The organism is Nocardioides sp. YIM B13467 (assembly GCF_042788075.1).
Taxonomy (GTDB): Bacteria; Actinomycetota; Actinomycetes; order Propionibacteriales; family Nocardioidaceae; genus Nocardioides.
Window position 1 is genome coordinate 1812092 of record NZ_JBHZPJ010000046.1, and the last position, 57671, is coordinate 1869762.

The 57671-nt window shown below is 70.4% G+C and carries 50 protein-coding genes (2 of these 50 running past the window's edge); 32 read left to right on the forward strand and 18 right to left on the reverse strand.

Annotated features, from left to right (window positions below; genetic code table 11):
* From ACFX43_RS15775 to ACFX43_RS15865, 19 genes are all read left to right on the forward strand, one after another.
* On the forward strand, positions 1-660 hold the 3' portion of the coding sequence (locus ACFX43_RS15775) for an SDR family NAD(P)-dependent oxidoreductase (RefSeq protein ID WP_378828358.1). It extends 99 nt beyond the left edge of the window; only the last 660 of its 759 coding nucleotides appear in the window; its start codon lies beyond the left edge, outside the window; its stop codon occupies positions 658-660.
* Positions 657-1796, forward strand: coding sequence for an aldose 1-epimerase family protein (locus ACFX43_RS15780; RefSeq protein WP_378828365.1), 1140 nt, complete (start codon positions 657-659; stop codon positions 1794-1796). Before ACFX43_RS15775 ends, ACFX43_RS15780 begins: the two co-directional genes overlap by 4 nt.
* Positions 1797-1832: 36 nt before the next feature.
* Positions 1833-3053: a CaiB/BaiF CoA transferase family protein gene (locus ACFX43_RS15785; protein ID WP_378828374.1), complete on the forward strand. Its 1221-nt coding sequence runs from the start codon at positions 1833-1835 to the stop codon at positions 3051-3053.
* A complete protein-coding gene (locus ACFX43_RS15790; RefSeq protein WP_378828380.1) occupies positions 3050-4189 on the forward strand; it encodes a hypothetical protein in 1140 nt (379 codons plus the stop codon). Before ACFX43_RS15785 ends, ACFX43_RS15790 begins: the two co-directional genes overlap by 4 nt.
* Entirely contained in the window at positions 4186-4974 is a 789-nt protein-coding gene (locus ACFX43_RS15795) for an enoyl-CoA hydratase/isomerase family protein (RefSeq protein ID WP_378828390.1), read from the forward strand. Before ACFX43_RS15790 ends, ACFX43_RS15795 begins: the two co-directional genes overlap by 4 nt.
* Positions 4975-4988: 14 nt before the next feature.
* Complete coding sequence (locus ACFX43_RS15800) at positions 4989-6176, forward strand: fumarylacetoacetate hydrolase family protein (protein ID WP_378828395.1); 1188 nt, start codon at positions 4989-4991, stop codon at positions 6174-6176.
* Positions 6173-7675, forward strand: a complete 1503-nt coding sequence (locus ACFX43_RS15805) for an aldehyde dehydrogenase (NADP(+)) (RefSeq protein ID WP_378828412.1) — start codon at positions 6173-6175, stop codon at positions 7673-7675. Before ACFX43_RS15800 ends, ACFX43_RS15805 begins: the two co-directional genes overlap by 4 nt.
* A 169-nt stretch (positions 7676-7844) precedes the next feature.
* A complete protein-coding gene (locus tag ACFX43_RS15810) occupies positions 7845-9023 on the forward strand; it encodes a CaiB/BaiF CoA transferase family protein (protein WP_378828424.1) in 1179 nt (392 codons plus the stop codon).
* Positions 9024-9099: 76 nt separating this feature from the next.
* Complete coding sequence (locus tag ACFX43_RS15815; protein WP_378828437.1) at positions 9100-10119, forward strand: LacI family DNA-binding transcriptional regulator; 1020 nt, start codon at positions 9100-9102, stop codon at positions 10117-10119.
* Between the two features lie 205 nt (positions 10120-10324).
* Positions 10325-11659: an ABC transporter substrate-binding protein gene (locus ACFX43_RS15820; protein WP_378828453.1), complete on the forward strand. Its 1335-nt coding sequence runs from the start codon at positions 10325-10327 to the stop codon at positions 11657-11659.
* 105 nt (positions 11660-11764) lie between these two features.
* Positions 11765-12736, forward strand: a complete 972-nt coding sequence (locus tag ACFX43_RS15825; protein ID WP_378828474.1) for a carbohydrate ABC transporter permease — start codon at positions 11765-11767, stop codon at positions 12734-12736.
* Positions 12733-13692 carry a carbohydrate ABC transporter permease gene (locus ACFX43_RS15830; protein WP_378828488.1) on the forward strand — a complete coding sequence of 320 codons (960 nt, stop codon included), beginning with the start codon at positions 12733-12735 and terminating at the stop codon, positions 13690-13692. The genes ACFX43_RS15825 and ACFX43_RS15830 overlap by 4 nt, the downstream gene beginning before the upstream one ends.
* Positions 13692-14792: a Gfo/Idh/MocA family protein gene (locus ACFX43_RS15835; RefSeq protein ID WP_378828521.1), complete on the forward strand. Its 1101-nt coding sequence runs from the start codon at positions 13692-13694 to the stop codon at positions 14790-14792. Before ACFX43_RS15830 ends, ACFX43_RS15835 begins: the two co-directional genes overlap by 1 nt.
* 58 nt (positions 14793-14850) lie before the next feature.
* Positions 14851-16005: a CaiB/BaiF CoA transferase family protein gene (locus tag ACFX43_RS15840; RefSeq protein ID WP_378828531.1), complete on the forward strand. Its 1155-nt coding sequence runs from the start codon at positions 14851-14853 to the stop codon at positions 16003-16005.
* Positions 16002-17171, forward strand: coding sequence for an extracellular solute-binding protein (locus ACFX43_RS15845; RefSeq protein WP_378828544.1), 1170 nt, complete (start codon positions 16002-16004; stop codon positions 17169-17171). Before ACFX43_RS15840 ends, ACFX43_RS15845 begins: the two co-directional genes overlap by 4 nt.
* Entirely contained in the window at positions 17168-17641 is a 474-nt protein-coding gene (locus ACFX43_RS15850; protein ID WP_378828548.1) for a MaoC family dehydratase, read from the forward strand. The genes ACFX43_RS15845 and ACFX43_RS15850 overlap by 4 nt, the downstream gene beginning before the upstream one ends.
* Positions 17638-18936 (forward strand): L-fuconate dehydratase, encoded by a 1299-nt coding sequence (locus ACFX43_RS15855; RefSeq protein ID WP_378828560.1) that lies wholly within the window; start codon positions 17638-17640, stop codon positions 18934-18936. Before ACFX43_RS15850 ends, ACFX43_RS15855 begins: the two co-directional genes overlap by 4 nt.
* The gene (locus tag ACFX43_RS15860) at positions 18933-19826 is read left to right on the forward strand and encodes an amidohydrolase family protein (RefSeq protein WP_378828570.1); all 894 of its coding nucleotides are present in this window, start codon (positions 18933-18935) and stop codon (positions 19824-19826) included. The genes ACFX43_RS15855 and ACFX43_RS15860 overlap by 4 nt, the downstream gene beginning before the upstream one ends.
* A 162-nt stretch (positions 19827-19988) precedes the next feature.
* Positions 19989-22391, forward strand: coding sequence for a glycoside hydrolase N-terminal domain-containing protein (locus ACFX43_RS15865; RefSeq protein WP_378828578.1), 2403 nt, complete (start codon positions 19989-19991; stop codon positions 22389-22391).
* Positions 22392-22440: 49 nt separating this feature from the next.
* On the opposite strand, the gene ACFX43_RS15870 is transcribed toward ACFX43_RS15865, so the two are convergent.
* The 4 genes from ACFX43_RS15870 to ACFX43_RS15885 are packed head-to-tail and all read right to left on the reverse strand — an operon-like array spanning position 22441 to position 25757.
* On the reverse strand, positions 22441-23421 hold the full coding sequence (locus tag ACFX43_RS15870) for a 2-hydroxyacid dehydrogenase (RefSeq protein WP_378828586.1): 981 nt from the start codon (positions 23419-23421) through the stop codon (positions 22441-22443).
* On the reverse strand, positions 23418-24116 hold the full coding sequence (locus tag ACFX43_RS15875) for a FadR/GntR family transcriptional regulator (protein WP_378828599.1): 699 nt from the start codon (positions 24114-24116) through the stop codon (positions 23418-23420). Before ACFX43_RS15875 ends, ACFX43_RS15870 begins: the two co-directional genes overlap by 4 nt.
* A gap of 16 nt (positions 24117-24132) precedes the next feature.
* Positions 24133-24900: an SDR family NAD(P)-dependent oxidoreductase gene (locus ACFX43_RS15880; RefSeq protein ID WP_378828610.1), complete on the reverse strand. Its 768-nt coding sequence runs from the start codon at positions 24898-24900 to the stop codon at positions 24133-24135.
* A complete protein-coding gene (locus ACFX43_RS15885) occupies positions 24897-25757 on the reverse strand; it encodes a fumarylacetoacetate hydrolase family protein (protein ID WP_378828620.1) in 861 nt (286 codons plus the stop codon). Before ACFX43_RS15885 ends, ACFX43_RS15880 begins: the two co-directional genes overlap by 4 nt.
* A 149-nt stretch (positions 25758-25906) precedes the next feature.
* On the opposite strand from ACFX43_RS15885, the gene ACFX43_RS15890 reads away from it, so the two are divergent.
* The 7 genes from ACFX43_RS15890 (at position 25907) to ACFX43_RS15920 (ending at position 33592) form a co-directional block, all read left to right on the forward strand.
* On the forward strand, positions 25907-26857 hold the full coding sequence (locus tag ACFX43_RS15890) for an aldo/keto reductase (RefSeq protein WP_378828627.1): 951 nt from the start codon (positions 25907-25909) through the stop codon (positions 26855-26857).
* On the forward strand, positions 26812-27597 hold the full coding sequence (locus tag ACFX43_RS15895) for a (Fe-S)-binding protein (protein WP_378828632.1): 786 nt from the start codon (positions 26812-26814) through the stop codon (positions 27595-27597). Before ACFX43_RS15890 ends, ACFX43_RS15895 begins: the two co-directional genes overlap by 46 nt.
* Positions 27594-29030: a LutB/LldF family L-lactate oxidation iron-sulfur protein gene (locus ACFX43_RS15900; protein WP_378828641.1), complete on the forward strand. Its 1437-nt coding sequence runs from the start codon at positions 27594-27596 to the stop codon at positions 29028-29030. Before ACFX43_RS15895 ends, ACFX43_RS15900 begins: the two co-directional genes overlap by 4 nt.
* Positions 29017-29622, forward strand: coding sequence for a lactate utilization protein C (locus ACFX43_RS15905; protein WP_378828650.1), 606 nt, complete (start codon positions 29017-29019; stop codon positions 29620-29622). The genes ACFX43_RS15900 and ACFX43_RS15905 overlap by 14 nt, the downstream gene beginning before the upstream one ends.
* Positions 29623-29654: 32 nt before the next feature.
* Positions 29655-29978 carry an L-rhamnose mutarotase gene (locus ACFX43_RS15910; RefSeq protein ID WP_378828656.1) on the forward strand — a complete coding sequence of 108 codons (324 nt, stop codon included), beginning with the start codon at positions 29655-29657 and terminating at the stop codon, positions 29976-29978.
* Positions 29971-30831, forward strand: a complete 861-nt coding sequence (locus ACFX43_RS15915) for an amidohydrolase family protein (protein WP_378828663.1) — start codon at positions 29971-29973, stop codon at positions 30829-30831. Before ACFX43_RS15910 ends, ACFX43_RS15915 begins: the two co-directional genes overlap by 8 nt.
* A 97-nt stretch (positions 30832-30928) precedes the next feature.
* Positions 30929-33592 carry a right-handed parallel beta-helix repeat-containing protein gene (locus tag ACFX43_RS15920; RefSeq protein ID WP_378828669.1) on the forward strand — a complete coding sequence of 888 codons (2664 nt, stop codon included), beginning with the start codon at positions 30929-30931 and terminating at the stop codon, positions 33590-33592.
* Positions 33593-33611: 19 nt separating this feature from the next.
* On the opposite strand, the gene ACFX43_RS15925 is transcribed toward ACFX43_RS15920, so the two are convergent.
* The 3 genes from ACFX43_RS15925 to ACFX43_RS15935 all read right to left on the reverse strand — a co-directional run bounded on the left by ACFX43_RS15925 (position 33612) and on the right by ACFX43_RS15935 (position 36840).
* On the reverse strand, positions 33612-34307 hold the full coding sequence (locus tag ACFX43_RS15925) for a sugar phosphate isomerase/epimerase family protein (RefSeq protein ID WP_378828673.1): 696 nt from the start codon (positions 34305-34307) through the stop codon (positions 33612-33614).
* Between the two features lie 74 nt (positions 34308-34381).
* Positions 34382-35827 (reverse strand): hypothetical protein, encoded by a 1446-nt coding sequence (locus ACFX43_RS15930; protein WP_378828683.1) that lies wholly within the window; start codon positions 35825-35827, stop codon positions 34382-34384.
* 26 nt (positions 35828-35853) lie between these two features.
* Positions 35854-36840, reverse strand: a complete 987-nt coding sequence (locus ACFX43_RS15935; RefSeq protein ID WP_378828693.1) for a hydroxyacid dehydrogenase — start codon at positions 36838-36840, stop codon at positions 35854-35856.
* Between the two features lie 214 nt (positions 36841-37054).
* Between ACFX43_RS15935 and ACFX43_RS15940 the strand changes: the two genes are divergently transcribed.
* Genes ACFX43_RS15940 through ACFX43_RS15950 form a run of 3 tightly spaced genes read left to right on the forward strand, consistent with a single transcriptional unit; the run spans position 37055 to position 40200 of the window.
* Complete coding sequence (locus ACFX43_RS15940) at positions 37055-38314, forward strand: ABC transporter substrate-binding protein (RefSeq protein ID WP_378828706.1); 1260 nt, start codon at positions 37055-37057, stop codon at positions 38312-38314.
* Between the two features lie 30 nt (positions 38315-38344).
* A complete protein-coding gene (locus ACFX43_RS15945) occupies positions 38345-39331 on the forward strand; it encodes a carbohydrate ABC transporter permease (RefSeq protein WP_378828722.1) in 987 nt (328 codons plus the stop codon).
* A complete protein-coding gene (locus ACFX43_RS15950) occupies positions 39328-40200 on the forward strand; it encodes a carbohydrate ABC transporter permease (RefSeq protein WP_355019271.1) in 873 nt (290 codons plus the stop codon). The genes ACFX43_RS15945 and ACFX43_RS15950 overlap by 4 nt, the downstream gene beginning before the upstream one ends.
* Here ACFX43_RS15950 and ACFX43_RS15955 read toward each other — a convergent pair.
* Genes ACFX43_RS15955 through ACFX43_RS15965 form a run of 3 tightly spaced genes read right to left on the reverse strand, consistent with a single transcriptional unit; the run spans position 40190 to position 45302 of the window.
* Positions 40190-42505: a GNAT family N-acetyltransferase gene (locus tag ACFX43_RS15955; RefSeq protein WP_378828739.1), complete on the reverse strand. Its 2316-nt coding sequence runs from the start codon at positions 42503-42505 to the stop codon at positions 40190-40192. The genes ACFX43_RS15950 and ACFX43_RS15955 overlap by 11 nt on opposite strands.
* Positions 42502-43854 carry a lysine N(6)-hydroxylase/L-ornithine N(5)-oxygenase family protein gene (locus ACFX43_RS15960; protein ID WP_378828745.1) on the reverse strand — a complete coding sequence of 451 codons (1353 nt, stop codon included), beginning with the start codon at positions 43852-43854 and terminating at the stop codon, positions 42502-42504. Before ACFX43_RS15960 ends, ACFX43_RS15955 begins: the two co-directional genes overlap by 4 nt.
* Complete coding sequence (locus ACFX43_RS15965; RefSeq protein WP_378828752.1) at positions 43851-45302, reverse strand: pyridoxal phosphate-dependent decarboxylase family protein; 1452 nt, start codon at positions 45300-45302, stop codon at positions 43851-43853. Before ACFX43_RS15965 ends, ACFX43_RS15960 begins: the two co-directional genes overlap by 4 nt.
* A gap of 105 nt (positions 45303-45407) precedes the next feature.
* Between ACFX43_RS15965 and ACFX43_RS15970 the strand changes: the two genes are divergently transcribed.
* On the forward strand, positions 45408-46664 hold the full coding sequence (locus ACFX43_RS15970) for an MFS transporter (protein WP_378828760.1): 1257 nt from the start codon (positions 45408-45410) through the stop codon (positions 46662-46664).
* Between the two features lie 4 nt (positions 46665-46668).
* On the opposite strand, the gene ACFX43_RS15975 is transcribed toward ACFX43_RS15970, so the two are convergent.
* Positions 46669-47256 (reverse strand): DUF4232 domain-containing protein, encoded by a 588-nt coding sequence (locus ACFX43_RS15975; RefSeq protein WP_378828766.1) that lies wholly within the window; start codon positions 47254-47256, stop codon positions 46669-46671.
* Between the two features lie 58 nt (positions 47257-47314).
* Entirely contained in the window at positions 47315-48238 is a 924-nt protein-coding gene (locus tag ACFX43_RS15980) for a type II CAAX prenyl endopeptidase Rce1 family protein (RefSeq protein WP_378828787.1), read from the reverse strand.
* A gap of 147 nt (positions 48239-48385) precedes the next feature.
* On the opposite strand from ACFX43_RS15980, the gene ACFX43_RS15985 reads away from it, so the two are divergent.
* Together ACFX43_RS15985 and ACFX43_RS15990 are read left to right on the forward strand one after the other, a co-directional pair.
* Positions 48386-49636, forward strand: coding sequence for a sensor histidine kinase (locus ACFX43_RS15985; RefSeq protein WP_378828805.1), 1251 nt, complete (start codon positions 48386-48388; stop codon positions 49634-49636).
* Positions 49633-50292 carry a response regulator transcription factor gene (locus tag ACFX43_RS15990; protein ID WP_355230297.1) on the forward strand — a complete coding sequence of 220 codons (660 nt, stop codon included), beginning with the start codon at positions 49633-49635 and terminating at the stop codon, positions 50290-50292. The genes ACFX43_RS15985 and ACFX43_RS15990 overlap by 4 nt, the downstream gene beginning before the upstream one ends.
* A gap of 15 nt (positions 50293-50307) precedes the next feature.
* On the opposite strand, the gene ACFX43_RS15995 is transcribed toward ACFX43_RS15990, so the two are convergent.
* The 6 genes from ACFX43_RS15995 to ACFX43_RS16020 all read right to left on the reverse strand — a co-directional run.
* Positions 50308-50925: a response regulator gene (locus ACFX43_RS15995; protein ID WP_378828817.1), complete on the reverse strand. Its 618-nt coding sequence runs from the start codon at positions 50923-50925 to the stop codon at positions 50308-50310.
* Positions 50922-52172, reverse strand: coding sequence for a sensor histidine kinase (locus ACFX43_RS16000; RefSeq protein ID WP_378828834.1), 1251 nt, complete (start codon positions 52170-52172; stop codon positions 50922-50924). Before ACFX43_RS16000 ends, ACFX43_RS15995 begins: the two co-directional genes overlap by 4 nt.
* Positions 52169-54256, reverse strand: coding sequence for an MMPL family transporter (locus tag ACFX43_RS16005; RefSeq protein ID WP_378828839.1), 2088 nt, complete (start codon positions 54254-54256; stop codon positions 52169-52171). The genes ACFX43_RS16000 and ACFX43_RS16005 overlap by 4 nt, the downstream gene beginning before the upstream one ends.
* A gap of 95 nt (positions 54257-54351) precedes the next feature.
* Positions 54352-54726 (reverse strand): universal stress protein, encoded by a 375-nt coding sequence (locus tag ACFX43_RS16010; protein WP_378828848.1) that lies wholly within the window; start codon positions 54724-54726, stop codon positions 54352-54354.
* 46 nt (positions 54727-54772) lie between these two features.
* The gene (locus tag ACFX43_RS16015; protein WP_378828855.1) at positions 54773-56836 is read right to left on the reverse strand and encodes a tripartite tricarboxylate transporter permease; all 2064 of its coding nucleotides are present in this window, start codon (positions 56834-56836) and stop codon (positions 54773-54775) included.
* Positions 56837-56846: 10 nt separating this feature from the next.
* Positions 56847-57671, reverse strand: the 3' portion of a protein-coding gene (locus ACFX43_RS16020; RefSeq protein ID WP_378828860.1) for a Bug family tripartite tricarboxylate transporter substrate binding protein. 375 nt of this gene lie beyond the right edge of the window; only the last 825 of its 1200 coding nucleotides appear in the window; its start codon lies beyond the right edge, outside the window; its stop codon occupies positions 56847-56849.

Consider the following 57671-nt stretch of genomic DNA (forward strand, 5'->3'; position numbering starts at 1 on the left):
TCCCTCGCCCTTCTCGACCTGGCGGGGGAGGCACTGACCACCACGGCCGCCGAGGTCGAGGCGACGGGAGCCCGGCAGGCCACCCTGCCCGTGGACGTCCGCGACGCCGATGCGGTGGTCGCCGCCCTGGAGATGGCCGAGCGGGAGCTGGGGCCGCTCGAGGTGCTGCTCAACAACGCGGCGATCTATCCGGCCACGCCGTTCCTGGACATCCCGGTCAGCGAGTACGACGACGTGGTGGCGGTCAACCAGCGGGCCTACTTCGTCGCCGCCCAGGCAGCGGCCCGGCTGATGGCGCCGCGGGGGAGCGGCTCGATCGTCAACATCGGCTCGATCACCTTCTCCGGAGGCTGGGACAAGCTCGCCAGCTATGTCTCGACCAAGGGAGCGGCGGTGGCGCTGACCCGTGCGCTCGCGCGTGAGCTCGGCCCGCAGGGCATCCGCGTGAACGCGGTCGCCCCGGGTGCCTTCCCGACCAAGGCCGAGGAGATCCACGAGGATCCCGAGGCCTACACGGCCCACGTGCTGGACCACCAGTCCCTCAAACGGCGCGGGCGGCCCGCCGAGCTGGCGGCGGTGGTCGCCTTCCTGGTCGGGCCCGACGCGTCCTTCATGACCGGGCAGACCCTGAACGTCGACGGCGGATGGAACATGCAATGAGCGATCTCGACAACAAGCTCGACATCTTCGGACACCGACTCACGCCGCGGGAGCTGCGCGAGCGCACCGGCGACACCGAGTCCGTCGCAGGAGTACGCCAGGTCGTCCTCGACAACGGTTCCGAGCGCGGCGTACGTGCGGTGCAGCTGCGCACCTCGGCCGGGCTCGAGCTCGAGGTGCTGGTCGACCGGGCGCTCGACCTCGGCGCGGCCAGGCTGCGGGGCGTCCCCTTCGGCTGGCGCAGCGGCAACGGCTTCCGCCATCCGGGCCTGCACGAGCACCACGACGAGGGCGGGCTGTCCTGGCTGCGCGCCCTCGACGGCCTGCTGGTCTCCGGCGGCCTCGACCACACCCTCTTCGGCGGCGACGTGGACGCGACGGCGTACAACTATCCGCCCAAGCAGACGGTCAACCACGGCCTGCACGGTCGGCTCACCGCGATCCCCGGCCGGCTGCTCGAGGCTAGGGAAGTGTGGGACGGCGACCGTTGTGTGCTGCGGGTGCGAGGCGAGGTCGTCCAGGCGACGTCCTTCGGTGAGCACCTGCGCCTGACCCGCACGATCGAGGCCGACTTCGACGGGCTCGAGATCCGCCTCCACGACGTCGTCGACAACCTCGGCTTCGACCCGACGCCGCACATGTTCCTCTACCACCTCAACTTCGGCTGGCCACTGGTCGATGCGGGCACCGAGCTCGTCGCGGCGATCAGCGAGACCCCGTGGTGCTCGGACTCGGTCGCCGAGCAGGGCGTCTCCTACCGCACCCTCCCCGAGCCGCAGCCGCGATTCGTCGAGCAGGTCCACGAGCACACCCTCGTCGCCGAGGGCGACGGTCGGCATCGGGTCGCACTCGTCCGCGGCGACGAGACCCTCGGCGTGGAGGTCTCGTGGGACTCCGCCACGATGCCCCACTTCTTCGAGTGGCAGAACCTCCGAAGCGGCCAGTACGCCATCGGGCTGGAGCCGTCGACGCATGCGGTCGCCGGCGACGCCGCCGCCCGTGAGGACGGATCGATGACCTGGCTCGAGCACGGCGACACGCGCAGCTACACCACCACGATCCGCGTGCTCGACGGCGCGGAGGACGTCCGGGATTCCCGCGCCGCGATCCGCGCGCTCGGCGACCAGCCCGACTGACCCGCCAACCCACCCAGGCAAGGAAGTCCCGAACCGATGACCACCACACCCCGCATCCTCGAGGGCTACCGCGTCCTCGACTGCTCGATCGCCATGGCCGGCCCGTTCGCCGCTCAACGGCTGGGCGACCTGGGAGCCGACGTCGTCAAGGTCGAGCCGGTCACCGGCGAGTGGCAGCGCCACGCCGCGGCCGGTGGCGCGCAGGGCAACCAGATCAACGTCTCCTTCCTCTCCCTCAACCGCAACAAGCGCTCGCTGGCCGTCGACCTCAAGGCCGACGCCGGCAAGCAGGTGCTGCTGCGGATGGTCGAGACGGCCGATGTGTTCCTCCAGAACTACCGCCCAGGTGTGGCCGAACGGCTCGGCGTCGACTACGCGACGCTCTCGGCGATCAACCCGCGCCTGGTCTACGTCTCGATGTCCGGCTACGGCGAGGACGGCCCCGACGTCGACCAGCCCGGGCAGGACCTGCTGCTTCAGGCCCGCAGCGGCGCGATGCTCTCGACCGGTCGCCACGGCGAGCCGCCGCAGCCGGCGGGGCAGTACCTCGTCGACGCGGTCACCGCCTCCACCGCGTTCGAGGCGGTCCTGGCGGCGCTGCTCCACCGCGAGCGTACGGGCGAGGGGCAGCTGGTGAAGGTGAACATGCTGGACGCGATCACCACCTTGCAGATGCAGGAGCTGTCGGTGTTCGTGGCCGGCAAGGTGCCCCAGCAGCGCAGCGCGGAGCCGCACGCGCACGTCTACATCCGGGCGCCCTACGGCACCTTCAAGACGGCGGACGGCTTCCTCGCCCTCGCCATGCCCGACCTGCCGACGCTGGGGAAGGTCATCGACGAGCCCTCGTTCGCCGAGATGAGCTCGGAGGTGCACGGCTGGACCCATCGGGACGAGGTCCACCGCCGCACCGCGGACAGGCTGGTGCTGCGTACGACGGCCGAGTGGCTCGCCGCTCTCGGCGCGGCCGGCATCTGGTGCGGCCCGGTCCAGGACTACGCGGCCCTGGTCGAGGATCCGCAGATCAAGCACAACGGGACCTTCGTCGAGTACGACCATCCCACCGAGGGCCGGGTCACGACCCCCGGATTCCCGTACGCCTTCTCCCGCACCCCGGCCACGATCGAGCGGGGCGCTCCCCTGGTCGGGGAGCACACCGGCGAGCTGCTCGCAGAGGCCGGCTTCAGCGGCGAGGAGATCGCGGCGCTGACGGCCGACGGCGTGGTCGCCGAGACCCGTCCCGAGCAGCCGGTGCGATGACCCTGCCGACCCTGCGCGGCCTGACCTGGGATCACCCGCGCGGCCGGGATGCTCTGGTCGCGGCAGCCGAGACGAGCGGCCTGGACCTGACCTGGGACGTTCACCCGCTCAGCGGCTTCGAGTCCACCCCTGTCGAGGAGATCGCCGCCGACTACGACCTCGTCGTTCTCGACCATCCCCACCTCGGCGACGCCCTCGCACACGGCTGTCTGCAGTCGTTCGACGACCTCGTCGGTCACGAGCAGGTGGCGGCGTGGGCGGAGGCAGCCGTGGGTCCCAGCCTGGCGTCGTACGTCATGGACGGACGGCTGTGGGCGGTGCCTCTCGACGCCGCGACCCAGGTCGCCGCGACGCGCGTGGACCTCGTGGCTGTCGTGCCGCGGCTGTGGGCGGAGGTCGTCGCGCTGTCCCGGCGGGCGCCGGTCGCGCTCTCGGTCGCGGGCCCGCACGCGCTCCTGACCTTCGCCTCGGTCTGCGTCGCACTGGGAGAGGAGCCAGGTGGCGCTCATCGCTTCGTCTCCGACGAGGTCGGACGGCAGGCCCTCGAGCTGATGGCCGACCTGGCCGCGCGGGCGCCGCGCCACACCCTGGGCCTCGACCCGATCGGTCTGCTCGCCGAGATGACCGAGGGTGACACGATCGCCCATGTGCCGCTCGTCTACGGGTATGTCACCTACGCCGACACAACGCTCCACCGTCCGGTGCGTTTCACCGACGCGCCCACGCTGGCACCCGGTACGCGGCCCGGCTCGACCCTCGGCGGGACCGGACTGGCCCTCACGACACGGTGCGAGGTCACGCCTGAGCTGCTCGACCACGTACGCCACCTCATGTCAGCGCCGGTGCAGCAGGACTTCATCCCGGCTCACGCCGGCCAGCCGTCCGCACGCGCCGCGTGGACCTCGTCGGCGGTGAACGAGCCGGTGGGCGACTTCTACCGCGGCACCCTGGAGACGCTCGAGCGGGCGTGGGTCCGGCCCCGCCACCCGGGCTACGTGACGTTCCAGACCGAGGCCGCCGAGGTCGTGCGCGAGGCCCTGTCCGGCTCGATCAGCACCGCCGCCGCCCTGTCTCGGATCGACGACCGCCACCTGGCCGCCCTCGGCCGCACGAACCCGGAAGGAGCTGCCCCATGACCGCACCTGAGTCGACCTGCCCGGAGGTGCTGTTCGAGCAACACGGCCACGTCGGCGTGATCACCCTCAACCGGCCCGCCAAGCTCAACGCCGTCACCCAGGAGATGTCGGATGCGCTCGTCGCGCTGGCGCGCTGGTGCAACGACACCGACGAGATTCGGGTCGTGGTGCTCACCGGCGCCGGGGACCGCGCCTTCTGTGCGGGCTCGGACATCGCCGAGCTCGACAAGTACGCCAGCCCGTGGGCCTTCCGCAACCGGGAGGACTACTGCGACTCGCTCAAGGTGCTGCGCAAGCCGATCATCGCCGCCGTCAACGGGTACGCCCTGGGTGGCGGGCTGGAGACCGCGCTGATCTGCGACATCCGGCTGGCCTCGACCACCGCGAGGCTCGCCGCCGCCGAGGTGAAGCTCGGCTGGATCGGCGGCGGCGGGATGTCGGCGCTGCTTGCCCGCTCGATCGGCCCCAGCAACGCGGCGGTGATGCTGATGACCGGCGATCCGATCGACGCGCAGCAGGCGCTCGCCTGGGGCCTGGTCAGCGAGGTGCTCGAGCCCGACGCCCTCCTGCCGCGCGCCCTCGAGCTCGCCGAGACCATCGCGAGCCGCGCGCCCATCGCCGTCGAGACCGCCAAGGCCAACCTGGCCGCCGCCGCCAACATGCCCCTGGAGCAGGCGGTCACCTACGAGCGCGACATCCAGACAGTCTGCTTCGCGACCGCAGACGCCGCCGAGGGCCGCGCGGCGTTCGCCGAGAAGCGCGCACCCCGATTCGTCCGAACCTGACCGGAGGACCACCGATGACCGTCACCACCGACTGGGCGCCCGACGTGGCCGCCACCCTGCCCACCGATGGCGCCGCCCCGACGCTCGTGGGGCGTGTCTGGGACCCGCAGGCAGGAGGACCGAGCGTCGTCGTGGTGCGTGATGGCACGGCATACGACGTGAGCGGCACGTTCGCGACGGCGCGCGACCTCTGCGAGCAGACCGACCCCGTCGCCGCGCTGGCCGGTGTGCCCGGCGAGCCGCTGGCCACGGTGGCCGACCTGCTCGCCAACACGCCGCCGGAGGGCCGCGACGACGCGCGTCCCTGGCTGCTCGCGCCGGTCGACCTGCAGGCGGTCAAGGCCGCCGGGGTGACCTTCGTGGTCTCGATGCTGGAGCGGCTCATCGAGGAGCGCGCTCGCGGTGAGGCCGACGCCGCGGCCAAGGTGCGTGCCGAGATCACCGCGGCGATCGGCGGCGGGCTCGACGAGCTGGTCCCCGGCTCCCCGGAGGCGCAGCGGCTCAAGGAGGTGCTGCGCGAGCGCGGCATGTGGAGCCAGTACCTCGAGGTCGGCATCGGACCCGACGCCGAGATCTTCACCAAGGCCCAGCCGCTGTCCGCGGTCGGCACCGCCACCGAGGTCGGGGTGCTGGCTGCCTCGCGCTGGAACAACCCCGAGCCCGAGGTGGCGCTGGTCGTCGCCTCCGACGGCCGGATCGTCGGCGCCACCCTCGGCAACGACGTCAACCTGCGTGACGTCGAGGGCCGCTCGGCGCTCCTGCTGCCGAAGGCGAAGGACAACAACGCCGCCTGTGCCATCGGCCCGTTCGTACGGCTCTTCGACGACGGCTTCACTCTCGACCACGTGCGCGCGATGACCGTCTCGCTCGAGGTGCGCGGCGAGGACGACTTCGAGATGGTGGGCACCTCGTCGATGCGCGCGATCAGCCGCGACCCCGCGGATCTGGTGCGCCAGCTGGTCGGCCCACACCACCAGTACCCCGACGGGGCCGTGCTGCTGCTCGGCACCATGTTCGCGCCGTCCGACGACCGGGACGAGCCCGGCATGGGGTTCACCCACCACTCGGGCGACGTCGTCCGGATCTCCGCGCCCGAGCTCGGCACCCTCGTCAACCGCGTCAGGCCGAGCGAGGAGTGCGCGCCGTGGGACTTCGGCGTCGCAGACCTGATGCGCAACCTCGCCGGAAGGAACCTGCTGTGACCGTCCTGTCGTCCCGAAACCCCGCCACCGGCGAGGAGACCCCGACCGGTCTGCGAGCCACCAGCACCGAGGAGGTCGACCGGGTCGTCACGGAGGCGCATCTCGCCGTACCGGCGCTGACATCGCTGGGTCGCGAAGGGCGTGCCCGCCTGCTCGAAGCGATGGCCGACCGGCTCGAGGAGAGCCGCGCCCGGCTCGTCGAGACCGCGATGTCGGAGACCGGGCTGTCCCGGCCCCGCCTCGAGGGTGAGGTCGGCCGGACCACCTTCCAGCTGCGCCTCTTCGCCGCGGCCGTCCGGGAGGGCAGCTTCCTCGAGGCCGCGATCGACCACGCCGGCCAGACTCCGCTCGGGCCGGCCCCCGACGTACGCCGCATGCTCGTGCCGCTCGGCCCGGTCGCGGTCTTCGGAGCCAGCAACTTCCCGCTCGCCTTCTCGGTTCCGGGCGGCGACACCGCCTCCGCGGTCGCGGCCGGGTGTCCGGTCGTGGTCAAGGCGCACGAGTCGCACCCGCTGACCTCCCAGCTCGCCTTCGACGCGCTGCGTGCCGCGGTCGAGGACCTCGGGCTGCCGCCTCGGACGGTCGGCCTGGTTCACGGTCGCCAGGCCGGGGCCGACCTGGTCGTCCACCCGCTCATCAAGGCGGTCGGCTTCACGGGCTCGCCGGCCGGAGGCCGGGCGTTGCTCGATCTGGTCAACGCGCGCCCCGAGCCGATCCCGTTCTATGGCGAGCTCGGCAGCCTCAACCCGCTCGTGGTCACCCCCGGTGCCGCGGCGGCTCGCGGGGCAGCCATCGCCGAGGGTCTCGCCGCGTCGATCACCGGGTCGGCCGGGCAGCTGTGCACCAAGCCGGGACTGGTGTTCGTGCCGGCAGGGGAGGCCGGCGACGTGCTGGTCGAGGAGCTGGCGGCCATCCTTGCCGAGTCGGTCGCGCAGCCGCTGCTCAACGTCGGCATCGCCAGCTCCTACCGCGAGATCCTCGGTCGCCTCGGGTCGGCGCCCGGCGTCACCGTCGCCGTGACGGCGCAGGACCAGAACGAGCCCGCGTGGGCCGCCGCGGGACTCCTGGTGACCGGCTCGGCGGGACTGCAGGAGGTCCTCGAGGAGTGCTTCGGCCCCGCCGCTGTCGTGGTGAGGTACGCCGACGAGGCCGACCTCGTCACCGCGTTGAGGCAGGTGCCCGGATCGCTCACCGCGTCCGTCCACTCCGAGCCCGACGAATCCGCGCTGACCCGGCGACTCGTCGAGGCGGTCGCCCCGATCGCCGGCCGTCTGGTCTTCAACGGCTTCCCCACCGGCGTACGTGTCTCGTGGGCGCAGCACCACGGCGGACCGTGGCCGTCGACCAACACCCTGCACACCTCGGTCGGCGTCACCGCCGTGCGCCGGTTCCTGCGCCCGATGGTGTGGCAGGACGCGCCGCAGGAGCTGTTGCCCGAGGAGCTGCGCGACGGACACACCGGCACGCCGCGTCGCGTGGACGGCGCGCTGCGCGCCTGACCCCAGCCGAGGCGTCAGCCGCGTCGGCCGAGAGGTCAGCCGAGTCGGCCGAGTCGGCAGCGCCCTGCCAGCTCGGCCGGCGCAGGCGACGCCTCGACGTTGCTTGCTCTCCGAGCGGGCGGAGCCGTACTATTGCGCAAACGATTGATCGCGCGATGGGGGAGTGGCGATGCAACCGGAGGATCTGCCTCTCGCCGGGACCGTGGTCCTGGACTTCAGCCAGTTCCTGGCGGGTCCGGTCGCAGCGCTTCGGCTGGCCGACCTGGGTGCGCGGGTGATCAAGGTCGAGCGGCCGCACACCGGCGAGATCGGTCGGACGCTCGCGTTCGCAGGTCGCTCGGCGGCGGGGGACACGCTCTCGTTCCATGCGATGAACCGCAACAAGGAGGCGGTCGTCGCCGACCTCAAGGACCCGGCTGACCTGGCTCGGGTGAAGGACCTCGTCGCTCGCGCCGACGTCCTCATCGAGAACTTTCGGCCCGGGGTCATGGAGCGCATCGGCCTCGACTACGCGAGCGTGCGCGAGCTCAACCCGGGGCTCGTCTATGCGAGCGCCTCGGGCTACGGCGACACCGGCCCCTGGGCGAGCCGACCCGGCCAGGACCTGCTGGCTCAGGCGGTGTCAGGGGCGACGTGGCTCGCCGGCGCGGACCGGCCGATGACGGTCGGGCTCTCCCTCGCCGACCACCTGATGAGCTGCCACCTCGCCGAAGGCGTGACCGCACTGCTCGTACGCCGGGCCAGGACCGGCCGGGGCGGGCTCGTGGAGACCAGCCTGCTCGAGGGCATGCTGGACCTGCAGGCGACGCTTCTGACGCGACCCGAGGGCGAGGATCTGGCGGGCTCGCCTCGTCCGATGTCCGCCTGGACCCCGACCGGGATCTTCGCCACCAAGGACGGCTACGTCGCGCTGTCCGGAGCGCCTCTCGACCGACTCGCGGCCACGCTGGGCGACGCCGAGCTGGCCCGGATCGCAGCCACCGGAGCCTGGGAGACGCACCCCGACCGGGTGAACGACCTGATCGCCGCAGCTCTGGGAGGCGACACCACGGCCGCCTGGTTGGACGCGCTGCCTGCCCAGGACGGGTCGAGCGGGTGGCTGGCTCCGGTGCTCACTCTCGAGGAGTTGCTCGCCTCACCGGAGTTCGCCGCGCTCGAGATGACCCAAGAGGTCGAGCGCTCGGCCCTGGAACCGGACGGCACACCCGTGACCCTGAAGACCACGCGCAGCCCCATCCGCGTCGACGGCGAGATCCTCCGCCATCGTCGGGGCGCACCCCGGCTCGGTGAGCACGGCATCCTGCGCCACGGAGCCGACCCGATCGGGGGTGACCCGCATGGCCGGTGACGGCCAACCGGCTCCTGCCACGCCGGAGTCGCCCAGTCCCAAGCCGCCGCTGCAGGGCAGAGCTAGGCTGCGGCCCATGGCCACCCTCGGCGATGTCGCAGCCCTTGCCGGTGTCTCGATCTCCGCTGTCTCGCGGGTGCTCAGCGACGCGCCGTCGGCCCGGGTGAGCGAGGCGACCCGTGAGCGGATCGTGCAGGCGGCCAAGGACCTGCACTACCGTCCCAACTTCGCCGGTCGCGCGCTGAAGTCGGCGCGTACCCAGGTGGTCGGTCTGGTGGTGCCCGACCTGACCAACGCCCTGTTCACCGAGCTCATGCACGGCGCCGAGGACGAGGCTGCGGCGAGGGGCTACACCCTGTTGCTCGGCCGCGCCGACGACGTACGTCCCGGAGGCGAGATGATCGCCCGGCTCATCGGTGAGGGACGCGTGGACGGCATGGTCATCCAGGTGGGCGATGGTGTCGCCCCGGCGGGGATGGGGGAGCTGTTGGCCTCGGGCGCTCCGATCGTGCTGATCAACTCCACCTACCCGGGACACGTCGGCTCGGTCGCTCTCGACGACCGCACCGGTGCCCGGATCGCCACCCAGCACCTGATCGACCTCGGCCACGAGAGGATCGCCTTCGCCAACGGCCTTCCCCGGTCGTTCACGGCGAAGCGGCGGCGGGTGGGCTACAAGGAGGCCCTCCTCGGCGCCGGGCTGCCGGTCCGTCAGGACTACGAGACGCGGGTCGGCTACACCGCCGACAACGGCCGCACCGCCCTGCGGCGACTGATGGAGCGGGAGCCGAGGCCCACGGGAATCGTGGTCGCCAACGTCAACGCCGCCATCGGTCTCCTCGCAGCCGCCCGAGCCGACGGGATCCGTGTCCCCGAGGACCTCTCCGTGGCCACCGTGCACGACTCCTGGACCGCTGAGAACACCTGGCCACCGCTGACCGCGGTCAAGATGCAGTTCTACGACATGGGCCGCGCGGCCGTACGCAGCGTGGTCCGTCGCATCGAGACCGGTGAGATGGCCGACGAGATGATCACCGACCCCGCCCCGGAGCTCATCGTGCGGGAGTCCACGGCGCCACCGCGCCAAGCCGTCTGAGAACTCGGACGGAAGCGCACTCCGCGGCTGGGCGGTGGGTCTCGCGCGCCCTGAATCGGCGGTTCATAGGCCTCTCGCCTGCCTGCCCGGAAGGAAGATCCACTCAAACGATTGACCACTCCCATTGATCTGCTCTAACGTTTGAGCAAGTGGCCTGCGTCACACTGCACCCCGCTCGGGACACATCGTCGAAGGAGCCATGTCCATGAAGCGAAATCCACTCGGTTCACGTCACCGGGCGGCCCTGGTGGCCGCCGTGACCCTGCTGACAGCCTCGGCGCTGGGTGCCTGCGGCTCCGGCGGAGGAGATGATGCCGCGGGCGAGAAGACGGACTCGGGCGGCGCGATCACCGTCTGGGTCGACCCGCCGCGAGTGCCTGCCGCGAACGCCTTCAAGAAGGCGTATCCCGATATCGACATCAAGATCAACCAGATCGACGGGACCGTCGGAGGCAAGTCGCTCCAGCAGCAGTTCGCCCAGTTCAACGAGGCCGGACAGGGCTGGCCGGACGCCATCTTCTTCCCCTCCAACGACGACATCGCCTGGGCCTCCGGTGCGCAGATCGACTACACGCTCGACCTGACCGACCAGCTGCCCGACGTGCTCGACGGCTACGAGGGTTCGATCAACGCCGCCTGCGAGATCGACGGCCAGGTCCGGTGCCTGCGCAACGACGCGGCTCCCGACGTGTTCTGGTACAACAAGGCCTTCTTCGACGCCAACGACTACGAAGTGCCGACGACCTGGGAGGAGTACGGCGATCTGGCCGTCCAGATCGCCAAGGAGCACCCGGGCAAGATCAGCGGCTTCACCGGCGACGCGTACGCCCCGGACCGCTATCTGTGGGGGTCGGGCTGTCCCACCAACGACCGACAGTCCGAGACCGTGGTCCACATCGACACCTCGGACGCCAAGTGCACCCGAGCGGTGGATCTGATCGGCACGATGCTGGAGGGCAAGGCACTCTCGACCGTCGGCATCTTCGATCCGGACGCGGCCAAGGTCGGCAAGGAACTGGTCATGAGCCCCGGTGCCGCGTGGTGGGGGGACTACCTCTTCAACCAGACCTGGAAGATCCCGGCCGGTGAGATGACCGCCGTGGAACCTCTCGCGTGGGACGGTGAGAGCGAGCCCTCCACCGGCAACGAGGGCGGTGGCCTCTGGGGCGTCTCGAACCACATCACGGGCAAGCAGCTCGAGAACACGCTGACCTTCGCCGAGTTCGTCGCCACCGACCCGAGGTGGCAGGTCGAGCTCTCCACGGGCCTACCGGCGTACGGTCCCGTGCAGGACGCCTGGGCGGAGAAGCAGGCCAAGGCCAACTACTTCGCGGACAACGAGACCACGTTCGAGGCGATGAAGAAGGCCAACGACTACGTCGTCGACGGCCACGCCTACATGCTCTACAACACCGGAGCGGTTTGGACCGAGACCGTGGCCGCCGCCCTCGCCTCAGGGGGCGATGTCGACCAGGCCTGGACGTCCTTCGGGGACGAGCTGGTCAGCCAGGCGAAGGCGATGGGCTACACGGTCGAGTAACCCGGCCACGCACGAGCTCCTTCGGCCCGGAAACGCCCGGGCCGAAGGGTGCCATCCCAGTCACATCGGGGCCTCACGGTGGCCCGGACACATCGGAGGAGCAACATGTCGACCGCCTTGATGGAGGACGTCGCCACCTCGCCGCCCGAGGTGGGCCCGAGGCGCCGTCCCCGGCGACGCGTCGCGCGGCCCAGCGAGACGCGTGGCGCCTGGGTGCTGATGGCGCCCTACCTCGTCCTGCTGATGATCGCGGGCATCATCCCCGTCGCGTACGCGATCAAGACATCCTTGGAGAAGGCGCCGACGCCGCTGGACCCCAGCGGAGGTTTCGGGGGCGTGGACAGCTTCAGGACCGTCGTCACCGACTACCGGTTCGTCGACACGTTCGTCAACATCTTCGCGACCCTGGTGGTCTGGCTCCCGATCATGACGATCGGCATCGTCGGGCTGGCTCTGCTGGTCCACGCCAGCCCCGGATGGTTCGGGTCGTCGATGCGATTCATCTACTACATCCCCGGGGCCCTGGCAGGCGTCGCCAACCTCGTGCTCTGGGTCTACCTGCTCAACCCGAGCCAGTCCCCGATCGAGGGGTTCTGGCAGGCACTGGGCGTAGACACCATCAAGCAGGCCGTCGCCGGCCCCGGAAATCTGCCCTTCATCCTGGCCGCGATGATGTTCTTCCAGGGCGTCGGTCAGTGGGTCATCGTGGTCAACGGCGGCCTCAACGGGATCTCGGAGGAGACGCTCGAGGCGGCCCGGCTGGACGGTGCCAACGAATGGCGGCTGGCCTGGCACGTGAAGCTGCCGATCATCCGGCCGTGGATCGGGTACGCCGTGCTGATGAACCTCGCCTACGGGTTCCAGCTGTTCCTCGAGCCACAGCTGCTCGACCAGGTCGCCAGCAACGCGCTCGACGATCATTGGACGCCCACCCAGCTGGGGTACGCCTTCGCCTTCAGCAGCTACAACTTCCCCGCGGCCGCCGCGATGTCGCTGATCCTGCTCGTGATCACGCTGGGCATCGGACTGCTGGTCGTCTTCCGAACCGGGCTGTTCGGCGAGGAGGAGCACCGATGAGCCAGACCACCCAGACCACCGTGGCCGAGCGCAGGGCGGCCGGGACGAAGCGAGGCATGTTCGACTGGAGCGTCGGCAAGACCGCGCGCGTCGTGACGATGCTGTTCGTCGCCTGCCTGTTCGTGCTGCCGATCACCGGCTTCATCGCGATGGCGTTCCGGTCCAACGAGGGTGTCGCATCCGGCGCCGGCGGGCCGTTCGGCTTCGGCGACGTGTCGTGGGACAACGCGCAGTACAGCTGGACACAGGTCAACGGTTTCGGACCAGACGGCGGCGGGCTGTACACCCGCTGGCTGCTCAACACGCTCGCCGTGGCCGGCGGGGGCGCGCTGCTGGCGGTCGTCGCCGCTCTGCCGGCGGGGTACGCGCTGGCCCGGCTGAGGTTCCGCGCCCGCCGGGCCGTCCTGCTGATCACCCTGATCACGATGGTGATGCCGAACACCGTGCTGGTCATCCCGATCTTCCTCGAGGTGAACGCCATCGGCGCGGTCGGCCAGCTGTGGCCGGTGGGGCTGATCATGGGCTTCTTCCCGTTCGGGGTCTACCTGGCCTACATCCACTTCATGACCACCATGCCCCAGGAGCTCGTCGAGGCGGCGCGGATCGACGGTCTCGGCGAGGTGTCGATCTTCTGGCGGGTCGCGCTCCCGATCTCCCGTCAGGCTGCGGTGCTGGTCGGCTTCTTCGCCTTCGTCGCCAACTGGATCAACTTCTTCCTGCCGCTGGCGCTGCTCTCCTCCAACCAGAACAACCAGACCCTCCCCGTCGGGTTGCAGCAGCTGATCGGCGCCAGTCCGCTGTTCAATCCGACCGTCGCCGCTGGGCTGGACGTGAAGCTCTACATGCCGCAGCTGGCGCTGGCGACCTTCATCTCGATGCTGCCGCTGCTGATCGTCTTCCTCGGCGCGCAGAAGTTCCTGATGCGGGGCGAGACGATGGGGGCGGTGAAGGGCTGATGGCCCCGCATCCACCGCCGGAGTTCGACCCGCACCCTGGCTATTCGGCCGAGCTGCCGAAGACCCCGCGTCCGATCGTGCTCGTGGGCGCCGGCGGGATCGTCCGTGACGCTCACCTGCCGGCGTACGCGAAAGCGGGGTTCGAGGTCGCCAGCATCACCGACCTCATCCCGGAGCGGGCGCGGGAACTCGCCGAACGGTATGGCATCCACGCCGTGCACGAGAGCGTCGCGGACGCGGTCCGGTCGGCTCCGGCGGACGCGGTCTACGACGTCGCCCTTCCGCCCGAGGCGCACGTCGAGGTCCTCGAGCAGCTGCCCGACGGCGCTGCGGTCCTGCTGCAGAAACCCTTGGGAAACCACCTGGCCGAGGGCATCCGCACCCGTGAGGTGTGCCGGCGCAAGGGGCTGGTGGCTGCGGTCAACACCCAGCTCAGGTTCGCGCCGTACGTCGTAGCTGCCCGTGAGCTCATCGCCGCCGGCACGATCGGGGAGCTCTACGACCTGGAGGTCCGGGTCTCGGTGCGGACCCCGTGGGAGATGTTCCCGTACGTGCTCGACCTGGACCGGCTCGAGATCAACATGCACAGCGTCCACTACCTGGATCTGGTGCGTTCCTTCCTGGGGGACCCGACCGGGGTCCACGCCGTCACCGTGCGCCACCCCGAGAAACCCCACGCCAACAGCCGCTCCGACATCGCGCTGAGCTATGGGGAGCGACCGATCAGGGTCGTCGTCTCCACCAACCACGACCACCACTACGGACCCCGGCACGAAGAGTCCTTCGTCAAGTGGGAGGGCACTCGCGGCGCCATCCGCGCGCAGCTCGGCCTGCTGCTGGACTACCCGCGCGGCGGCGAGGACTCGCTCGAGCTCGTCACCGACGATCGGCTCGACGCCGGCTGGCGACCGGTGCCGTTCGAGGGGTCATGGTTCCCCGACGCCTTCATCGGCTCGATGGCCGTCGTCCAACGCTTTCTCGAGGGATCGATCCCGTCCCTGCCCACCGGGGTCGAGGACGTCTTCCGCACCATGGCGGTCGTCGAGGCGGCGTACACGGACGCAGCCCGCGGCGGAGAGCCGCCGGCGTATGACCAGTGACCACCCCTTCCCGCACCGGTCCGCCTCGCCGACCCGCGACCATCTGAAAGGAACGCCGATGAGTGGCACCCGCCTCCGCGCCTCCGACCTGCCCCTGGAGGGTGTCACGGTCCTGGACTTCAGCCAGTTCCTGGCCGGTCCCGTGGCGGCGCTGAGGCTCGCCGACCTGGGCGCCCGGGTCATCAAGATCGAGCGACCCGCCGGGGGAGACGCGGGCCGGAGCCTGGCCTTCGCCGGGCGGACGGTGAACGGCGACAGCCTCTCCTTCCACGCCATGAACCGGAACAAGGAGAGCGTGGCAGCCGATCTGAAGGATCCCGCCGACCTCGAGCGCGTACGCGGTCTGGTCGCGGAGGCCGACGTGATCGTCCAGAACTTCCGCCCAGGCGTGATGGAGCGGATCGGTCTCGACTACGACTCCGTCCGGGTGCTCAACCCGAGCATCGTCTACGGCAGCGTGACCGGGTACGGGGGCGTCGGCCCGTTCCAGGACCGCCCGGGACAGGACCTGCTCGCCCAGGCGATCGCCGGGCTGCCCTGGCTCAACGGGTCGGCCGATGACCCACCGGTCCCAGTCGGGCTGGCGGTGGCCGACCACCTCGCCAGCTGTCACCTGGCCCAGGGCATCACGGCCCTGCTGGTCCGACGGTTCCGGACCGGGAAGGGCGGGCTGACGGAGACGAGCCTGATGGAGTCCCTGCTGGACCTGGAGTTCGAGCTGCTGACCACCCGGCTCAACGACCCGTCGGTCGAGGTCCGCCGCAAGGGACCCCGGTCGGCCCACGCCTTCCTCTCGGCTCCCTACGGCATCTACCCGACGAGCGACGGTTACCTCGCCATCGCGATGAACCCCGTACCCACCATCGGGCGGTTGCTCGGGCTCCCCGAGCTGGAGGCGATGACCGACCCGCAGACCTGGTGGGACCGGCAGTCGGAGATCGAGGAGGCGATCGGCGACCGTCTCCGGAGCGACACCCGGGATGCCTGGCTGGCCGTCCTGGACGCCGAGGACGTGTGGTGCGCCCCGGTGCTCACGCTCTCCGAGCTCGTGGAGCACAAGGGCTTCGAGGCCATCGCGATGACCCAGCAGATCCGTCGTGACGGCCTCACTCTGACGACCACCCGCAGCCCGATCCGCATCGACGGCGAGCGGTTGACCAATCCGCGCCCGGCTCCACGCCTGGGCGAGCACGACCTCGAGGGGGACCGATGACCGTCCTGCACGGCATGACCTGGGAGCACCCGCGTGGCTACGACTGCCAGGTGGCAGCTTCCCAGGAGTACGCGCGCCGGACCGGGGTCGAGGTGCGCTGGGAGTACCGCTCTCTGCAGGCGTTCGCCGACGCGCCGCTGGCTGAGCTGGCGGAGCGCTTCGACCTGATGGTCATCGACCACCCCCACGTGCCCGTGGCCGTCGCGGAAGGGGTGCTGGCACCCCTGGACGGCGCGGGGTACGACGTCGAGCTGGCCGCCCTGGCCGCCGATGCCGTCGGCAGCAGCCACGCGTCGTACCGCCATGGCGGGCGCCAGTACGGCCTGGCCACCGACGCCGCGGCCCAGGTCGCTGCGTACCGCCCGGACCGCCTGCCGGCTGTGCCCCGTACGTGGGAGGAGGTGCTCGACCTGGCCGCCGGGGGCAGGGTGCTCTGGCCGTGCAAGCCCATCGACGCCTACTCGACCCTGTGCACCTTGGCAGCCAACCGAGGGACGCCGGTCAATGCCGAGCCCGGGACCTTCCTGCCCGAGGAGGATGCGCTGAGCGTGCTCGACCTCATGCATCGGCTCTGCGAGCAGGTGCCGTCGTGGTGCCTGGACGCGAACCCGATCGAGGTCGCCGAGGCGCTGGCCGCCGACGCGCCCGAGCCGTGGGGCTACGCGCCGTTGATGTACGGATACAGCAACTACTCCCGGTCCGGGTTCCGGCCGCATCGCCTCAAGTACGTCGACATGCCCTCCGGTCCCCGCGGAGTGGCCGGCTCGCAGCTCGGAGGCGCCGGCGTATCGGTCTCGGCCCGGTCGAGAGATCTGGACGCGGCCCGCGCGTACGCACTGTGGGTCGCCTCGCCCGAGGTCCAGTCGGGCATCTACTACGACGCCGGTGGCCAGCCCGGCTACGCGTCGTCGTGGGACGACGACCGGCTCAACGAAGACTCCTGGAACTTCTTCCGCGGCACCCGGGCGACCCTCGAGGGCGCTTGGGTGCGGCCGCGTACCGCCGGCTATCTGGAGTTCCAGGACACCGTCTCCCCGTGGGTGACGGAGGCCCTGGCCGGCCGGATGACCGACGCCGACCTGGTCCGCCGGGCCGGCGAGCTCGCCGAGCGCCTGCTCGTCATGGAAGCCGACGCACACGGCGTCGAGGAAGGAGCATCCCGGTGAAAGTCGAGGAGCGCTGGTTCGAGGACTACGCGGTCGGTGAGTCCCGGACCACCCTGGGCCGCACGATCACCGAGGCCGACATAGTCCTGCACGCCGGCCAGACGGGCGACTTCTTCCCGCATCACATGGATGCGGAGTGGATGGCCACCCAGCCGGCCGGACAGCGGATCGCCCACGGGACGCTGATCCTCGCGGTGGCGGTCGGGATGACCGCGACCGACATCAACCCACAGTCCATGTCCTACGGCTACGACCGGATCCGGTTCATCGGTCCGGTGTTCATCGGCGACACCATCACCGTGACCGCCGAGATCACCGAGACGTCGGATCACAGGAAGAAGCCGGACGAGCTCGGCTACGTCCACGAGCTCGTCACGGTGACCAACCAGCGTGGCGAGACGGTGCTGGTCCTGACCCACCTCTACCTCGTCAACAAGCGCCACCCATCCCCACAGGAGGATCCCTCGTGACCCGTATCACCGCCGTCGACGTCACCGATGTCCGCTTTCCGACCTCTGTGTCGATGGACGGATCCGACGCCATGAACAAGGACGGTGACTACTCGGCCACGTACGTCGTGGTGAGCACCGACGACCCGGAGCTGTCCGGCTTCGGGTTCACCTTCACCATCGGACGCGGCAACGACATCTGCACCCTGGCGGCGCAGCGCCGCGGCGAGCCGCTGGTCGGGCGAGAGGTGAGCGACGTGGTGGGTGACCTGGGCGGGATCTACCGGGACCTCGCCTCGGACTCCCAGCTGCGCTGGCTGGGCCCGGACAAGGGGGTCGAGCACCTGGCCCTCGCCGCTGTGATGAACGCGGTCTGGGATCTGGCTGCCCGGGAAGCCGGCAAACCGCTGTGGCGACTGCTGGCCGAGATGACCCCCGAGGAGCTCGTCGACGTCGCAGACCTGACCTACCTCAGCGACGCCCTCACCCGGGACGAGGCCCTGGACATCCTCCGCGCCGGCGTCCCCCACCGTGAGGAGCGGATCCGGCACCTGGAGGAGACCGGCTATCCCTGCTACACCACGTCTGCCGGCTGGCTGGGCTACTCCGACGACAAGCTGCGCAGGCTGGCCGCCGAAGCCGTCGACTCCGGCTATACGCACATCAAGCTGAAGGTCGGCGCGAACCTGGAGGACGACATCCGGCGCTGCGAGATCGCCCGGGAGGTGATCGGCTGGGATGCGAAGCTGATGATCGACGCCAACCAGGTCTGGGACGTGCCGCAGGCCATCGAGTGGGTCAACGCCCTGGCGCGCTTCGAGCCGTGGTGGATCGAGGAGCCGACCAGTCCTGACGACATCCTCGGTCACGCCGCGGTCCGCAAGGCGGTGGCCCCGATCGGGGTGGCAACCGGTGAGCACGGCATGAACCGGGTGCTCTTCAAGCAGATGTTCCAGGCGGAGGCCATCGACTTCTGCCAGCTCGACTCCGCTCGGCTGGCCAGCGTCAACGAGATCCTCTCCGTCTATCTGATGGCGAGGAAGTTCGACGTCCCGGTCTGTCCTCATGCCGGCGGCGTCGGCCTGTGCGAGCTCGTCCAGCACCTGTCCGTCTTCGACTACGTCGCCGTCTCGGGCACGCTCGAGGACCGGGTCACCGAGTTCGTGGACCATCTCCACGAGCACTTCACGGACCCGTGCATCGTCGAGAACGGCGCCTACCGACTGCCGTCCCGGCCCGGCTACAGCGCGGAGATGCACCCCACGTCGGTGGCGACGTACGCCTATCCGGACGGCAGCTACTGGGCGAGCCGGTGACGCCTCAGATGATCATCGACAGCCACCAGCACGTCTGGGATCTCACCCGCTCGCCCTACCCGTGGCTCGGTCCCGACGTGCCCGAGTACAACCGCACGTTCACCTTCGACGAGATCCAGCCGCAGCTGAGGGCGCAGGGAGTGGACGCGACCGTGCTGGTCCAGTCCGACGACCACGACGGTGACACCGACCTGATGATCGAGGTCGCCGACCAGCATCCCGAGGTGGTGGGGATCGTCGTCTACGTGCCACTGGACCAGCCGGACCTGGCCGCCGAGCGGCTGGAGTCGCTGCGTGGAGACGACCGGGTGGTCGGCGTACGCAACCTGATCCACAACATCCCCGACCCCGACTGGATCCTCCGTCCGGACGTCGCCGAGGGACTCGGGCTGCTGGAACGGCTCGGGCTCACCTACGACCACGTCTCGGTGCTGCCACGCCACCTCGAGCACGTCGCGACGCTCTCCGAACGCCATCCGGACCTGAGGATCGTGATCGACCACCTCTCCAAACCGCCGCTCGGGGAGGCCGACCGAGAGCCGTGGTGGAGCCTCATCGAGCGAGCGGCCGAGAACCCGAAGGTGTTCGGCAAGGTCTCCGGGCTGTACCCGGGTGCGGCCCCCGACGGCTGGACCGTGGCTGGCATCCAGCCCTTCGTCGACCGGGCGGTCGAGGTGTTCGGCCCGAGCCGGCTGATGTACGGCGGAGACTGGCCGATCTCCACCGCCGCTGGCGGCTACGAACGGGTCTTCGCCGGGCTCCAGGAGGCCTTGGCCGGTCTGTCGGGTGACGAGCGTGAGGAGATCTACGCGGGCAGCGCACGCCGTTTCTACGGGCTCGACGAACAGCGGCTTGCCGTCGCGGATGCGTCAGCTCGGGAAACACGCTGATCTTGTAAAGATCAGATCATTTGTTTGTCCTGACTGTCACGCGAGGCCGACATCGGCCATATCAGCCCCAAATCTCGGCAACCATCGACATGACGTGTGATGTCTATTACATTGAAACAACCGATGTTTGCCCCGAGTGGGGCGTGAGTCAGGAGGAAGCTGATGGTGGACTTCACGAGACGACGGGTGCTGCAGGCGGCCTCGGCGGTGGCCGGCGGTGCCCTGGTGCAGCCGGTCGTGACCCAGGCGGCCGCGGCCGCCGACGAGCCGGAGACCAACCCGCTGGAGCTCTGGTACCGCCAGCCGGCGCAGGAGTGGCTCCAGGCGCTGGCGATCGGCAACGGCCGGATGGGCGCGATGGTCTTCGGCGGGGTGGCCAGCGAGAAGCTGATGCTGAACGAGGACTCGGTCTGGGCCGGTCATCCGCACAGCTACGACCCGCCTCGTGGCGCCGAGGTGCTCCCCGAGATCCGCAAGATGATCTTCGAGGAGAACTGGGTCGGCGCCCAGCGTCTGGCCGACAAGGAGTTCCTCGGCCGGCCCAGCGAGCAGGCCTTCTACCAGCCGGTCGGTGACCTGCTGCTCGAGTTCCTGGGCCTCGACGGCGAGCCCACGACCTACCGGCGCTCGCTCGACCTGCGGACCGCGACCGCGATCTCGGAGTTCGAGGTCGGCGGCGTGCGCTACCGCCGCGAGTCGTTCGTCAGCCACCCGGACCAGGTGATGGTCGTCCGCCTCACCGCGGACCAGGCCGAGAAGGTCTCGTTCAACGCCACCTTCCAGTCGCCGCAGCAGAGCGACGTGCAGCCCCACGATGCGCGGACGCTCGCTCTGGAGGGCATCAGCGGGGCCACGGAGGGGATGGAGGGCGCGGTCCGCTTCATCAGCCTCGTCCGCGCCGAGACCGACGGAGGCACGGTCCAGTGCGCCGATACCCAGCTGCGCGTGCGCAACGCCACCTCGGTGACGCTGCTGCTCACTATGGCGACCAGCTACCGCAACTACGCCGACGTCAATGCCGACCACGTACGCCGCGCGGAGAAGCCCCTCGAGGCGGCTACCGAGCGCGGCTACGGCCAGCTGCGTTCGGCGCACGTGCGGGATTATCAGAAGCTCTTCGGCCGCGTCGACATCGACCTCGGCACCTCCGCCGCGATCGAGAAGCCGACCGACGAGCGGGTGGCGGCGTTCCGTGACGGCGGCGACCCGCAGCTGGCGGCGCTGTGGTTCCAGTTCGGCCGCTACCTGCTGATCTCGTCCTCCCGGACCCCTGGGCAGCCGGCCAACCTGCAGGGTCTGTGGAACTACAAGATGCAGCCCGAGTGGCAGTCGAAGTACACCCTCAACATCAACGCGCAGATGAACTACTGGCCTGCCGGCCCGGCCAACCTCGCCGAGTGCTGGGACCCGATGTTCACGATGACCGAGGAGCTCGCGGAGGTCGGGCGGAACACCGCCAAGCAGATGTGGGGCTCGGACAAGGGTTGGGTCGCCCACCACAACACCGACGGCTGGCGGGGAACCGCACCGGTCGACTTCGCCTACTACGGAGTCTGGCCGATGGGAGGCGCCTGGCTCTCGCTGCTGTTCTGGGAACGCTACGAGTACACCGGCGACAAGGCGAACCTCGCCGAGCACTTCCCGACCCTGCGGGGAGCGGTCGAGTTCTTCCTCGAGACGATGGTGCGCGACGAGCAGTCCGGCTACATGGTCACCTGTCCGTCGCACTCGCCGGAGATCAAGCACCACGAGCAGGACGACGAGGGGGTCAGCATCTGCGCCGGCCCGACGATGGACTGCCAGATCCTGCGCGACCTGTTCACCGCGTTCGAGAAGGCGGCCGAGGCGCTCGGCAAGCACGACCCGCTCGTCGCTCAGGCCGTGGCCATGCGGGATCAGCTGCCGCCCAACCAGATCGGCTACCTGGGCCAGCTGCAGGAGTGGCTGATCGACTGGGAGGAGGCTGCCCTGGAGCGCAGCCGCCACGTCTCCCACCTGTGGGGCGTCTTCCCCTCCGACCAGATCAGCCCGTTGCGTACGCCGGAGCTGGCCGACGCCGCCCGCAAGGCGCTCGAGCTGCGCGGCCCGGCGATCACCACCGGGTGGTCACTGGCGTGGAAGATGAACATCCGCGCGCGCCTTCTGGAGGCCGAGAACGCCTACCTCCACGTTCAGCACATGCTGCACCCCTCCCGGACGGCGCCCAACCTCTTCGACCTCCACCCGCCGTTCCAGATCGACGGGAACTTCGGCGCCGTCTCCGGGATCACGGAGATGATCATGCAGAGCCACTCCGGCGAGCTCTTCCTCCTCGCTGCGCTGCCGGCAGCATGGCCGGAGGGGAAGGTTCGTGGCCTGCGCGCCCGCGGTGGTTTCGAGGTCGATCTGAAGTGGGCTGACGGCAAGGTCGAGGTCGCGCGGATCCGGTCGCTGCTCGGCAACCGGCTCCGGCTGCGTACGCAGCAGCCGGTCAAGGTGGCCGGGACGGATGTCTCCCGGCCGGAGGAGAACGTCGTCGAGTTCGGCACCCGGCGCGGCAGCACCTACACCGTGGTCCCGAAGTAGGGACCATCTCGGGTCGGCCGCGAGTGGTTCGCGGCCGGCCCGAGTCCGCCTACGGGTGGACCGGCGTCGGCGCGGGCTCGCCGGCGAGCACGGCTCGGGCGTTTTCGATCGCGAGCATCGCCATCCGGTCACGGGTGGCGCGGCCCGCGCTGCCGATGTGCGGCAGCAGGACCACGTTGGGGAGCGTCAGCAGGTCGGGGTGGATGGCCGGCTCGTTCTCGAAGACGTCGAGTCCCGCTGCGCCGATCGTGCCGTCGGCCAGAGCGGCCGCCAGGGCGGCCTCGTCGACGATGGGGCCGCGAGCGGTGTTGACGAGGACCGAGCCCGGACCCATCAGCCGCAGCTCCTCGGCGCCGACGAGATGCCGGGTGTCGGGGGTCAGCGGGCAGTGCAGCGACACGACGTCCGAGGCGACCAGGAGGTCGGGCAGCGGCAGGGTCTCGATGCCCAGGCGCGCCGCCTCCGCGCCGGCGGAGCGGGACGGGGTCGCCACGATACGCATGTCGAAGGCGCGGGCGCGCCGCGCCATAGCCAGCCCGATGCGGCCCAGACCGACGATGCCCAAGGTCGCGCCGCTGCTGACGTCGAGGCCCACGAAGAGGTCCGGCCGCCAGGACCAGGGTTCGCCGCTGCGTACGAATGCGTCGGCCTCCACCACGCGACGGGAGGTGGCGAGCAGCAGCGCGAAGGCGAGGTCGGCGGTCGCCTCGTCGAGCACGCCCGGTGTGTTGGTCACGGTGATGCCGCGAGCGGCGCAGGCGGCGACGTCGATGTTGTCGTGACCGACCGCCATGTTGGCGACCACGCGCAGCGACGGACCGGCCGCGTCGAGGAGCTCGGCATCGACCCGGTCGGTCAGCAGGCAGACGAGCGCGGATGCCCCGCGTACGTCCGAGAGCAGCTCTGCGCGCGTCTGCCCAGAAGGATCCGCGGCGCAGGTCACCGGCCCGGGCACCTCCTCCAGCGCCTGGCGGGCGCGGTCGCTGGGCCGGAAGCTGACATGCAGCCGGCCTTGATTCGGCGCGCTCACTCCTGCCCCTCCTCCCGGTCCTCGGCGAGGCTGCGGCGGATCCAGTTCTCGATGCCGGCGACGTGGGCCAGGGACAGCGCGGCGGCGATGCTCGGCTGTCGGTCCGCGATGGCCAGGGCGATGCCGCGATGCTCGCGCTGCGTCTGGTCGAAGGAGTCCTGCTGGGTCACGCCACGCCAGATCCGGGCCCGTTGGGTGCGGTTGGCGACGCCGTCGATGAACGAGCACAGCACGGTGTTGCCCGACGCACGGGCGATGCGGTGGTGGAACTCCAGGTCGTTGGCCACGACCTCCTCCAGCGACGTCTCGGGACTGACGGAGTCGACCAGCGCGAGCAGGTCGGTGGCCTCGTCCGAGGGCATCTGCAGGGCCGCCTTCTCGGCGGCCAGGGGCTCCAGCGCCCGGCGCACCTCGAAGAGGTCCAGGACGCTGGAGTCCTGGTGGAAGTCGATGACGAAGCCCATCGTCTCCAGCAGGATCTCCGGCGTCAGGCTGGTCACGTAGGTGCCATCGCCCTGGCGTACATCGAGGATGCGCATCATCGAGAGCGCGCGCACCGCCTCTCGCAGGGAGCTGCGGGAGATGCCGAGCTGAACCGACAGGTCGGCCTCGCGCGGGAGACGGTCGCCGGGCTTCAGGCTGCCGTCGAGGATCATCTCCTTGATCTTCTCGATCGCCTCGTCGGTCAGCGCCATCGGGATCCTGGTCCTCTCACTCGGTCGGTCGCAACCGTAACGTTGCCATGCCGCCGTCGACAGCGAGGGCCACACCGGCGGTCGACCCCGAGGAGGGGCTGGCCAGGTACGCGACCGCGAGGGCGACCTCGTCCGCGCTGACCAGACGGCCGTGCGGCTGCCGCGCGTCCAGCGCGGCACGCTCGGCCTCGGGGTCGTCGGCCGAGTCGAGCAGGCGCTGCACCCAGGGGGTGGCGGCGGTGCCGGGGTTCACGCAGTTCACCCGGACGCCCTCCCGGAGGTGGTCGGCGGCCATGGCCTGCGTCAGGGACTGGACCGCACCCTTGCTCGCGGAGTAGACGGCCCGTTGCTGGATGCCCGTGGTCGCGGCCACCGAGGCCACGTTCACGATCGCCGCAGCAGGGGAGCGCCGAAGGTGCGGAAGCGCGGCGCGCGAGACTCGTACGGCACCGAGGACGTTGACGTCGAAGACCGCGTGCCACTGCTCGTCGGGGTTGTCCTCCACGGTGCCCTGGGCGCCGATGCCGGCGTTGTTGACCACGATGTCGAGCCGGCCGAAGTCGGCGACCGCCTGTTCCACCGCGGCCCGGATGCTCGCGTCGTCGGTGACGTCGGCGCGGATGCCGAGGGCCTTGGGGTTGATGCCCTCGGGGTCGAGGTCGAGGGCCGCGACCTGGGCGCCCCGCTCCAGCAGGACCTCGACGACGGCGGCGCCGATGCCGGACGCGCCACCGGTGACGAGGGCGACGAGCCCGTCGAGCTCGCGCGTTCCCTGGGCGCTCATGCCTGGCTCCCGAAGGCGACGTACTCCTGGCGCTGGCGGCCGAGTCCGTCGATCTCGATCTCGACGACGTCGCCGGGCTGGATGTAGGGGAAGCGGCCGGAGAGCGCGACGCCCTCCGGGGTGCCGGTCATGATCAGGTCGCCCGGGTCGAGAACCATGAACTGGCTGAGGTGGTGGATCACCGTCGCGACGTCGAAGATCTGGTCGGCGGTCACGGAGTCCTGTCTCGGCTCGCCGTTGACGAAGGAGCGCATGCCGAGCTTCTGGTGCTCGACCTCGTCGGGAGTCACGACCCAGGGGCCGATCGGGCTGAAGCCGGGGGCGATCTTGCCCTTGCTCCACTGGCCACCGGAGATCTCGAGCTGGAACTCGCGCTCGGAGAGGTCGTTGGCGACCACGAAGCCCGCGACGTGCTCCAGGCTCTGGTCGGGAGAGTCGAGGTAAGACGCGCGCTTTCCGATCACCACGCCGAGCTCCACCTCCCAGTCGGTCTTGGTGCTGTCGCGCGGGATGGTGACGGTGTCGTTCGGCCCGGCGATCGTGTTGGGAGCCTTGAAGAAGATGACCGGGACCGCGGGCGGCTCCGCGCCGGACTCGGCGGCGTGCGCGGCGTAGTTCATGCCGATGCAGACGATGGCGCCGGGCTGGGTGATCGGGGCACCGACGCGGAGCGTGTCGGCCCCTTCGACGACGGGGAGGTCGCCCGCGGCGAGGGCGGCGGCGGCGCGCGCCGGTCCGTCGGAGGCCCAGAAGGCCCCGTCGATGTCGTCGGTGAGACCGGCCAGGCTGCGCACCTCGTCCTCGAGCACGAGGACGGGCAGCTCCTCACCTGCGGGTCCCAGGCGGGCGAACTTCATGGTGTGGCCTCCAACGTTGATTAATCGGATCTATGGTGGTCTGTGAGGGCCGAATACGGCACCCAATGCATATTGACAGCCTAAACATCAGATGTCTAGCCTCGACGTGACGGTCGAACGACCGTGGAGTCAGAGGTTGAGGAGGGCGGATGGAGATCCCGCTGTTCGGACTCGGCTGTGCGCCGATGGGCAACCTGTTCCGGCCGCGCACCGACGAGGACTGCCACGCCACGCTCGAGGCGGCCTGGCAGGCAGGCGTACGTCACTTCGACACCGCGCCCCACTACGGGCTGGGGCTGTCGGAGGAGAGGATCGGGCGGTTCCTGGCGACGCGACCGCGGTCGGAGTTCGTCGTCTCGACCAAGGTGGGCAGGCTCGTGCGGCCCAACCCCGCCTGGGACGGGGAGTCCCAGGACGACATGGGCTTCGCGGTCCCGGCGAGCTCGCACCGGGTCCTGGACTACTCCGCCGACGGCGTACGCCGCAGCCTGGAGGAGTCGCTGGCCCGCCTCGGCCTCGACCGGGTCGACATCCTCTACGTGCACGACCCCGAGCTGTCCGGCGACCAAGCGGCGGTAGAGACCGCGCTCACCGGCCTGGCGAAGCTTCGCGAGGAGGGGATGGTCGATGCGATCGGGACTGGATCCCTGTCGGTCCAGGCGCTCACCGCGACGGTCGAGACCGGCCTCGCCGACGTGGTCATGGTCGCCAACCGCTACACGCTCCTCGACCAGTCCGTCGCCGACGGTCTGCTCGAGGCGTGCGATCGGCACGGCACCAGGATCGTTGCCGCGGCCGTGTTCTCCAGCGGCCTGCTCGCCACCACCCCGCGCAGGGGAGCCATGTACAACTACGGCGAGGTGCCCGACGACATCCTCGAACGCGCGCTCCGTATCGGCGAGGTGTGCGAGGCGCACGGGGTCGAGATCGCCACCGCTGCGCTGCACTACCCGTTGCAGGACCCGCGGGTCGTGTCGGTGGTGGCGGGCGCGGGCCGGCCCGAGCAGGTGAGGCAGAACCTCGAGCGCCTGGCAGCCACGGTCCCCGAGGCGCTATGGGCCGACCTGGCCGACCAGGGGCTGGTGCCGTCGTGCGTGTAGCCCTCATGGTCACCTGCATCAACGATGCCCTCTTCCCCGACACCGGGCGCAACGTGGTCCGGCTCCTCCGCCGCCTCGGCGTCGAGGTGGACTTTCCCCAGGCCCAGACCTGCTGCGGCCAGCCGATGGTCAACACCGGCTACCTCGACGAGGCGGTGCCGGTTCTCCGCACGTTCGTCCGCGCCTTCGAGGGGTACGACGCCGTCGTGACGCCGTCGGGCTCGTGCGCCGGGTCGGCCCGGCACCAGCACGATCTGGTGGCCCGCCGCAGCGGCGACGAGGGCCTGCGGGCGGCGGCCCGGGAGACGTCCCAGCGTGTCTATGAGCTCAGCGAGTTCCTGGTGGACGTGCTGGGCGTCGAGGACGTGGGTGCCTACTTCCCGCACCGGGTGACCTACCACCCGACCTGCCACTCGCTGCGGATGCTTGCGGTCGGCGACCGGCCGATGCGGCTGCTCCAGCACGTCCGAGGGATCGACCTGGTGGACCTGCCCGGCGCGACCGAGTGCTGCGGGTTCGGCGGCACCTTTGCGATGAAGAACTCCGACACGTCGATCGCCATGGGCTCCGACAAGGCCCGGCACGTGCGCGAGACCGGGGCCGAGGTGCTGGTGGCCGGTGACCGGTCCTGCCTGACCCATGTCGGAGGCCTGCTCTCACGGCAGCGTGCCGGCGTACGCGTCATGCATCTGGCCGACGTCCTTGCCCAGACCGAGCCTGCCGCGGTGGTTGCCTCATGACCGGCACGTTCGTCGGGATGCCGGTGTTCCCCAAGGCCGCCCGCGAGGCGGTCGGCGACTCCCAGCTGCGCCGCAACCTCGCGCACGCCACCGGCACCATCCGTGCCAAGCGCGCCGCCGTCGTCGGCGAGGTCGAGGAGTGGGAGGAGCTGCGCCTGGCCGGTGCGGCTATCAAGGAGAACGTGCTGCTCCACCTCGACGAGCATCTCGTACGTCTCGAGGAGTCGCTCACCAAGGTCGGCGCGACCGTCCACTGGGCGAGCGAGGCCGCCGAGGCCTGCCGCATCGTCGGCGACATCGCCGCCGCTCACGACGCCACCGAGGTGGTGAAGGTGAAGTCGATGGCGACCCAGGAGATCGGTCTCAACGAGGCGCTGGCCGCCCGCGGCATCGACGCCTGGGAGACCGACCTCGCCGAGCTGATCGTGCAGCTCGGCGACGACCTACCGAGCCACATCCTGGTGCCGGCGATCCACCGCAACCGGGCCGAGATCCGCGAGATCTTCGCCTCCGCGATGGGTGAGGTCGGCCGTCCCGCTCCTGAGGACCTCACCGACGAGCCCGCGCGGCTCGCGGAGGCCGCCCGCCTGCACCTGCGCGAGAAGTTCCTGCGCGCCAAGGTAGGTGTCTCGGGTGCCAACTTCGCGGTCGCCGAGACCGGGTCCCTGGTCGTCGTGGAGTCGGAGGGGAACGGCCGGATGTGCCTGACCCTGCCCGAGGTGCTGGTCTCGGTGGTCGGCATCGAGAAGACCGTGCCGACCTGGGACGACCTCGACGTCTTCCTTCAGCTCCTGCCGCGCTCGGCGACGGGGGAGCGGATGAACCCCTACACCTCGGTGTGGTCCGGCGTCACCCCGGGCGACGGTCCGCAGGAGGTGCACGTCGTGCTGCTCGACAACGGCCGTACCCGTGCCTTGGCCGACGAGGTCGGCCGGCAGGCGCTGCGCTGCATCCGCTGCTCGGCCTGTCTCAACGTCTGCCCGGTCTACGAGCGCACCGGCGGCCACGCGTACGGCTCGGTCTACCCGGGTCCGATCGGAGCCATCCTCAACCCGCTGCTGAAAGGCGTCGGGCACGACGACCAGACCGACTCGCTGCCCTACGCCTCGACGCTGTGCGGCGCCTGCTTCGAGGCCTGCCCTGTGCGCATCGACATCCCTTCGGTGCTCGTGGAGCTGCGCTCGCAGGTGGTCGACGCCCACCGCGGCGGCGTACCCAAGCCTGAGGCGGTGGCGATGAAGGCCGCCGGCGCGACGCTCGCGTCAGGTCGCCGGCTCGGCCTCGCCGAGCGCCTCGTCGGCACCGGCGTCCGGCTTGCCCGCCGCGCCGGGGCGCGCCCCTGGACGCAGGCCCGCGATCTGCCGGACGCGCCCGCCGAGTCCTTCCGCGCCTGGTGGCGCCGCACCGAAGGAGGTGCCGATGAGCACCCGTGAGGAGATCCTGGGCCGTGTCCGGCAGGCGCTCGGCGACGCGCCTCACCCGACCGCTGAGGTGCCGCGCGGCTACCGGGGTGTCGGCGACGATCTCGACCGGTCCGCGGTGCTCGCTCGGTTCGTGGAACGGGTCGATGACTACCGCGCCACCGTCACCCGGTGCCGCGCAGCAGAGGTCGCCGAGGTGCTGGCGCGGGCGGTCGCCGGCCGGAGCGTCGTCGTACCCGCGGGCCTGCCGTGGCCGGTCCCCGGATCCGTGGACGACACCGGGCAGTCGGCCGCCGAGCTCGACGCGATCGACGCGGTCGTGTCAGGTGCCGCGCTCGGCATCGCCGCCACCGGCACGGTCGTGCTCGACCACGGCCCCGGTCAGGGACGTCGCGCGCTCACCCTCGTCCCGGACCTGCACGTGTGCGTGCTCGGCGCCGCCCAGGTCGTGGCAGGTGTCCCGCAGGCCGTCGCCCGGCTCGACCCGGCGAGGCCGCAGACCTGGATCAGCGGCCCGTCGGCGACCAGCGACATCGAGCTCGACCGCGTCGAGGGCGTCCACGGCCCACGCACCCTGCACGTCGTCCTCGTGGACGACCTCTGACCCTTCGCCACCACACCGAGAGGACCCCCACCATGACCCGACACGGCTCCGTGGTCCGGCTGCGCCCCGAGAAGGAGGCGGAGTACGTCGAGCTGCACGCCGCTGTATGGCCCGAGGTGCTCGAGCGCCTGACCGCCAGCGGCATCCGCAACTACTCCATCTTCCTGCGCGACGGCTGGCTCTTCAGCTACTTCGAGTACGTCGGGACCGACTACGAGGCGGACATGGCCGCGATCGCCGCCCATGCCGTGACCCAGCGATGGTGGGAGGTCACCGCCCCGTGCCAGGAGCGGCTGCCCACCGCCACCGAGGACGAGCAGTGGTCCACGATGACCGAGGTCTTCCACCTTGACTGAGTCCTCGGTCGAGTCGCGGCGCATCGACGCCCACCACCACGTGTGGGACCTCGAGGTCCGCGACCAGGAGTGGACGCGAGATCTCCCGGCCATCCGGCGCTCCTTCTCCTTCGACGACCTCCGGCCCCACCTGGACGACCACGAGATCGTCGGAACCGTCGTCGTCCAGACCGTCGCGGTCGCCGAGGAGACCCCTGAGCTGCTCGCGCTGGCGGCCGCCACGCCCGAGATCCTCGGGGTCGTCGGCTGGGTCGACCTCACCGCCCCGGACGTCGCCGACCGGCTCGCCGAGCTGCGCGAGCGCCCCGGAGGAGACCTCCTTGTCGGCATCCGGCACCTGGTGCAGTCCGAGCCCGATCCCGAGTGGTTGCTCCGTGACGACGTGCTGCGAGGGCTCACCGCCGTCGCTGATGCCGGCCTCGTCTACGACCTGCTGGTGCGCCAGCCCCAGCTGCCGGCAGCCGTCGGCGCTGTCGAGCAGGTCCCCGGCGGGCGTTGGGTGCTCGATCACGTCGGCAAGCCCGTGATCGACCCCACCGCCTTCGACGATTGGGCGGGACACGTCGCCGCGCTCGCCCGCCACGACTCGGTGGCGTGCAAGCTGTCCGGGCTCGTCACCGAGCTCGCCCCGGAGCAGCCGATCGACGCGGTGCTTCCCTGGGCCGGGCACGTCATCGATGTCTTCGGTGCCGAGCGCACCATGGTCGGATCGGACTGGCCGGTCTGCCTGCTGCGCTCGTCCTACGGCGAGGTGATCGACCTCGCCGACACGGTGCTCGCCGGGCTCGACGACACCGGCCGAGCCGACGTCCGGGGTGGCACGGCCGCTCGGGTCTACGGCCTCGCCTCCTGATCGGCGTCGGGCGCCTCGGAAACCTTGGAAAACGCTTGCCTGTACCTCGTCTGTGATGTTAGACACATGTCATACGTCATATCTCAAGGAGACGGACATGCAGACTCGCACGACACGCCGCGCCCGCGCGGCGGCGGCCGTGGTCCTGGCAGCACTCGGTTCGACGGTCCTCGTCGCCGGTACGCAGCCCGCCACGGCGGCCGAGACGACCCTCACGGTCCACGTCGCCCCTGACGGCGACGACGCCGACCCGGGCACGAAGAGCCGGCCGCTGAGGACGGTGGAAGCGGCCCGCGACGCGCTGGCCGGACGTACCTCCGCGGAGAACCGAGGCACGGTGATCGTGCACGGCGGCGAGTACGTCCTCGACGATGCCATCGACCTGACCGGTCCCGAGCACTCCTGGGTCACCTACCGCGCTGCGGCGGGGGAGAAGGTCCGCCTCACGGGCGCGCACGCCCTGGAAGCGCAAGGCTGGCGGCCGCTCGCGGACCTGTCCGAGGAGGAGCTCGCCCAGCCGCAGTTCTCCTCGAACGCCCGACTCGACTCGCCGGCCCTGCGCGAGGGCGTGTGGGTCTACGACCTGGGCGCCGAGGGCATCGACCCCGGCACGCTCTACAAGAACGGGTTCAACTGGCTGCCGCAGCCGTTCGCTCCCGAGCTCGTCGTCGACGGCGGGACGCAGACGCTCGCGCAGTTCCCCAACCAGGAGGGCTGCACCGGGGCGGACTCCAGCTGCCACCTCTACGGCGACGGCGGCAAGTGGAAGGTGCCCGCGACCAACGACCTCATCCAATGGACGCTACGTGACCGGTTCGGGATGGAACCGGACTGGGCGATCAGCGGGACGACGCCGCGTGCGCAGTTCGAGGACAAGAAGCAGCAGCTCGCGAACCCCGAGGACCGAGACACCTGGTCCCAGGACGAGATGCGCAAGATGACGCCTCCTCTCTACGAGGTCGGTGGCCGGCTGCTCGAGGGCAACCGCTACCAGGGCTGGGCTCCTGAAGGGGTGCCGGAGATCATCGACCACGGCACCCGCGGCTTCGGTGCCTACTCCCACATCCCGGTGCAGGCCGACCCGCAGGAGCTCGCCGACGTCGACAACGCGACGTACGAGACCGAGGCGTGGCTCTCGGGCTACCTCGGCAACAACTACGCCAACGACATGGTGCGGCTGGTCTCCTGGAGCGGCACGACGATGTACGCCAAGTACCCCTCGATGTACTGGCCCCGCAACGACTACACCAAGGTCAAGGCGATCAACATCCTCTCCGAGATGGACGTCGAGGGTGAGTACTACATCGACCGCCACGCGGGCAACGACGTCGTCTACTACAAGCCGTCGGGCGGGACGATGGAGGGCAAGAGCGCGACCCTGCGGGCCTTCGACGACAACATCTTCCGGCTCGAGGGCACCACGGGCGTGACGCTGAAAGGTATGTCGATGTCGGACTCGCTGATCAGCGCGGTCCAGCTGCTCGACGCCGAGAATACGCTGATCGACGGCGTCGACATCTCCAACGTCAGCATGGACGCGATCCGCATCGGCGAGACCACCGAGTCGATCACTGCCCTGCCCGACTACGAGACCGTACGCGGCGGCCACGACAACGTCGTGCAGAACTCCTACCTCCACGACCTCGGCGGTGGCGGAGTCCTGCTCGGCGGCGGTGATCGCAGCACTCTCGAGCGCGGCGACAACGTGGCCCGCAACAACGAGATCGCCCGTTTCTCGCGGCTGGCGACCTACACGCCGGCCGGCTACCTCTACGGCGTCGGCAACAGCTTCGAGAACAACTACGTCCACGACGCGCCCCACATGGCGGTGCAGATCATGGGCAACGACATGCGCGTCAACCACAACTACTTCTACGACCTGGTGAAGAACGCCGGCGACCAGGGAGTCGTCTACACCGGGCGCGACTACACCTATCTGGGCAACGAGGTCGCGTACAACTTCTTCGACACCATCGGCGGCTCCAACGACGCGTTCTACATGGACGACGGCGTCTCGGGGATGCGGTTCCACCACAACGTCGTGAAGAACGCGCACTCGGGTGTGTTCTTCCAGTCTGGCCACAGCAACAAGGCGACGGACAACGTGTTCATCGACGTCGACCAGACCGGCCACGACCAGCTCTACCACCGCAACGGCGAGACCGGTCTTCCCGTGCCCAACGGCTGGGTGGCGCAGAGCCGCTACAACTCGTTCCTCGACGTACGGCCGGGCGAGAAGTACTCGGCCACCGAGGAGGACGTCGCCGGCTGGCACCGTCACTACACCGACGGCAAGGCCCGCTACTCCGACGGGAAGCCGATCGTGTTCCCGGAGATCGGGGACTGGTACGTCCCGCGTGTCACCGCGACCGGCGAGGACTGCAAGAAGGCGGACTACGCGCCCGACGCCACCAACGGCTGCGACCGTGCGACCGTGTGGGAGAACCCCGACTCCCTCTACGTGCCCGCCCGCAACGCGATCGACCGCTCGGTCATCCTCGGCGGCGGCGAGTACCGCGCCGGGGAGAACTCGTTCGCGAACCCGGCCGCGACCTATCGCCTCGCCACGTGGAGCGACGCGATCAACACCAACCTCAGCAAGCCCGCGTCGCTCGAGGCCGCCGGGCTCGACCTCGACACGCTGAGCTTCAGCTACACCGGCGAGGTCGCGCAGACCTTCGGCCGGGAGTGGGTGGCGACCTGGAACCGGCTGGTCACCAGGGACGGCATCGGGCTCTCCGGCGGCCCAGCCGCAGGCTGAGCCTTCCCGGACAGAGCGGTCAGGTCGCCTGCGCGATCCACTCGCGCAGGCGGCCTGCCTCGCTCGGCAGCAGCGACAGGTCGTCGTCGGGCAGGAACTCCAGCAGGACGTCGGTCGGTCGCCCGGTGGCCGCGAGCATCTCCATGGCCGCTGGCCACAGGTCGGCGCGGGCCGCCAACGGGAGGCGCTCGTGACGTGGCCACCACGAGAACGCGTGCACCGCCCGCACGTGCGGGAGCAGCCGGGCGAGCCCGGCGAGGGCAACTTCTGCCGGCTCGCCCACCCGGGGCTGCCAGTAGGTGCCGACGTTCGGCCGGTCCACCTCGGCGAGGAGGTCGAGGGTGGACTCGACGGTGTCCGCCAGCGTCAGGTCGTGGTGCTCGAAGGCGAGCTCGAGGCCGTGGCCGGCCGCCTCGTCGGCCAGTCTCTGTACGCGGCGTACGACGTCGGCGCGCTCGACGGGGGAGGCCTCGGCCGAGCCGCTGGTGCCCGCCCAGATGCGTAGGCGTGTGGACCCCAGCGCCAGGGCCGCGCCGATCAGCGCGACCCCGTCGTCGTCCGGCGTGGCCCGCCAGTAGGTGCCGTAGGACGCGACGGCCAGCCCTGCCGCAGCGGTGGCCTCGGCCAGGCCGCGCAGGTCGCCGGCAGGTGGAGCATGGACGTCCGCGCCCCACTCGACGCAGGCCAGACCGGCCTCCGCGGCGGCCTCGAGCACCCCATCAGTCGGGACATGACGGGCGGTGACCGAGCACAGCCCCGGGCGCAGCAGGGGCCGGCCGGTGGGCGTGCTCAGAGCGTGCCCCGGTAGGTCGTGCCCAGCGTGGAGACGTCGGTCGGGCGATCGGAGGTGTCGACGCGACGCATGCCGTCGTTGGTCTCGAGGAAGAGTGGCGCCTCGGGGTAGTGCAGCTCGTCGTCGAGCGGCTCCTTGTCGGTCCACGCGAAGAACTCGCGCCCGAACACCGCCCGGTCCTTGCGGCCGTAGAGATGGAGGTCGCCGGCGGTCAGCGGGCTGCGGATGCACCAGTGCACGCCGTGCTCGGCCCATACGGCCCGATTGGTCATCAGCACCGACTGGCGCTCATCGGGCGTGAGCACGGTCGCCCAGAAGTCCGGGCCCGGGTCCTCGACGTCGTCGGCGAGAAAGACCAGGTCGTGGGCGTGCCAAGCGGTGCTCGGGGCGACGTCGGCCTCGGTGCCCCAGTGGGTCGCCGAGGCGAAGTAGCCGGCCGGGGCCTGATAGTGCGCGTACGTCGCCCGACACCGCGCCATGAACTCCTCGAGCTCGGCGTCGGGGCGCACCCGGCACACCTCGCGGATGCCGTGCAGCGACAGTCCCATGCCCGCGATCAGCATGGGGGTGTCGCTCTTCAGCGTCGTGCTGGGTGCGACGTACCAGTAACGGTGGAAGCGGGTCTGGCCGTCCGCGTCGGTCCACGCCGAGCGGGCGACGTGGCGGCAGAGCCGGACCGCCTCGTCGAGGTAACGCTGCTCGCCCAGGCGCAGGTGGCCGAGCAGCAGCGGCATGATCATCAGGCCGTAGTACTCCGCGGGCTCCAGGATCCCGCCGGCGACCCGATCCTCGGCCTGTCGCCAGGTGCCCGAGGAGTCGGCGTCCGGGACTCCGGGCTCGTGGTGGCGGGCGACGAGGAGGTCGAGGTCCTCGCCGATCTCGGCCAGGCCGCTGTCGTCGCCGGTCACCTCGGAGAGCAGCAGCTTGACCCACACCCGTGCGTACTCCTGGTTGCAGGTGCCGTCCTCGGCCGGGCGGCCGCCGCCGAAGGAGTAAAGGGCGACCAGGTTGCGGCGTACCACCTCGATGATGCGCTCGACCTCGGCGTCGTCGAGCAGGTGCCGGGCGTGCTTGAGCCCGAGGAGCAGACCGATGCTGCCGGTGGCGTTGTGGATCAGGCCGGTCGTGGCCGACTCCCCGACCTGGAAGCCGACGTGCTTGTACTGGCCGTCGTCCTGCAGAGCGCTGCTCTGGAAGCGCATCATCCGGCGCCACACCTCGGCGGCCCGGTCATCGGGCTGTGCGGCGAGGAGTTGTGCGACGGCGCCCAGCGCCGGCGCGGAGAAGGCGGCGTGGCCGCTGGTCCAGTCGAGGAAGGTCGCGGGGTTCGTGCCCCACACGCTGTGGTTGTGGAAGCCGTTGATCGCCCCTTCGTCGGTGACCCAGGTCAGGAACCAGCGGGTGAGGTGGGCGAGGTCGGGCGCAGGGGTGGGGGTCGTCACGTCGGTCTCCGGTTTCAAGGTGTGGGTCATGCGCTGGTGGCCAGGCTGGCGGGGTCGACCGGGCGCAGAGGCGGCCGGCCCTCGATGAGGGCACGCACCTCGTCGACGGCGCTGCGGCCCAGGCGGTGCAGCTCACCGCCCTGCGAGCCGGCGATGTGCGGGGTCAGGGTGACGTTGGGGAGGCTCCACATCGGATCGTCAGCGGGCAGCGGCTCGGGCTCGGTCACGTCGAGAACCGCGCGCAGCCGGCCCGACACGACCTCGGCGCGGAGCGCGTCGTGGTCGACGATCCCTCCCCGAGCGGTGTTGATCAGCGTCGCGCCGTCGCCCATCAACCCGAGCAGGCGGGCGTCGACGAGGTGCCGGGTCTGCGGCAGCAGCGGTGCGTGCAGCGAGACGACGCGCGAGCGCGCGAAGAGCTGATCGAGGTCCACGAGCTCGGCGCCCAGCGCGGCGGCGCGCGCTGCGTCGATCGTGGGGTCGCTGACCAGGACGGTGAGGTCGAACGGGGCGAGCAGCTCGATCAGCGCCCGGCCCGTGGCCGAGGCGCCCAGCACGCCGATGGTCGTGCCGTACGCGCCGTCGATGGTGTCGTCGACGGTGAGATCGGGAGCCACCCGCTCGGCGCGGAACCGCTCGGTCAGCGGCAGGACCGACTTCGTCGTCCACAGCACCGCGGCCAGGGCGTACTCGGCGACCGGGCGGGCGTTGGGCTCCACGCCGCAGGTGACCCGGAGGTCACGCTCCCAGGCCGCCGGGGTGAGGAAGTACTTCACCGAGCTGGCGGCATGGACGACGGCGCGCAGCCGTGACATCCGGGCGAGCGCCGACGCGTCGATGGTCGGCGTGCCCCAGGCGGTGATGAGCACCTCCACCCCGGCGGCACGTGGGTCGTCGTAGGACGTCAGCACCCGGTCGGCATCGATGTCGACGAGCTCGCCCAGCTCGGCCAGAAGGCGTGCATCGAAGAACCGATGCTGAAGATGGGGAGTCATCGCAAAAGCGGCGCGCACGAGGCGGATCCTCTCGGTCGTCGAGGCTGTCGGGCCGTTTCGGAAACGGCGAGATCTGGGCTTGCCCATTTAAACATAAGATGTGTTATCTTCGTCACGTTGGCGCCCGGGATAGCGCTTTCCTCACTCCGGTGGTCGGCAGTCCGAATCGCCAGAGTCCACGCGAACAACCTCCGTCGGATGAAGATCGACGGACGACGAAACGGAGATTCCTGTGGAGACACGACGCTTGTGGAGGGCGGGTGCTGTCGCAGCGGTTCTGCTTCCCCTGATCGCGACCGCGGCCTGCGGAGGCAACGGCGCCGCCAGCGACGACAGCAAGGAGGTGCGGGTGCTGGTCAACCTGACCGACAACCTCACCAAGGACTTCTGGAACGATCTGGTGAAGCCCTTCGAGGACGAGACCGGCATCGACGTCAAGATCGAGGGTCCGACCGGCACCAACGTGAGCGAGACCTTCAGCTCTCAGCTCGCGGCGGGCACCGCCCCCGACGTGGTGCAGTCGATCTTCCCGGACGACCAGATCGCTCCCGAGGTGCTCGACCTCTCCGACGAGAGCTGGGTCGAGGACACGCCGATGGTCGACACCTACGCCATCGACGGCAAGCGACTGGTCGCCGGTGTCGGCTCCCAGGCGCAGTCGCTCGTCTACTACAACAAGACGGCGTTCGAGAAGGCCGGCATCAAGGCCACGCCGCAGACCTGGGACGAGTTCGACGCCGCGCTCGGCAAGCTCGCCGACGCCGGCTACACCCCGCTGCAGACCGCGGGCCAGTGGGAGACCGGCCTCCAGCTCCAGCAGCTGTGGCACCCCACCCTCAACACCGAGCAGCCCGAGTGGCAGTCGGCCGTCGCCGACGGAAAGCTGACCCTCGGTGACGCCTTCGAGCCGATGTTCGAGCACTACGCCACCTGGCTGGGCGACGGCTACATCAAGAAGACCGATGTCGGCCTCGACCCGACCACGGCCGACGCCAACTTCATGGACGGCAAGGTCGGGATGTACCCGCTCGGAAGCTGGCTCGTCGCCAGCCTGGACAACGCGGGCGAGCTTCCGTTCGAGGTGGGCGTCTTCTCCCCGCCGGTGGACGAGGGCATGGCCTACCCCGGCCCGCAGGGCGCCACCATGGCCAGTCCCTACATGGTCTACGCCGGTAGCGAGCGCTCCGACGAAGCCCTCCAGCTCGTCGAGTACCTGGTGACCGACCAGGCCGCGATCGAGAGCCAGCTGACCGCCGACGGCGTGTTCCGTGCCGGAGCCTCCGTCGAGCAGTCCCCGGTCGCGACGGAGATCCAGGCGATCATCGATGAGGCACCCGAGCTGGTGGCGGTGGGCGAGGGCGCGGGCGACATCCGCCTTCCCGTCGTGGGCCTCAACGACAAGTTCACCGAGATCGTGCAGAGCCTCTACACCGGAACCAGCCCCGAGGACGCCGCGAAGGCGCTCGATGACTGGGCCGAGCAGAATGGCTGACCCCTCGGGGCCACGACGAGGAGAACGATGATGGCTCTCATGAGCGCCGGCAACACCGAAAGCCCTCCCGCGGCAGCGGACCTCCCGCGGGAGGGAGGGGCCCGGCCTCGCCGGGCGATCGGCCGGTCATCCGGTTCCCGTCCGCGCACCTCGCGGTGGGTGGAGGCCTCGATGGTGCTGCCCGCGTTGGTGGTCTTCGTCGGCCTCCTCGTCGTGCCCGTCGGGTACGCCGTCTACTACAGCTTCACCGACTACAACGGCTTCCCGACACAGACCCCGGAGATCGTCGGCTTCGACAACTACGTCAGGCTCTTCGAGTCCGCTGATGTCCGAGGCTCCATGGTCGTGACCGCGATCGTCGCGGTCGCGGGGTCGATGGTGATCAACGCCGCGGCACTGGGCCTGGCCCTCCTGCTGTGGCGCACCACCCGCTTCACCGCGTTCGCCCGGGTGGTCATGTTCTACCCTCACGTGCTCAGCCTGATCGTGGTCGGCTTCCTCTGGTCGGCGATCCTGGGCCCGCAGGGCGCCGTCAACTCGCTGCTGGAGGGCGTCGGGAGCAGCCCGCTCCCGTTCCTCAGCGACGAGACCTGGGCGCTCGCCACCCTGATTCTCGTCATCGCCTGGGCGCAGTTCGGCGTCCAGCTGCTCATCTATCTCGCCGGGCTCCAGGCCGTGCCCGCCGAGCTCTTGGAGGCCTCGCGCATGGACGGTGCCAATCGCTGGCAGACCTTCCGCCACGTCACCTGGCCGGCTCTCGCGCCGTCGGTGACGGTGGCCCTGATCACCTCGATGATCTCGCTGATCAAGACCTACGACGTCGTCGTCTCCCTGACCGGCGGTGGGCCGGCAGGCTCCACCAAGACCTTCGCCTACCAGATCCTCGCCGTGGAGTTCCCCAAGCGACAGGTCGGGCTGGCCTCGGCAGAGGCCGTGGTCCTCATCCTGGTGGCTGCGATCCTCGCGTTCGGTGTGCTCGCGCTGCGACGCCGTCACGACCAGGGGGTCCAGGAATGAGCGCCCTGCGAGCACTGACGGGTCGCCGGAGCCTGACCGGCGAACGTCGTACGCCGGCCTGGTACGCCGCGGTCACAGCGCTGTGCCTGTTCATGCTGGTGCCGATGTATCTCTTGGTCGTCAACGCGTTCAAGGACCAGCGCGACATCGTCAGCAGGCCCTTCTCGCTCTCGCCCGGCCAGTTCACGCTCGAGCATCTCGTCGCGGCCTGGAACAACCCGGACTTCGACATCGCGTTCGGGTACGCGGTGACCATCGGGTTGGTCATCTGCGTCAACATCGTCTCCATCGGCGTGTGCGCGCCCGCGGCGTACGTCATCGCGCGCTCGCCACGTCCGGTGTTCGGTGCGGCGCTGCTGTTCTTCATCTCGGGCATGTTCATCCCGACCCAGGTGATCCTCGTACCGGTGATCTTCGTGCTCCGGGCTCTCGGGCTGATGTCGACGTTCCCCGGGCTCGTGCTCTTCATGGCCTCGGCGACGGTGCCGTTCACGATCTTCGTCTTCACCGGGTTCATCCGGATGCTGCCCGCCTCGCTCGACGAGGCGGCGGCGATCGACGGTGCTGGTCCGTACCGGACGTTGTGGACGATCATCCTGCCGCTCATGAAGCCGATCGTGGCGACCGTGTTCATCCTGAACACCTTGAGCGTCTGGAACGACTTCGCCAGCCCGCAGCTGATCCTGGGGCCCGGCTCGGGCCTCTACACGGTCACCACCGGTGTCTATGCCTCGGTGGGGGAGTACTCCGCCGACTACACGCAGGTGTTCCCCACGCTCCTGCTCGCCGTGCTTCCCATCCTGGTGATCTTCGTGCTCACGCAGCGTTGGGTGATGAGTGGCCTGGCCGCGGGAGCGGTCAAGGGGTGAGGTGTGGGCGGCCAGGTGNGACCGGATCGGCGGCCGGTTCCGCGACGGGGTTGGCCAGCGTGCCGGCGAAGATGAGCGACTCTGCCTGGTCGGTGATGTCCACCATCTGCAGGGTGTTGCGCAGCTGGAGCCGGTTGAGGCAGGAGTGGCGGAAGCGCGGGCGGAGGAAGTCGTAGCGCGCGACCGCGTCGGCCAGCTCCGGGTGGTCGGCGGCATGGTCGACGATGCAGGCTCGCGCCTCGGCCCAGAACTCGCTCTCCGGCAGCACCCCCTCATCATCGAGGATCGCGGCGACGTAGCGCAGCACCCCGTCGAAGATGTCGGTGTGGACGGCCAACGCCTTGACGTCGTCGGGGAAGGAGCCGCGGATCCGGGAGACCTCCTCGGGCAGCGGCAGGTCCCCCATCACCGCCACCTCCTCGCCGATGTCCTTCATGAACATCCGCACCGGGACGTGGTCGCGCAGCACCATCACCAGGTTCTCGCCGTGCGGCATGAACACCAGGTCGTACGCGAGCAGGCAGTGCACCAGCGGGCGCAGGTAGGCGTCGAGGTAGCTGCGCACCCACTGCCGAGCGGGCAGCCCGGAGGCGCGGACCAGCTCGGCCGCGTACGAGGCACCGGCAGCGTCGCGGTGGAGCAGCGCCGCCATCGTCGCGCACCGCTCCCCCTCGGAGAGCCGCGGCACCGGCGACTCGCGCCACAGCGCGGCGATCATCTTCCGGTAGGGCGACGGGCTAGGCAGGGAGTGGAACACGTCGCCGGTCCAGCCGATCGAGGCGAGCTCGCGCAGCACCCCGAAACCGCGCTCCTTCAGCTCCGCGTCGCCCTCCACCAGGTCGGCGACCCAGTCGTTGATGGCCGGAGTGGCCGCCATGTAGGCCGGCGAGAGCCCCCGCATGAAGCCCATGTTCTGGATCGACAGCGCGGTCTTGACGTAGTGCCGCTCGGGACGGCTGGTGTTGAAGTACGTCCGGATCGACTGCTGCGGGCGGTGGACGTCCTCGCCCTCGCCGACCAGCACGATCCGGCGGGCGGCGACGTCGGTGGCGAAGGTGACCGCCAGCTTGTGGCGCCACTGCCACGGGTGGACCGGCAGGTAGCGGAACGCGTCCGGGTCCAGCCCGAGCCCGCGCAGCTTCGACGCGAACCGGGCCAGCGTCGCCTCGCCGAGCTCGGCCTCGTAGAGCGCCCGCTCGTCCTCGCCACGGCCCAGGGCCAGGTGGGACTGGTCCCGGGAGACGGCGACCCACAGCAGGCTCAGGTCGTTGCTCGTCTCCGGCGCCCAGCGGGCGTGGTCGTCGATGTCGAAGCCGATCCGGCCGTTGTTGGCGACGAAGGCCGGGTGGCCCTCGCTCATCGCACCCTCGACGCTCTGGTGGTCGGCGTCGACCAGGTCGGCGGCGGTCAGCGTCTGGTGCTCGAGCTTCCAGCAGGCCGAGGCGATCGTGGCCGCCAGCTCCTCCAGGTAGGTCGGCAACAGCTTGTCCGGGATGCCCAGATCGGGCGCGAACTCGGCGACGAACGCCTGCGCGTCGACCTCGGCCTCCTCACCCCCGGTCGTCCGGACGATCGAGGCCGGGTCCACGACCCAGTGGTCGAGCTGGAAGCGGCGCGCGGTGAAGGCGTAGGTCGAGGACGGCCCCTGCAGCTCCCACCCCGTGTCGGTGGCCACGGGCGCGATCATCCGCTCGTGGCTGAACTCCGCGATCGCCTTGGCGACCAGGTGGCGGTGCGCGACGCGCAGGTTCTCCGGGCGCAGGTGCGCGGCTGCGTACATCTCCCGGGTGCAGACCGAGAACATCGCAGTCTTCTCGCCGATGCTGATCTCGCGCAGCTCGACGAAGCCGGCCTCGGTGTTCTTGCGCCGGATCGCCTCGTTGCGTACGTCCGGCTCGACCACCACACGACGGACGCCGGGGTCCGCGAAGCAGTGCCGCATGACCGCCCGGAAGACCCGGGTCGTGTAGCCGGTGACGGGCTCGCCTGAAGTCGGCGCGACCAGGACGTGCATGCCCAGGTCGCCGGCGGCGAGGTCGGGCACGTGGGCCTGCCCCGGAACGCACAGTCCAGCGAGCTCGCTGCGGGCGGGGTCGTAGGTCTCGACCAGGAACGCCGGCACGCCGTCGACCCGGCCGAGCCAGGCGTCGTGGTGCGGGTGACCGGCGATGCGCGCGTACTCCGCGGCGACATCCTCCAGCGTGGCGTCCAGCATCATCCAGTACGCCGAGCGCGGGTGGGTCACCCAGGAGTGGACGGTGGCGAGGTGGGCCTCGATGTCGAGCGGCTCGATCGTGATCCTCATCGGTTCTCCTCCGTAGGCTGAATCTTGAAGCGGTCGGGGACGCCGAACTCCTGGAAGGCGACCCGCTTCTCGACCGGGTACGGCTCCCGGCCGAGGATCGCAGCGAGGATCACCGAGCTGCGGTAGGCGCCCATGCCGAGGTCGGGGGCGACGAAGCCGTGGGTGTGCTCCTCGCCGTTCTGCACCCAGATCTCGCGGTCGGCGGTGTCGACCGAGAAGGTCGAGCTGGCGGCGTAGCGCCCCTGCTCGTCCAGGCGGAGCCGGTCGCGGACGGGCTCCAGGAAGGCCGGGATACCGGCGCGGTATCCGGTGGCGAGGACGAGCGCCTCGGTCGCCATCTCGTAGTCCTCCTCCTGCTCCACGTGGTGCAGCGCGAGGTGGTAGCCACTCCCGGTGCGGGTCACGCCACGCACCTCGGTGTTGGTCAGCAGCGTGGTCTCGGCCGCCTCGGTGACCGACCGCGTGTAGAGCGCCTCGTGGATCGCGTCGATGGTGTCGCCCGAGATGCCCTTGTAGAGGCTCTGCTGCGCCTTCAGCAGCCGGTCACGCTTCTCGCTCGGAAGCGCCTGGAAGTAGGCGGAGTACTCCGGGGAGGTCAGCTCGAGGGTGAGCTTGGTGTACTCCATCGAGAAGAACCGCGGGCTGCGGGTCAGCCAGGCCAGCTGGTAGTCGTGGTCGGGCTGGGCGGTCAGCAGGTCGAGGTAGACCTCGGCGGCCGACTGGCCGCTGCCGACGACGGTGATGCTGCGTCGGGTGACGAGCTCGTCCTTGCGGGCCAGGTACTCGGAGCTGTGCAGCGCGGGCCCCTCCGCGGCCACGGCCTCGGCCGCACACTCCGGGACGCGTGGGGTCGTCCCGGTCCCGAGCACCAGCCGCCTGGTCCGATGGGTCTCGCCGGAGGCGGTGGTGACGAGGTACGTGTGCCCGTCGTGCTCCACGGAGGTGACCTGCTGCCCGAAGCGCACGGAGTCGAGCCGCTCGGCGACCCACTGGCAGTACTGGTTGTACTCACGCCGGTGGGGCAGGAAGTTCTCGCGGATGTAGAACGGGTAGATCCGGCCGGTCTGCTTGAGGAAGTTGAGGAAGCTGAACCGCGAGGTCGGATCGGCCATGGTCACCAGGTCGGCCAGGAACGGCACCTGCAAGGTGGCCTCGTCGAGCATCATCCCGGGGTGCCAGTCGAACCGGTCGCGTCCCTCGAGGAAGAGGCAGTCGAGCTCGTCGATCGGGTCGGCGAGAGCGGCCAGGCCGAGGTTGAACGGGCCGAGCCCGATCCCGATCAGGTCGTGGACGCGAGCTGATCCATCGGAGGCTGTGAACACAGTTGCGGGAGCCGTCGGCGTGGTCATCGGGCGACCTCCGGAACGGCACGGCCCAGAGAAAGGCCCAGCGTACGGACCTGCTCGATGATCTCGAGTACGTCCTGCACCGAGGCCTTGGGATTGAGCAGGGTGAGCTTGAGGAACTGCCGGCCGTCGACCTTGGTCGCGGCGACGACACCGCGACCGCCGCTCCACATCTCGGCACGGATGCGGCGGTTGAGGTCACCCAGAGCGTCCTCGTCCAGGTGCGGGTCGACATAGCGGAAGACGACCGTGGAGAGCTGGGAGGGCGTGATGACCTCGATGTCGGGCTGCACGCTGAGGATGTCGTAGACCTCGCGGGCGAGGTCGATCACGGTCTCCAGGTAGGCGCCGATCTGGTCGGGGCCCATCGTGCGCAGCGTCAACCACAGCTTGAGCGCGTCGAAGCGGCGGGTGGTCTGCAGGGACTTGTCGACCTGGTTGGGGTTCTCCGACTCCCGCGGGTTGAGGTAGTCGGCGTACCAGGAGGCGTGCTGCATGGTCGCCAGGTCGCGGACCAGGAGCGCGCTGGAGGAGACCGGCTGGAACCAGGTCTTGTGGTAGTCGATCGTGATCGAGTTCGACCGCTCGATGCCGTCGAGCAGGTGGCGATACCTCGGCGAGGCGAGCAGCCCACCGCCGTACGCCGCGTCGACGTGGAACCAGACGTTGAAGTCCTGGCAGGCGTCGGCGATGGCGTGGAGGGGGTCGATGACGCCGAAGTCGGTGGTGCCGGCGGTGGCCACGACCGCGGCCGGGACGAGCCCGTCGACGACGCACTCGTCGAGCGCCTCGCGCAGAGCGACGACGTCCATCCGGTGCTCGGCGTCGGTCGGGATCGCGATCGCAGCAGCGTCGCCCATCCCGAGCAGGCGAGCCGACTTGGCGATGGAGAAGTGGCTGTCCGCGGAGGTCAGGAAGCGCAGCCGGTCCAGAGGTACGCCGCGGCGCTCCGCCTCACCACGGGCCAGGAGCAGCGCCTGCAGGTTGGACTGGCTGCCGCCGCTGGTGAAGATGCCGTCGCGGGTCGCCTCCGGGTAGCCCGCGCGGGCCGCGGTCCAGTCGATGAGACGGCGCTCCATGAACGTACCGCCCACGGACTGGTCGAAGGTGTCCATCGAGGTGTTGACGGCCGCGATCAGCAGCTCCCCGACGAGGGAGGGGATCACGACCGGGCAGTTGAGGTGGGCGGCATAGGAGGGGTCGTGGAACCAGACCGCATCCTGGAGCCACAGCTTGCTGACCTCGGCCAGCGCGGCGGCGCCGTCGACGAGGGGGTTGTCCAGGTCGACCTCGGCGACCGGTCCGGCGGCCTCCTCGGGCGAGATTCCGGTGGTGGGGCCCTCGAGGGTGGCGAGCTGGTCGACGAGCAGCCGGATTGCTTCGGTGATGCCGCTGGTGTACTCACGAGCATTGTCGGGGTGGAACAGATGCTCCAAGTGCGGTGCGCTCACTGGTCTCCTTCGACACGGGGGGGATTAGGTTAGGCGAACCTAAGTGAGGCTACCCTAAATCCATCCCCGCCAGACAGGTGGGCCCGAGAGAGGACGATCACACCCGTGCCGCACTCCCCCACCCAGGCCACCCGCGTGCTCGCAGGTTTCGCCTTCGCCTCCCTCGGCAACGGCCTGACCCTTCCGTTCCTCTACGTCTACATGGCCCAGGTCCAGGACCTCGGGTCATCGACCGCCGGCTGGATGTTCGCCTGGATGGGTCTGGTCGGCCTGGCGGCCGCCCCCGGCGTCGGAGCTCTCCTCGACCGGTTCGGGCCTCGCGCCGTCCTGCTCGCCGCGCTGATCGCGGAGGCCGTCTCGATCGGGTCGCTCGGCTTCGTCGACGGGGCCGTGCCGACGATGGCGGTGCTGGCCGGCGTGGTCGTGGGCGCCTCTCCCCTGTGGCCGGGCACGACGACGCTGCTGGCCGGGATGGTCCCGACCGAGGACCGCGAGCGGGCCTACGGGTTCGCCTTCCTGGGGCTGAACGCAGGCATCGGCGTGGGTGGTCTGGTCAGTGCGTTCCTCATCGACGTCGCGCGGCCGGAGACGTTCCAGGTGCTCTATCTGTGCGACGCCGTCGCCTATCTCGTCTATGCCGCGGTGCTCGCCTTCCTGGTCCGCTCCCCCGCCCGTCCCGCGCAGGACGACGCGGACGACGCGACCGCCGGCTCCTGGGGCGAGGTGCTGCGGGACCGGCGAGCGGTGGCCCTGGTCGGCTGCGGCGTGCTCGCGGTGACCTTCGGCTACGGACAGCTCGAGGCCGGTGCGACCGCCTACGCCGTCGACGTGGCCGGGGTGCCGGCGACCGCGCTCGGCTGGGCCTTCGCCGCCAACGCCGCCGTGATCGTGTGCGGGCAGGTGATCCTGCTGCGACTCACCTCCGGGTGGCGGCGTACGACCGCACTGGCGTGCGCCGTGCTGACCTGGTCGCTGGCCTGGAGCGTGCTGGCAGCCGCCGACCTGATGCCCGTCGCCGGCGCGGTGGCCGCCGTCGTGATCGGCCTGGCGATCTTCGGCCTCGGCGAGACGCTGTGGGCGCCGATCGTGACCGGGCTGGCGAACACCATCGCCCCCGACCACCTGCGCGGCCGTTACAACGCCTCCCTCGGTCTCACCCTGACCCTCGGCCAGATCCTCGGCCCCGCGCTGGCCGGCTCCCTCATCGGCAGCGGCCTCGGCCACCTGTGGGCGGTGGTCGTGATCGGCGGCACCCTCACCGCGGGCCTGGTGCTGACCCGGCTCCGGTTCCTGCTCACCGCGGCCGAGGACGGCGCCCCGGAGGCCGAAACCTCCGGAGAGCCCGTCGACGCACGGATCTGATCGATCAACTGGAGAACGGAACCGCCTTCGTGGCATCGGTGTGCCAGTTGGTGCCGATCGGCTGGTCGACCTCGGCGGTGCTCGGCAGCTTCAGGGACACCGGGTCCATGTCACCCTCGTGCGCGGAGACGATGATCTCCTCGAACTGCACGCCACCCTCCTGCGGTCCGCTGTGCGGGTTCACCCCGGCGTACGCCTTGGTGGAGCCGGTCATCGTGATCGGCTCGCCCATCGCATGCTCGCTCGGCTTCACGTCGCCGGAGAGGTCCGAGCCGAAGCCGGCCTCGATCGTCGCGCCCTCGAGGGCGCAGGTCACGCCGGGCTTGGCGCTCGCGGTGACCAGGTAGTAGCCGCCCGCCTGGGACTCCTCCGAGACCGTGAACGACAGGTCGCCGGTGGCGCACGCCCCGCCGCCGTCGTCGGTCGGCTCCGTCGACGGCTCCATCGACGGGGTGGTCTCCGCCGACGGGCTGGGGCTGCTCTGCTCACGCCCGCTGTCGGTCGTCTCAGAGGAGCACGCCGTCGCGGCGAGCGCGAGGATCGCGGGGGCAAGGACGAGCGGCGCGAAGCAGCGCCGGACACTGTTGGGCATCGGCTCTCTTGTCATGGTCGGTCGAACAGATTCCACGAGGTGTTCGTGACGACTGCATTCATACCCGAGAAGTAAAGTGATCGCGCTCCTCCCGGTATCCGAGCCGCCCACGTGTCGCGAGGACGAGGAGCGCCGCGACGACGCCCGACCCGACCAGCAGCGCGAGCTGGAACTGGTCGGCGTCGACGTCGGGGAAGACCTCGGTGAAGGCCACCGACGCGAAGTTGTTGACGCTGACGTGCAGGAGCATGGCCAGCGGAAGGCTCTGCCCGGTGCGGTTGAAGACCCAGGTCATCACGATGCCGAAGGTGAAGCAGAAGCCCGCGAAGACGAGCGGCGCGAACCAGCTGACCTCCGGCCAGCTGGCCCAGTCGGTGAGGAAGAGCGGCATGTGCCACAGCGCCCAGATCGGACCGAGCACGAACGCAGAGCCGAGCGGCCCGACCCGGCGCTGCAGCCGGGGCAGAGCGAAGTCGCGCCAGCCCGGCTCCTCGGCGAGACCGGTCGTGATCATCTGCATCAACAGCCCCGGGACGTACGCCACCGCCACGATCAGCCACGCCTGCGACGGTGTCGCCATCTGCCCTCCGGTGGCCTGGACCGAGACGATGATCGCGGCCGGCACGCCGATCAGGATGCCGGCGTACCAGCGCCAACTCGCCCGCCAGCGCCACATCCCCTTGACCCAGGCGCGCAGCCCGGCGCGACCGCCGACGATCCCGGTGACCAGGGCGGCGCTGCCGATCGGGCCGAGGTAGGCACCCGGGAGCATCCCGAGGAGCTGGCCGCCGATCACACCGCCGGGGAAGGTGAGGTCCAGGACCCCGAGACCGCTGTTGGACAGCACATAGGGCGTCCACGCCATCCAGCTCGCCGCGAGGGCGAGCACGAAGAACGTGGAGAGCTCATGGCGGCGTACGAAACCTCGGAGACCTTGGTCCGGTTCGGTCACCGGCTGGGTCATTGGCTGGGTCGTGGTCATGGTCGTGCCCTTTCGAATCGGTCGAGTTCCTGGCGGTCCTGAACCTACGAACGGGACGGATCTGGTCGCGTCTGGCAAAAGGGCGAACCTTCGGACTTGCATCGAAAGATGCTGGTGACCGGGACCGGTTGCGGAAAGGATGATGGCGTGAGCGACGAGACGACCCGGATGGCCCCGCGACTACTTACGCCCATCGTGGTCTGGCTGGTCACCACGGCACTGCTGGTGGCCGCGCCCGGCCTCGACTCGGCCGAGGCCGAGATCGGCGGGAGCCCGGCGCTCGGCAGCGGCGGCTGGTGGTTCGCGCTGGTGGTGCTCACCGCCCAGGCGGTGGTGCTCCTCGAGCGGCGCGCGCGGCCGTTGGCCGTGCTGCTGGTCGTGGCCGCCGCCTCGGTCGTGCTGGCGGTCAGCGGCGCGGGCGACACCACCAGCCTCGCCTCGGCGGCCGTGCTGGTCGCGGTGTGGTCAGCGGTGACCTCGGTGTCCCTCCCCCGCCGGATCCGGCCGCTCGTCGGGGCCCTGACCGGCGCCGGGCTGCTGGTCGCGCTCGGCACCTGCCTGAGCCAGACGAGCATCGGCCTTGCGGTCGGCACGGCGGTCCTCGCCGGCCTCGTCCAAGGTGCGGGCGTGATCGCCGCTCCGGCGCTGCTCGCCGCCACCGTGCGCGCACGCCGCGACGCGCGGGCGGCCCGGACCGACCTGGCGGACGCCGTCGACCGCGAGCAGTCCGCCCAGATCGCCGCGGCGATCGCGGAGGAGCGCACGGCGATGGCCCGCGAGCTCCACGACATCGCCGCCCACCATCTGACCGGCATCGCGGTGATGACGGGCGCGGTCGAGCGGCAGATCGACACCGACCCGGCGGGCGCGAAGGAGTCCGTACGCCAGGTCCGCACCCAGAGCACCGCGATGTTGCGCGAGCTGCGTGGGCTGGTCACGCTGCTGCGAAGTCCGGGGCAGGCCGAGGAGGCGAGCGGCCATGAGCGCCTGTCCCAGCTGGGCTCGCTCGTCGACGACGCCCGTCGTGCCGGCCTCGAGGTGTCGTTCTCCACCCTGGGGGCCGGCACGGTCACCGAGACCGTCGGGCCGCTCGCCCAGCTCTCCGCCTATCGCACCGTGCAGGAATGCGTCGCCAACGCCGCCCGGCACGCGCCGGGTGCCCGGTGCGAGGTGGTCCTGGACGCCCGGGATCCGGCCGAGGTGGTGGTGACGGTGCGCAACGGGCCGTCGCCCATCCCACCCGCTGGGACGCCGCGTCGGCGTGGCCTGGGTCTGGTCGGCATGCAGGAGCGCGCCGACCTGACCGACTCGAGGCTCGAGGCCGGACCGACCGCCGAGGGCGGCTGGCAGACGCGGCTGCGGATCCCCGCCACAGCGACCGCGGAGGTGGCCGGATGATCCGGGTCGTGGTCGCCGACGACCAGCCGCTGGTGCGTGCCGGTCTGCGTACGCTGCTGGAGACCGAGCCCGACATCGAGGTCGTCGCGGTGGCCGAGGACGGTGCCGCCGCGGTCGAGCGGGCGCTCGCGCTGCGGCCCGACGTGGTCTGCATGGACATCCGCATGCCCGGCCGCGACGGCATCAGCGCCACCCGCGAGCTCTGCGGTCCCGACGTCACCGACCCGATCCCAGTGCTTGTCCTGACCACCTTCGACATCGACGACTACGTCTTCGGTGCCCTCGAGGCCGGCGCCTCCGGCTTCCTCCTCAAGGACGCCGACCCCGACGCCATCGTCGCCGCGGTCCGCTCCGTCGCCGCCGGCCACGGCACCCTCGACACCTCGCTGACCCGCCGCGTCCTCCGCGAGGTCGTCACCCGCAGGCGTACGCAGCCCGTCACCGCCGCGCGCGCCAGCGAGGTCCTCACCACCCGCGAGCTCGACATCCTTCTCCACCTGGCCGAGGGTATGTCCAACGAGGAGATCGCCCAGGCGCTCGTCCTCGAGGTCTCCACGGTCAAGTCCCACCTGGCCCGGATGATGCCCAAGCTCGGCGTGAAGTCCCGTCTCCAGGCTGCCGTGTGGGCCTACCAGTCGGGACTCGTCGAGACCTGAGGCGAGCCTGGTCGGTCAGATCAGGCCGGTCTCCTGCGCGACATGGATGGCACGGGAGCGGCTGTCGACGTCGAGCTTGGTGAAGATGTGCGCGAGGTGGCTCTTCACGGTGGCCTCGGTGACGAAGAGGGTGCGCGCGATCTCCTTGTTGGTCGCTCCCCTGGCGAGGTGCCGCAGCACCTCGATCTCGCGATCGGTGAGCCGCGGCAGCGGGCTGCGCATGCCCTTGAGCACCCGGGTGGCCAGGTCCGGAGCGAGGACCATGTCGCCGGCGGCGGCGCGGTGGATTCCCTCGACGATGACCTCGGGGTCGACGTCCTTGAGCAGATAGCCGGCGGCACCCGCCTCGATCGCACCGAGCACCTCGGCGTCGCGGTCGAAGGTGGTCAGGATCAATACGGCCGGCGCAGGGTCGAGGGCACGGAGAGCGATAGTGGTCCGGATGCCGTCGATCCCGCTCCCCAGACGCAGGTCGCACAGCACGACGTCGGGATGGAGGTGACCGGCGAGGACGATCGCCTCTTCGCCGGTGGCGGCCTCCCCGACGACCGTCAGGGCGTCGCCCGCCTCGATCACGGCGCGCAGTCCGCTGCGTACGACCGGGTGGTCGTCGACGAGGAGCACCGTGGTCATCGCGACCCCTCGATGTGGATGGGGAGATGCGCGGAGACCGCGGTGCCCTCACCGGGCGTGCTCTCCACGTCGAGACCACCTCCGAGCTCGCGTAGACGGGCCCGCATGAACCGCAGGCCATAGCTGGACGAACCGACATCGGCGTCCTGCTCCCAGGCGGCGACATCGAACCCGCCGCCATCGTCGCTGATGTCCAGGCGCACCGAGTCACCGTCATCGATCAACGTGACCACGACCCGGGTCGCCCCGGCATGGAGACGTACGTTGGAGAGGGCCGACTGAGCGGTGCGGAGCAGCGCGACCTCGACCTCGGTCCGCAGCAGCGGGAGCGTGTCGTCGACATGGAGCTCGACGTGCAGCCCGGCCTCCTCGTGCGTGCGGTCGAGCATGCGCCGAAGCGCCGAGGCGAGGGCGGCGTCCTCGAGCTCGGCCGGCGCCAGGGCCTCGACGATCCGGCGTACGTCCGCGAGGCTGTCGCCCGCCAGCGCCTCGACCTGCGCGAAGGTGCGCGACGACTCCGGGTCCGTGGTGCGGTTGCCTCCGGCGTGGGTGAGAAGCCGGATCGAGGAGAGCGCCTGCGCGATGGTGTCGTGGATGTCCCGGGAGATCCGGGTGCGTTCGGCGATCGCTCCGGAGTGCCGCTGGGCGAGCAGGAGCTCGTGCTGCAGCTCGGCCATCTCCTGCTGGGCTATCCGCAGCGAGGTGACCAGCCGTTCGCGCTCGGCGGCGTCGCGGAGGAGCTGCAGGTAGCCGCGGGAGATGCCGAACGCGAAGATGCCGCCGATGAGCGGTCCGAAGACGTCCGCGTAGCTGGTCGTACCGCGGTGCAGGATCGGGGCGACGACCACCACCACGAGGATCGCCGCAGAGAAGACCAGCCCCCAGCGCAGCGGCAGCAGGTGGCCGGCGAGCAGCCACAGCAGGAACGCGAGCCAGACGAACTCGTCCGAGACCGCGACCGCGGCGACCCAGATCACCGCGAAGCCGAGCAGCCACCACACCGGGAGCCGCCGCGAGTCCGTCCTGACCGGCAGGATCGTGCCGGCGGTGTGCCACCCGAGGATCGCGAGCCCCGAGACGACCGCGGCCGGAAGCGGCACCCCGTCGCCGATCGCCCTGCTGACGCCGATCGCCGTCAGCACGACGGCGATGACGTGCTGCCCGATCTCCATCGCCCGCACCGTCGAGGCGGCCGGGGCCTGATGCGAGACGCCGAGCTGCCTCAACGGCGCGTGTACGACACTCATGTGCTCGATTCTCCCCCGGCCCTCTGCAGTCGTCCCGGCCACCAGATGCGGTCGCCCACCAGGGCGAAGATCGCCGGCACGATCACCGTACGCACCACCAGGGTGTCCACGAGCACGCCCACACCGACGATCAGGCCCAGCTGTCCGAGAGTGACCAGCGGCAGCACACCGAGAGCGGCGAAGACCCCGGCCAGGACGATGCCGGCGCTGGTGATCACACCGCCGGTGTGGGCGACCGCCTCGACCACGCCCACCCGGGTCCCGAGCCGCGCCGCGTCCGCGCGCGCCCGGTGGACGAGGAAGATCGTGTAGTCGATCCCCAGCGCCACCAGGAACAGGAACGCCAGGATCGGCACCTGCTGGTCGAGCGCCTGCTGATCGAACAGGATCCGGCTCAGCCAGGCCCCGGCGCCGATCGCGGCGACCGCGCTGGCGAGGTTCACCAGGAGCAGCAGACCGGGCGCGATCAGCGAACGCAGCAGGACCAGGAGCACGAGGAAGCTCACCGCGAGCACCAGCGGCGCGATCACCAACAGGTCCCGCTCGCTCCCCTCGGCGGCGTCCAGCTCGGTCGCGACCGCACCGCCCACGAGAGCATCCGCGCCCTCGATCGGGCGGACCGCCTCCCGCAGGTCGGTGATCTGGTCGAGACTCCGCTCGGTGCCTGGCGAGTAGTCGCTGGTCACCATGATCTTCGTCAACGACCCGTCGTCGGTGACTCCGGCCGGCTGAGCGCGCACCACGCCCTCCACGTCACCCGCGGCCGAGGCCACCTCGGCGGCGGCCGCGCTGTCGGTCACGATGTAGACCGGCTGGGCCTCACCGGGCGGGAAGTGCGACGAGAGCGTCTCCAGACCGGCGGCCGACTCGGACTGCACCCGGAACTTCTCGATCTGGTCGAGCCCGACCGACGTACCGGAGAGGCCGGAGGCCATCACCGCGAGCAGCACGAGCCCACCCAGCAGGCTCGCCACCGGACGCTTCACCACCCGTGACGCGACCGCGCGCCACGTCCGGCCCTGCTCACGTGATTCACCCGGACGAGGCACGAACGGCCAGAACAGTCGCCGCCCGCACACAGCCAGGGCCGGCGGCAGCACGAACAGCACCGCGACGAGCGCGATCAGCAGACCGATCGCCGCCGGGACACCCAGTCCGCGGGTCATCGGGATGGTGGCCAGGACCAGCGTCAGCAGGGCGAGCACCACCGTCAGGTTGGAGGCGAGGATCGCGAGCGCAGTCCTCCGCCAGGCCGTGCTCAGCGCCAGCCGGTCGTCCTCGGTCCGCTGAAGCTCCTCCCGGTATCGCGAGATCAGCAGCAGCGCGTAGTTGGTCCCGGCCCCGAAGACGAGGACGCTGACCACGCCGGCGTCGAATCCGAAGTCCCACAGCGCTCCTGCCGCCGCGGTGACCCGCCCGGCGAGCGCGTCGGCGAGGGCGACCACGACCAGCGGGATCAGCCACAGCACCGGCGAGCGGTAGGTGATGATCAGCAGCACGGCCACGATCAGGACCGTCACCAGCAGCAGCGTGAAGTCGGCGCCGTCGAACGCGGCCGCCGCATCGGCCCCGAACGCCGGCCCGCCCGTCACTTGCAGGGTGAGCCCATCGGGAGCCTCCGCCGCGACATCGGTACGCAGCGCCTTGACCACCCCGGACGTCTCCGCGTTGTCGGCGCCGACCGTGATCGGCACGGCGAGAGCCGCGGCCTTCCCGTCCTCGCTGAGCATCGGACCGGCGGAGCCGGGCGCGGCCTGCGCACCGACCTGGACGCCGAGCCGCTCGAGGCCGTCGAGATCACCACTGGAGAGAGCGCCCTCGTCCTCCCGGGAGGCGACGACGAGCACGGACTCACGATCCGCACCTGGGAACTCCTCCAGCAGCGCGCTCACCCGCGTCGACTCCGACCCCGCCGGCGCCTGCCCGGTCCGCGCCGGGGCCTCCGCGCCGGCGAAGGCCCCGAAGAGCACCCCCATCACGACCACCGCGAGACCGAGCGCCACCCAGGCCCCACGGCGGGAGGTCAACCTGTCTGCGAGATGCGGACGAGCACCCGACCGCGTACGAACCAGAGAATCTGCCATGCCGACAACTCCACCAGCGGCGCCGTCTCAGATCATCGCGAGCAGGACTGAACCAGGAATCATCCATTTGGCTGATGCCGGCGGGGCCGGAGCGGTCAGGGACCGGCCACGGAAGGCTTGACCGCGAGCACCGGGCAGGTGGCGTCGAGCAGGATCCGCTGAGCTGTGCTGCCGAAGACCAGCTTGCCGACCGGCGTCCGCGCGCGCAGGCCCAGGACGACCAGGCGCGCGTCGAGCCGCTGGGAGACCTGGATGACGGTGTCGCTGGGATCACCCAGGTCTCCGCGCTCGACCTCGACCCGGCCGGCGAGCTCCGGCCACCGACCCTCGAGCTCCTCGGGATCGGGGACCCGCTCGCCGCGCACGGCGGGCACGATGACCACGGTCTCTCCCTCTCGGGACTCGGCGACCGCGGCCGTGACGGCGGCGTGTCCGGGCGGGGTGTCGGCGTAGGCGACGACGATGGTCATCGGCTTTCCTTTCGGTGGTTCGTGGACGGGCGCGAGGCTGGCAGGGTCACTGCAGCAGGCCCATGGGCAGGTCGACCGGCAGCAGCGACGGCAGGGCCAGCAGCACGGCGCCCAGGACGAGGGTGTAGATGATCGCCGTACGTGGCCGGGTGCGGGCTGCGTACAGCAGGAACACCGGGGTGAACACCAGGGTCGCCGCGAGGTAGCCGCCGAGCATGACGAGGACCAGGAACGCGGCCATCGCGACAAAGGTGCGCATGGCGATCACCAGGTCGTGGCGCCGAGCCAGGGCCCGGGCGTCGACCGCGTGGTCCACACGGGTGGCGACCATCGTGGCACCAGACCCACCCGTCGGCTCGAGGCTGTCATCGACCGTGTCGCGCCGAGCGACCTGCCGCCTCGCGCGCAGCTCCTGCCAGGTCAGGATGAGCGCCGCAACCAGGCCGCCGATGGCTACGAGTCGCGGCATCAGCGCGGCCTCTGCGGAGAACGACCCACTCACCCACAGCGCGCCGGCGAAGACCAGCACCGCGACGATGGCGACAGCGAGGGACCAGGGCGTACGGGCCAGCGAGCCCTCGAGCTCGTCGCCGTCCTTGTCATCGCTCTCGTGCTCGTCCCGGTGGCCGTCGTCGGCAGCCCCCGAGGCTCGCCGAACCCTCTTGATCAGGGACCACGCCAGCGGCACGATCAGCAGCGCGGCGAAGACGAGCACGCCGGGTCGCGCGACCCAGGAGGCACCGTCGTACAGGCTGGCGGTCAGGTAGTAGTAGCGCTCCATCGGGATGGCCAGGACGAAGCCGATCAGGAACGGAGCCCGGGGCATCCCGGTGGCTTTGAGGAAGAAGCCGACCACGCCGAGCGCGACCATCACCCACAGGTCGCCGATCTGGCCACCCTCCTGGAACGCACCCAGGAGCATCACCACGAGAAGGCCGGGCCCGAGCACCGCGAAAGGCACCTTGGTGAGCTTGGCGAGCGAGCCGGTGGCCAGGAAGCAGAGGAACGCTCCGGCGACCGAGGCGATCGCGAACGCCCACACGATCAGATACATGAGGTCGAGATGGTCGGTGACGATCGCCGGCCCTGGCTGGATGCCGTACGTCAGCAGCATCCCGAGCAGCATCGCCGACGGTACGCCGCCGGGGATGCCGAAGAGGAAGGTCGGGATCAGGTCGCCGGCCTCGACGGAGTTGTTGGCGCTCTCCGGTCCGACGATGCCGCGGGGGTCGCCCTTGCCGAACTTGCGCTTGTCCTTGGCCGTGGCGACGGCCTGTCCGTAGGCGAGCCAGGTGCCGGCGGTGGCACCGACGCCGGGCAGCACGCCGGCCCAGATGCCGATCAGCGCACCTCGGATGACATGGGTCCAGTGGGTCAGCCACTCGCGGATGCCGGATCCCCAGCCGCCGGTGAGCTCCACCGGCTTCTCGGTGACTCGTCGCTGACCCACCCGGCTGGCGATCTCGGCGAGCCCGAACACACCCAGCGCGACCGCGACCAGGGAGATGCCGTCGCTGAGGAACAGCGACCCGAAGGAGAACCGCTCCTCGGCGGTCGTGGGCGAGGTGCCGACGAGACCGAGCAGGAGTCCGAGCAGGCCGGCGGTCAGGCCCTTGACGACGTTGCCGCGCGAGAGCACGGCGGCGAGCGAGACCCCGAGGATGGTCAGCATGAAGAGCTCCGGGCTGCCGAAGGACAGCACCAGGGGCCGGGCCAGCGGAATCGCGAGCGTGAGCCCGACCGCTCCGATCAGGCCGCCGGCCATCGAGGAGAGGAAGGCGAGCGACAGGGCGCGTTTGGCCTGTCCTTGTCGCGCCATCGAGTAGCCGTCGAGCATCGTCACGCTCGCCGAGGCGGAGCCGGGCGCGCCGAGCAGGACCGCGGCGACCGTGTCCGAGGTGTGCACCACCGCCAGTGCTCCGATGAGCATCGCGAGTGCGGGTTCGGGTTCCATGCCGAACGTGACCGGGAGGAGGATCGCCACCGCGCCGGTGCCGCCGAGCCCCGGGATCAGGCCGATGACCAGACCGGCCACCACGCCGACGGCGAGCATCATGAGGAGCGAGGGATCGGCCAGGGAGGCCAGGGCAGAGAAGGCTGCGTCAGTCATGTGTCTGCCCTCAGTCGATCGTGATGTCGTAGTCGGTCTCGAGCAGCTCGAGGACGTCCTGGCGGACGCTCTCGTCCACCTGGTACGCCTCGCCGATCCGGTCGGCGAGGTCGGGTGAGGCGTCGAGCGGATAGCCACCGAGCACCTCGGCGGCGGACTTCTGGAACGCGGGATCGGCGCCCATGTCGTCGGCCGTCGAGCGCAGCAGCTCGACCGCCTCGTCCGGTGTGTCCTCGGGCACCCAGAGCGCCTTCTGGTAGGTGTAGGTCAGCGCCAGGATGGCGCGGTAGGTCTCCAGCGCCTCGGGATCCGGCTGCTTGCCATGGAGCTCCTCGTACGCCTCGACGACGGTCGGCAGATCCGGGAAGTTGGGATCGCGCACGATCTCGCCGTCCTCGTCGACCTGCCCGAGCGAGAAGAGCGGCACCGCGGTGCCGTCCTCGACCAGCGGCTCGACCGCGGGCTCGTACGACGAGGTCGTCTGGTAGTCGATGTCGACCTCTCCGCGCTGGAGCGCGAGGTTGACCGGCCCGCGACCCTCGAAGCCGAAGGTCGAGTCGATGTCGGCGGAGAGCAGGTCGAAGGCCAGCATGGTGGTGAGGTCGAGGCTGGTGGCCGCGATGCCACCGAAGATGAGCGGCTTGTCCCGGTCGACCAGGTCCTCGATGCCGTCCACCCCGGCTCCGGTGCGGGCGTAGACCACCGCGCCGGTGCCGTTGGCCAGGATCGGCCGCAGCTTGTTGAAGTCGTAGCGCACCGCCGGCATGTCGAGGAGGTAGGGCACCACTGTCGAGGCGGTGCTGACCAGCACCTCGGTGCCGTCGGTCTTCGCCGA

Excerpts from the sequence above, each read along its gene's own strand:
- ACFX43_RS15840 (WP_378828531.1), top strand. The coding sequence starts at position 14,851 with ATGAGTGGCACCCGCCTCCGCGCCTCCGACCTGCCCCTGGAGGGTGTC.
- ACFX43_RS15790 (WP_378828380.1), top strand. The coding sequence starts at position 3,050 with ATGACCCTGCCGACCCTGCGCGGCCTGACCTGGGATCACCCGCGCGGC.
- ACFX43_RS15975 (WP_378828766.1), bottom strand. The coding sequence starts at position 47,256 with ATGCCCAACAGTGTCCGGCGCTGCTTCGCGCCGCTCGTCCTTGCCCCC.
- ACFX43_RS15830 (WP_378828488.1), top strand. The coding sequence starts at position 12,733 with ATGAGCCAGACCACCCAGACCACCGTGGCCGAGCGCAGGGCGGCCGGG.
- ACFX43_RS15810 (WP_378828424.1), top strand. The coding sequence starts at position 7,845 with ATGCAACCGGAGGATCTGCCTCTCGCCGGGACCGTGGTCCTGGACTTC.
- ACFX43_RS15895 (WP_378828632.1), top strand. The coding sequence starts at position 26,812 with ATGGGCCGACCTGGCCGACCAGGGGCTGGTGCCGTCGTGCGTGTAGCC.
- ACFX43_RS15875 (WP_378828599.1), bottom strand. The coding sequence starts at position 24,116 with ATGGCGCTGACCGACGAGGCGATCGAGAAGATCAAGGAGATGATCCTC.
- ACFX43_RS15950 (WP_355019271.1), top strand. The coding sequence starts at position 39,328 with ATGAGCGCCCTGCGAGCACTGACGGGTCGCCGGAGCCTGACCGGCGAA.
- ACFX43_RS15825 (WP_378828474.1), top strand. The coding sequence starts at position 11,765 with ATGTCGACCGCCTTGATGGAGGACGTCGCCACCTCGCCGCCCGAGGTG.
- ACFX43_RS16015 (WP_378828855.1), bottom strand. The coding sequence starts at position 56,836 with ATGACTGACGCAGCCTTCTCTGCCCTGGCCTCCCTGGCCGATCCCTCG.
- ACFX43_RS15910 (WP_378828656.1), top strand. The coding sequence starts at position 29,655 with ATGACCCGACACGGCTCCGTGGTCCGGCTGCGCCCCGAGAAGGAGGCG.
- ACFX43_RS15990 (WP_355230297.1), top strand. The coding sequence starts at position 49,633 with ATGATCCGGGTCGTGGTCGCCGACGACCAGCCGCTGGTGCGTGCCGGT.
- ACFX43_RS15785 (WP_378828374.1), top strand. The coding sequence starts at position 1,833 with ATGACCACCACACCCCGCATCCTCGAGGGCTACCGCGTCCTCGACTGC.
- ACFX43_RS15820 (WP_378828453.1), top strand. The coding sequence starts at position 10,325 with ATGAAGCGAAATCCACTCGGTTCACGTCACCGGGCGGCCCTGGTGGCC.
- ACFX43_RS15995 (WP_378828817.1), bottom strand. The coding sequence starts at position 50,925 with ATGACCACGGTGCTCCTCGTCGACGACCACCCGGTCGTACGCAGCGGA.
- ACFX43_RS15885 (WP_378828620.1), bottom strand. The coding sequence starts at position 25,757 with ATGAAGTTCGCCCGCCTGGGACCCGCAGGTGAGGAGCTGCCCGTCCTC.
- ACFX43_RS15890 (WP_378828627.1), top strand. The coding sequence starts at position 25,907 with ATGGAGATCCCGCTGTTCGGACTCGGCTGTGCGCCGATGGGCAACCTG.
- ACFX43_RS15835 (WP_378828521.1), top strand. The coding sequence starts at position 13,692 with ATGGCCCCGCATCCACCGCCGGAGTTCGACCCGCACCCTGGCTATTCG.
- ACFX43_RS15880 (WP_378828610.1), bottom strand. The coding sequence starts at position 24,900 with ATGAGCGCCCAGGGAACGCGCGAGCTCGACGGGCTCGTCGCCCTCGTC.
- ACFX43_RS15980 (WP_378828787.1), bottom strand. The coding sequence starts at position 48,238 with ATGACCACGACCCAGCCAATGACCCAGCCGGTGACCGAACCGGACCAA.
- ACFX43_RS15960 (WP_378828745.1), bottom strand. The coding sequence starts at position 43,854 with ATGACCACGCCGACGGCTCCCGCAACTGTGTTCACAGCCTCCGATGGA.
- ACFX43_RS15905 (WP_378828650.1), top strand. The coding sequence starts at position 29,017 with ATGAGCACCCGTGAGGAGATCCTGGGCCGTGTCCGGCAGGCGCTCGGC.
- ACFX43_RS15845 (WP_378828544.1), top strand. The coding sequence starts at position 16,002 with ATGACCGTCCTGCACGGCATGACCTGGGAGCACCCGCGTGGCTACGAC.
- ACFX43_RS15800 (WP_378828395.1), top strand. The coding sequence starts at position 4,989 with ATGACCGTCACCACCGACTGGGCGCCCGACGTGGCCGCCACCCTGCCC.
- ACFX43_RS15900 (WP_378828641.1), top strand. The coding sequence starts at position 27,594 with ATGACCGGCACGTTCGTCGGGATGCCGGTGTTCCCCAAGGCCGCCCGC.
- ACFX43_RS16000 (WP_378828834.1), bottom strand. The coding sequence starts at position 52,172 with ATGAGTGTCGTACACGCGCCGTTGAGGCAGCTCGGCGTCTCGCATCAG.
- ACFX43_RS16005 (WP_378828839.1), bottom strand. The coding sequence starts at position 54,256 with ATGGCAGATTCTCTGGTTCGTACGCGGTCGGGTGCTCGTCCGCATCTC.
- ACFX43_RS15795 (WP_378828390.1), top strand. The coding sequence starts at position 4,186 with ATGACCGCACCTGAGTCGACCTGCCCGGAGGTGCTGTTCGAGCAACAC.
- ACFX43_RS16010 (WP_378828848.1), bottom strand. The coding sequence starts at position 54,726 with ATGACCATCGTCGTCGCCTACGCCGACACCCCGCCCGGACACGCCGCC.
- ACFX43_RS15920 (WP_378828669.1), top strand. The coding sequence starts at position 30,929 with ATGCAGACTCGCACGACACGCCGCGCCCGCGCGGCGGCGGCCGTGGTC.
- ACFX43_RS15865 (WP_378828578.1), top strand. The coding sequence starts at position 19,989 with ATGGTGGACTTCACGAGACGACGGGTGCTGCAGGCGGCCTCGGCGGTG.
- ACFX43_RS15945 (WP_378828722.1), top strand. The coding sequence starts at position 38,345 with ATGGCTCTCATGAGCGCCGGCAACACCGAAAGCCCTCCCGCGGCAGCG.
- ACFX43_RS15780 (WP_378828365.1), top strand. The coding sequence starts at position 657 with ATGAGCGATCTCGACAACAAGCTCGACATCTTCGGACACCGACTCACG.
- ACFX43_RS15815 (WP_378828437.1), top strand. The coding sequence starts at position 9,100 with ATGGCCACCCTCGGCGATGTCGCAGCCCTTGCCGGTGTCTCGATCTCC.